Origin of the sequence: Staphylococcus sp. HMSC34C02, from assembly GCF_001838705.1 — a bacterium.
Classification (GTDB): domain Bacteria; phylum Bacillota; class Bacilli; order Staphylococcales; family Staphylococcaceae; genus Staphylococcus; species Staphylococcus borealis.
Genome location: NZ_KV838558.1, coordinates 1 through 57,311 on the forward strand (window position 1 = coordinate 1; position 57,311 = coordinate 57,311).

The window sequence follows — 57,311 nt, forward strand, 5'->3', positions numbered from 1 at the left end:
CGGAGTATTGTAAATAAAGAAGCCAGTAAATGAATTTGTTAAAACGCATTTACTGGCTTCTTACTTTTACATTAAAACCAAACACTGTTTCAATTATTTTTGATTACCTTGTGGTCCAGTTTTATATTCATATTTTGATGGATCAATTTTCTTGAAATCAGGGTTGTTGTAGAATCTGAACAAGTCACCATTTAAGACATTGTCACTCATTTCTAAATCTTTCTCAACCTGTTTCTTATTCTTTTCTAAATCTTTAGGTGGCGTTTCTAATAATTCGTTTGTTTTATTAGAATACGCTTTACCATTAACAAATTTATAGTCTTTCGTAATGAAGTCACCATTTCGGAATGGAATGACATCATCATGATCTTTAGACAACATATCCGTACCGAACATTAAGTAGTTTTTAGAATCAATTCCTACTAAATGTAAGATAGTAGGCATAACGTCTACTTGTCCAGCATATGTTTTATCTACTGTACCTTCTTTACCAGGAATTTTAAGCCAGAAACCTGTGCGGTTTAAGTCCATAAATTTCGCTGGCGTAATCTTTTCACCTAATAATTTTTCCATTGCGTTATTATGATTTTCTGAAATACCATAGTGGTCACCATAAATCATAATAACTGAATCATCATATAGACCTTTTTTCTTAAGATCAGTAATATATTCTTCAAGTGCTTGGTCTAAATAATGTGCTGTTTGAATGTAACCATCAACAGTTGAATCACCTGTATTAGGTTTATCAATATCTGCATCTTCTTCACTCAATGTGAATGGGTAATGGTTTGTTAATGTAATTAAGTGTGAATAGAAAGGTCCTTTCATTTTAGATTGATACTCTGCTGACTCTTTAAAGAATGGTTTATCTTTTAAACCTAAGTTGACAATATTGTCATCAGACATATCGTAGTATGTCGCATCATAGAATTTATCAATACCAAAATGTTTATAGACTTGGTCACGGTTCCAGAATGTTTTGTAGTCACCGTGCATAACGTCAGATGTGTAACCTTGCTTTTGGTCTAAAATCGCAGGTAATGATTGGTAAGTATTATCACCTTTCAATGAAAATGCAGAACCCTGTGGTAAACCATAAAGGCTGTTATCCATTGTAAACTCAGCATCTGATGTTTTACCTTGACCTGTTTGGTGGAAGAAGTTTGGATAATATCTAAAATCATCATTGCCCGTTGATAATTTATTTAAGAACGGTGTAACTTCTTTACCATTGACCTTTTTATTGATTAAGAAAGTTTGGAAACTTTCTAAATGTATTTTAATAATATTTTTCTTCTTAGCAACGCCAAAGTACTCTGAATTTGGTGTTGTATTTTTTTGTTTCGTATAATTTAACACTTTAGTTAAATCATCTTCAGAAGCTAATGCTTTTTGTTGGTTATTTTGAATCGTCTTAACACCATCATAAACTGTGAAGTTATATGGACCTAAATATTTCACTAAATATTTATGGTCAAATGTACGTGTTAATAACTCAGGACGGTCTGTTTCAGCAAAAGCTAAATTTAAGAAGAATAATGCTACAGATGCAGCCATTACAACTGGCACAAACTTTTTACTGAAGACACGTTTATCCAACCAACTTCCTTTGAAAATAAGGATGAATAGATAAATAATTGTATCTATAAAGTAAACAAAATCATACCATTTAAATGATGCGCCAACAGCACCACCCATAGACTCAACATTACTTGCTTGGTTAAGCGTACTGAATGTTAAAAAGTCCGAGAAGAATCTAAAGTAAACTACATTTGCATATAGCAAGAATGTTAGTAAAAATCCCCCAATAAAGATGAACCAATATGCTTTTTTCCCTTTAAAGAATAAGAACACACTTAAAATAAGCGCGATTAAACTATATGGATTCATCAATAGTATTAAGTTTTGAACTAGTCCTTTAACACCCAAAGAAAAATCAACATAATATGAAAAATACGTCTTCAATGTCACTGTAAACACAGTCAGTAAGAAAAACGCAAAAAGACTTATTTTCTTTTTGTGTAAACTCATGTATGTTTCCTCCGTTTATAGTTATTCAACTTTGAAGAAATGTTAAAGACTTAACTGAAGACTTAAACACTTACTCAAATATGACCGTTATGCAATTACTTACTCGTTTTTTAATTTCATTTATATTATTTAAATTAATTTAAGCATATACCTTACAAATACATTTTACATTAACGATAGTTCATCAATAAATCGCATTCCCAATGCGCACTATACGTCTGTAATTATTTATGTATATTATGTTGGATGCTATTCTATGTCATCATTAATGGCATATTAACAAATCATGAACTTTGTAATATTATTGTAATATTGCCCGTAGTTCAATATATAAATATATAGTATTTTTACTCATTTATCAAGAAAAAGCATTTTAATATAACGACGCTTTCATTGTTTGTTACAAAATATTGTCCCATTAAGACGATTCACTGATTTATTCATTATAGCTTCTTAATTGCATTTTTTAATCAGACCATAGTCCGACATAAATTATAAGTACTTTATTTAAGTATGTTGACCTTCATATATCATGTCTTATTTCATCATTTCTAATTGCATTCTGTATTCAATTCCGTGAAATAGCTGATTCATCCAATTACTAAATTTCACAACATTCTTTTCAGCAGTTTCTATATCAATAAATTGGAACTTCAAACGTGAGCCTTGTGGCTTCTGAGCAAGCTTAGTTAAATGGTAGCTTGCAATTGTACCAATTTGAGGATAACTTCCGATTGTATAATGATCATTTAATAAGATGATAGGTGTACCATCTCGCTTAACTTGAATCGTTCCCCTTTTAACTGATTGATGTGCTGGCATATCGTCGTAATATGCTTTGATCTTCTCACCATCTAGTAACATACCAACACGATTTGATTTATTCGTCACTTTATATTCTCCTCTAATAAAGTGAGATTGCGTTTCTTTATCAAAATCTTCTGTCCCTTTGTTGGCAATAACATGAAACACATCAGAAACATAGTTAAATGACAGTGCATAACCGTCTATACCCCAATCAGTGGTACGTTTTTCTTTTAAATTTTCAAATAACTTTTGATGACGTTCTGTATAGTGTCGTTTCATTTCTACTTCATCGCCATTTTCAAGTTTACGTCCGTGATAACCGCCGATTTTAACATTTAAATCTGTTGATGTTGATCCTAGCCAATCATCTAATTTGAATCCGCCACCGATTGCAAGATACACACGTGACGTTTTATTTGTTTCTTTAAAAGACAGGACGTCTCCTTTATCTAAAAGGTATAATTTATACGGTTTTACTTGCATAGTTTGCGTGTAAGCTTCAAAGTTATGACCTGTTAAAGCAATTAATGTAGGCTCAGTAAATCGAATTTTAGCCATAATGTGTGTCATTTCAAGCGTTGCTTCATTTTTATTATTAGCAACTAAACGATTTGCAATTTCATGACCTAGTGTGTCTAACGCACCACACGGAATAACACCTGCATATTCATATCCATGACGTCCAAAATCTTGAAAGCTACTAAACAATCCGGCTTTTTCTATTATGATTGACATGGTTTAAATTCTCCTAATTCAATATCTTTGCGTTTCTGTGGTTTAAAAATAACATTGTCTCCTAATTTTAACAGTGTAAAATCATCTTTTTCAGGAGTGAATAATGTCATTGGCGTGTACCCTATCACTAACCAATCGTTATAGGTATCAGTTGTTACGATGCCGCACTTTTTCCCTTCAATAATAACTGAACCTGCAGTGACAAGCTTCTTCTTTTTACTCGTATGATTAACGTACAATGCTTCATTCATTCCAGTTAAATATGGGAAACCCGGTGCATAGCCCATCATAGACACAAAATACGGTTTATCAGAATGTAATTGAACAAATTCATCTTGAGTTAACTTGTAATACTTTAATAAATCCGGTAAGTCTGGACCAAACTCGTCACCATAAATAATAGGAATTTCATAGGTCGTGCTTTCATCTTTACACGTTTCTAATTGTTTTAATTCTTCTTGTATTGAAGTGACTAATGCCTTCATATATTGAAAAGGTGAAGCAATATTATGATGTTTAATCATATCTCGAGCATCATAGCAAATCATCATATCTGATTCAGTAGGCACAATTTCTGTGATAAATGGTAATGCTTTCTTTAATAAATGATAACGTACTGCGATTAATTCAGTTGTTACATTTTTAGATACATCCTTTTCAACCGCAATTACAATTGCTTGATCTCCTTGACTATAAATCTTCATAACGCCACCTCAAAGTAATCATATTTAGTGATGGTAAAATATATTTAGAAATTCCACCACATAGGGCATGATTGATTTAATTAACAAATAAACGAATACACATTGAATTAAAACGGTAACGGTTGCAACGACACGTGCCTTAATGAGTGCATTATTTTTTAAATATCGATCTGCTAAATATTTACTTACCACATTTAAAATCACAATTATTGCAACCCATAATATAGTCATAGCTCACTCCGTTAGTTCATTGTTATCAATCAATTCGCATATACTTCCCATATTATTTTATAGATAAATAGATACATCGGCAACCTCTCGTAAACTATTTAATAAATAGATACGAATCTGTTGTTTCTGTATTTTGTCGATGAGTTCTGATTTAGTATAGTCTTTAATAACCAGTTTGCCTTGGTCCAAAAGGCTTTGACGCATACATCCTAATAAAAAATCATGATCATACCTTGGTGTATAACACACACCAGCTTCTTCTATCATGATATTACCAATATCAAACTCCAGAATTTTATCAGTTTCATCATACAATAATACTAAATCTGTCTCATGATTGTGTGCTAAGTGTTGTCGTTGTGATGTCTTATTAATAACGTATTGGTCATTGCAATTCGACTGTGCTTGTTTAAATTTAGCCGTAAATAATGTTTTAGAAGGTAGGGGCTTAATCATATGGTCTATTTGGCCGGATTTATCGATTTCTATTTTCAGTCTATAGATTCCTTTGGGATGATGACTTATAACCTCATTGACGCGTTGCATCCAGACCTCTTTTGAAAATGAATACCCTAATCGTTCGCATGACTGTTGCACTCGTGTCATATGATATTGAAGTCTAGGAATCTTACCATTATCGAGGCGCATCGTTTCAAACAATTTCATCTATAGCATCTCCAATATCTTTGTTTTATCTCGAAACTCTTGAACTTCTTTTTCGGGTACCGAATCAATCGTAATCCCTGCACCTACACCATAGTGAACTTGATCATTTCGATACTCAAGCGTACGAATAGGTATATTAAATATCATTTTATCATCCGGACATAATAAACCGATTGTGCCACAATAAATGTATCTAGGATGTGGCTCGAGCGCTTTAATATACGCCATCGTATTGCGCTTTGGTGCCCCTGTAATGGAACCACAAGGGAATAATGCTTTTAAAATATCCGTGAGACGCACGTCATCTTGCAAGTGACCTGTAACCATACTCGTCATTTGATAAACGGTCTTATAGGTTTCAATAAAAAATGGCTTGTTTACGTGGATCGTTCCAGGTTTACAAATTCTGGAAATGTCATTGCGCAATAAATCGACAATCATAACATTTTCAGCACGATCTTTAAGTGAATGCTTCAATGTGTCATAATTCTTTAAATCTTCATCGTCGTCATTGCTACGTGGCATAGTACCTTTCATTGGTTTACTTACAACTACATTTTTATGATGATTAAATTCACCTTTTTGGAAGAATAATTCAGGAGAAATAGAAGCAACTTTAACCTCTTCTACATCTAATAAAGCAGTGTAACCACCATTATTCGTTTGCGTTAAATAATAATATAAATCAGCTATCGGATAATATACATCACTCACTAAACGTGTTGTATAGTTCACTTGATACGTTTCGCCTTCAATAATTGCATCCTGAACGTGTTTAATTTTGTCTTCCATTTGTGCATCACTCTCCATGAATCGAAAGTGATGTTTAGGGATGTACTGTTGACTTGGTTGTTCAGGTGACGTCTCAGCCATACTCGGACTAAAACTATATGCTAATGCTACGATTTGATGTGCTTCCAATTCATGTGTTGCCATATGGTGATTAAAATAACTTGCCGCTTCATATGGCAGATACAATGCCACATACCGTCCTTGTGCTTGCTCAGCCTGCGCAAATTGAATAACTTTACCGACCTCTTCCAGTGTATATGCCACCATTTTTGAGACGTACGTGTTAAAGCGCACTGCTATCGTTTCAAAATGATCAGGCGTTGTATAGTAACGATAATTAAACGTGATGTCCATAGTTTACGCGCCCACCTTTTCCAAAAATAATCGTATTTGCTCATGTCCGTATTCACTTAAAATCGATTCAGGGTGATACTGAACGCCAAATATAGGATAGTGTTTATGTTCAAACGCCATTAAAATCCCCTCATCATTATGGGCGGAAATATTTAAAGACGCAGGAATATGTGTTTGATCCGCAATGAGTGAATGATAGCGCATTACTTTGAATGCTTGAGGAAGCCCTTTAAATAATCCTGTTTCATTATGCGTTAATGGCGTTGTATGACCATGAACCGGCTTTGCGCCATGTACAATTGCGCCCCCATAATATTCGTACAGAAATTGAAAGCCTAAACAAACACCTAATATAGGTACTTCCCCCTCAAACTGATTCATAATTTCCGTTAAAATAGGATAATCACTCGGTTTACCCGGTCCTGGCGAGATAACAATAGCCTCTACATTAGATGCCCTTATTTGCTCAACGGATACTTGATCCACTTCGTATACAACGATCTCATGCGCTGTCTCTGTCTTAAAATAGTCTATCAAATTATATGTAAATGAATCTTTATTATCTATAACTATAATCATGCATGTCGCTCCAACTCTATGTTAAATAACTTCATCTCTTACCTTATTATAAATATTAAACTTTTGAAAATGTAAGGGTTTACCTTTATATTGTACTAAATTATAACTTGATTTTAAGAAATGAATGTATTACGCTAACTAGCGTACAAAAACTCAAAAGAGGTTCCTAGCTGAAACCCTCTATAAAAAACTAGACAATTTACGAAATATTTAGTTTGAAAGTTAATTTTCTTTTATATAACTGATTACAATGTTTCTAAGTCTATCTTTTTTATAGAGATAGACTTTTTTTATGTTCTCATGGCTAGGTTAGAGACGGCATAAAGTATCATTCTAATCTTTTCAAAAAGGAGAATATTCATGACAAACAAAGATTTAAATAAGGATAAAGCAATTGTAGTATTTAGCGGCGGGCAAGACAGTACGACGTGCTTATTTTACGCTAAAAAGCATTTTAAGGAAGTTGAACTTGTAACATTTAATTACGGTCAACGTCATGATACAGAAATTGAAGTTGCGACACGTATCGCTAAAGAACAAAACTTAAAACATCATATATTAGATATGTCATTATTATCGCAATTAACTCCAAATGCCTTAACACAACATGATATGGACATTGAAACGGGCGAAGATGGGATTCCGAATACCTTTGTACCAGCACGTAATTTATTATTCTTATCATTTGCTGGCGCATTAGCATATCAACGCAATGCTAAACATATCATTACAGGGGTGTGTGAAACAGACTTTTCTGGTTATCCAGATTGCCGTGATAGCTTTATTAAATCTATGAATGTAACACTTAGTTTATCTATGGATAAAGATTTCGTTATCCATACGCCTTTAATGTGGTTAGATAAATCACAAACTTGGGAACTTAGCGACAAATTGGGTGTGCTAGATTATATCCGATACAATACACTGACATGCTACAACGGCATTATTGGAGATGGTTGTGGCGAATGCCCTGCATGTCATTTACGCCAACGTGGCCTACAACACTATTTAGAAACTAAAGGAGCGAATTAAAATGATGCAACAACTTTACCCAACTGTTAATCATCCCTATAGTTTTGAACTTAATAAAGATTTTAACTTTTCAGCGGCGCACTACATCCCAAGCGAAGATGCTGGTAAATGTATGAGAACACATGGGCATACTTATTTTGTCAATTTAACAATTGCTGGGGATCACTTGGACCACAATGGTTTCTTAATTAATTTCAGTGAATTAAAAAAATTAATCCATGATCAATTTGACCACTATCTGTTAAATGACTTACCTCAATTTAAAGATAAAAGTCCTTCAACAGAGGTTGTGGCACAAACGATATATAAAATGGTACAAACACACCTCCAAAGCTACGATAATCACCCGCAATGTGTGCAAGTCTACTTACGTGAAACACCAACAAGTTATGTAGTATATCGTCCAAAGGAGTTTAAATAATGACAGCTAAAATTCCAGTACTTGAAATTTTCGGACCTACGATTCAAGGTGAGGGACGTGTTATCGGTCGTAAAACAATGTTTGTTAGAACTGCAGGTTGTGATTATCGTTGTAGTTGGTGTGACTCTGCTTTCACCTGGGATGGCAGTGCCAAGGAAGATATTCAATTAATGTCTGCTGAAGAAATTTATCATCAGCTAAAAGCGATTGGTGGTGATTGTTTCGATCATGTTACGATTTCTGGTGGTAATCCGGCACTCATTAAAGGGATACAAGAATTAGTTGATCTATTTGAAGAGAAACAGATTTATACCGCATTAGAAACACAAGGAAGCAAATTCCAACCGTGGATGAGACAAATTAACGACTTAACCATTAGTCCTAAACCACCAAGTTCTAATATGACTCCTAACATTGACATACTAGATAGCGTCATTGAACAATGTATTGCTTCAACACTTAATTTAAAGGTCGTTATTTTTGATGATGCAGATTATGATTTCGCTAAAATGATACATCATCGCTACCCAAATATTCCTTTTTACTTACAAGTTGGTAATCCATACTTAGATGATGATGTAGACAATCATACCGATAAACTTTTAAATCGATATGAAACATTAGTTGATAAGGTTATGACGAGTGATGATATGAACCGTGTCTATGTTTTACCACAGCTACACACACTCTTATGGAGCAACAAAAAAGGCGTTTAATCATTCCATTATAAATGAAAAATATTTTCTAAGTGTTTTGAAATGATTAAGTTTGTTTTAATTGGTATAATGTTCTAATGAACTATGTGAGATAGGAGTACAGCATGATTATATATGTATTGATTAATATCGCCGTTGTGCTTGGCATACTCGGCTTTGACTTATATAAGCACCAATTCAAACAACTCAAATTCAGCTCCGTATTAATCGTTATAGCGATTAACGCTTTAATTAATGCTATTGTCATTGACAAATTTAACTTTATAACATTAAGTTCAATTGCCTTTTTTATAGGTTGGATGGGACTGCAATATTATTTGAATCATCAATACTATACTTTTATGATTTCCGAATATAAATCGATTGCTTTAATATTTTCGATTATTGTAAGTTGTTCATTATTTATCACTTATGGTTCAAGTGATCAATCAATTTACATGTCCGTTCCATATTTAGCACCAACCATATTTTTAATAGGCGCAAGTGCAATATTTTTAGGTACCTTTTCTAAAGGTGAACTTGGCATATTTAAATTCATCAACAAACTCAAGTTTCCAATTATGATTGGCTACATGCTTATTATTATGTCTATTGTATTATTAACGATTTTGACACCTTTTTGGTATGTTTTCTTAGTTATATATGTACTATTTGGTGTTTATCTTGCTTGGCAGTTGAAACACGCTAAATTAAAACAACATTTAACACACAAATAAACGCTTGAAGTTCTTATTAATGAAACTTCAAGCGTTTATTCTATTTAATGTACTTTTTCCTTTTCCTGCTCAACTAATTTGAGATCGTAGGAAGGTTCTTTTAAATTTGATGCTTGCACAATGTATTTAGGTCTTTGCTTAACCTCATAATAAATACGACCAATATATTCTCCTACCACACCTATAGACATTAATTGAATGCCACCAATGAGTAGGACTGCTGCTATCGTTGTAAAATAACCTGGATTATTAATACCATTTACCATGATACCTATCAACAAATATAGGATATAAACAATACTTAAACTGAATATAGTCATTCCAAGGTAAATCATCGCACGTAAAGGTTTATTATTAAATGAAATGAGCCCGTCAATGCCATAGTTTAGTAATTTCGTGAATGTCCATTTAGAATGACCGGCTTCACGTTCAACATTTTGATATGTAAAGATTTTCGTATTATAACCTATCCATTCAAATAAACCTTTTGAAAAACGATTATATTCTTTAAGTGAAGCAATTGATTTAACTGCGCGTTGACTTAATAATCTAAAGTCTCCGACACCATCTATAAATTCAATATCCTCGACAAAACTGTTAATCAATTTATAGTATAGCTTTGTCATTGATTTCCGAGCGATATTTTCTCCAGTTCTATCACGCTTAGCGATAACCTGGTCATAGCCCTCTTTAAATCCCTCTATCATTTGTGGAATAAATTCAGGTGGATGTTGTAAATCCCCATCTACCATCACTACAGCATCACATTGTACACTATGTTGAAAACCAGCTATCATTGCTGATTCTTTACCGAAATTTCGGCTGAAAGAAATATATTTAACATGTTGGTCTTCGCTTGCTAAATGTTGGACATGGTCGATCGTATTATCTTTACTGCCATCATCGACAAACAATAGGTCATAATCATACCCTTTGTCCAAACTATCTTCCATCAAAATTTCAGTCAATTTGTCGTACGTTTTTGTTACGACTTCACCTTCGTTAAAACAAGGCACAATGACTCTGATTTTCATTAAATTACATCCTTTTCATCATTCTTATTACTATTTTATCAATAAAATTGGCAACTATTCTACTAAAAACTATGCAATTAACAAATAATTAATAAAAATTAAATGAAAACAATACAATTATTCTATATTTTATCTATCCAATTGAATTAAAGAGACAATGCTATTTCAAATCGCCTATGCTAACATCATCAGGGTCTTTACCTTGGCGCGCGTTACGATTTAAACTATCAATTTCTGCGATTTCTGTAAGTTCTAAGTTAAAGTCAAATATATTATGATTTTCTCGAATACGTGATGGTGTTTTAGATTTTGGAATAACAATACGATTATGCGCAATATGCCAACGCAATACGATTTGTGCTGGTGTCTTATCGTATTGTTTTGCTAATTTAGTAATTGTTGGGTCTTCTAGTAAACCTCTGTTTCTCATTAATGGCATCCATGCTGTCACAACAATATCATGTTTATCACAGTAATCTTGAACATCTTGTTGATTAAAGTAAGGATGAACTTCAATTTGATTGACTTGAGGAACAATAGTCGTTTCACGCATCAATGTTTCTAAATGATGCACTTTAAAATTACATACACCTATCGCTTTCACTTTACCTTCTTCATATAATTTTTCTAGTGCTTTATACGTTTCAATATAAAGTTGATCGTTCTCACAAGGCCAATGAATTAAATATAAATCGATATAGTCTAAACCTAAATTGTCTAATGAGCGATTAAAATACTCAAGTGTACGGTCATACCCTTGGTGATCATTCCATAATTTTGTTGTAATAAATAAGTCTTCACGAGGTACGCCACTATTTTTTAATGCTTTTCCAAGTGCCTCTTCATTCTTGTAAAAATATGCTGTATCAAATGCACGATAACCATCGTCTATTGCAGCCTGAATCGCTGTTTCCATTTCTTCATCTGAGACTTTATAAACACCTAAGCCGATTTTTGGCATTGGATAACCATTATTTAAAATTTGTGTATCATTAACCATTCTATCTTCTCCTGACTTTTCTATTAATGCTTTACATTATCATCATTTAGGATAACTCAATTGTAATAGGATAGACAAATAAATCGTATGTAATTTAAATATACAGAAGAAGGGAGCAGGACAGAATTTTTAATTCGTCGTCCCACTCCCAGCTTGATTTAAGCGCCTTCTCAGTTCAGTCAACTACTGCGAATTTGCCAAGTAGCATTATCATAGTATCTATGTCTCAAATGCTACTTTATTAATCATTTTAAATTAGTCATGTGTTTCGTCTTTTTTATCTTTTTTGTCTTCATTTTCATCTTCATCTCCACCGAATGTTGGTCGATTATCGATGAATTCATATTTAAGTACAACCCAAACTAATTGATGGTTATCCATTTCAGATACTATCCAACGATCGTATTGCGTATCGATATGATCTTCAACTTGTAGGTTAGTGTTATGGGCTTGAAGCCAACCACCTATAGTATCAATGTCTTCTGAATCTTCAAACTCAATGTCGAATTGTTCATTTAAGTCATCCAATAGAACGCGGCCATTAATTTGGTAAGTGTCATCGCCTAATTTAACAATGTCATTCACCTCATCATCGTCAAATTCATCTCGAATTTCACCTACGATTTCTTCAAGAATATCTTCCATTGTTAAAATACCAGCTGTACCACCGTATTCATCAATAATTAAACTGATATGTACGTGTTCACGTTGCATTCTAACTAATGCATCACTAATGCGTGTTGTTTCTGAAATCATTGGCAGTTCATGGATGTAATTGTTAATTTTAATCGGTTTACCAGAAGCGTATTCTGTTAAAAATTCTTTAACATTGATGAAACCTTTGATATGGTCTTTATCTCCGTCTTCAGTAATTGGGTAACGCGTAAATTGATGTTCTTTAATCGTCTCTAATAATTCATCAACATTAAATGGTTCATTTAAAGTCACCATTTGAGTACGTGGTACCATGATATCTTTTGCATGTCTTTCATCAAATTGAAAGATATTTTGCATATAGTTTAATTCTGTTTGGTTGATTTCACCACCATTATAACTGTTGTTAATAATGATCTTAATTTCTTCTTCAGACATAGCATCTGTTTGAGCATCAGGATCAACGCCTAACATTCTAATAATTACACGTGCTGAACCATTCATTAACCAGATTAAAGGTTTCATTATATTACCAAAGTAATACAATGGTCTTGCGTATGTTAACGCTAACTTCTCGGTATGCTGAATCGCAATCGATTTCGGTGCTAATTCACCTAATACAACGTGTAAATAAGTTACGACTATGAATGAAATTACAAATGAAATCGTTGTAGTTAATGCATCAGGTAATTGTAATAAATTAAAAATAGGATGCAACAATTTCTCAAATGTCGGTTCTCCTAACCAACCTAATCCTAAAGAAGTAACTGTAATACCTAATTGACAGGCTGATAAATAATAGTCAAGGTTTGCAATCATCTTTTTGACAATTTTAGCACCACGATTACCCTCTTCAGCGAGTTGTTCAATACGCGTTGAACGCACTTTAACTAATGCAAACTCCGATCCTACGAATACTGTTGTTAATGCGATTAATAGAAAGAATATTACTAAATTTATTATGGTCACTGTTTCCAATTAATTCCCTATTTCTAGGGATTCACCTCCAAATATTATGTGTCCCATATGGGTAACACGGATTTATTGTGTTTTGCTTATTAACAATATATGCACATGTTAAGACCTTCCCATTGCGACACCCCCGAAAAAATGTATTACTTTTATTTTATCATATATCAATTACAAATAGTTGATTGTAACCCTTTTGATTAAAAAGTTACAACTTATCATTTAAAACTAATATTGCGTAATAGTCAAGAAAGGTAAGCGTAAAGTGACAGAAACCAACGTACAATGAACTAACATACAAAAACGGTACCTTAATTGAAGTACTTTTGCCGGTCATTAAATTTCCATATTTAAAGCTTAAGACTTTATTACGCATTCACTTGCCTTCTTATTCTATATTCTCATATGTTTACCCATTTTTGTATGTTTTAACATTCATTATTCAATAAATTAAACGATTTAGTTGAATGGGAGTGGGGCAGCATTCTTTTAAATTCGTCGTCCACTCCCAACTTGCTTTGCTTATATCATTTCTTGATTAAATTTTATTTGCTATGCAGGCCCACAAAAATGACTAGAACCGAGAAAGCTTACGCCTTCTCGGTTCTGTTAGCTACTGCAAATTTGCAAAATAGCATCGTTATATTATTTATATCATAAACTCTTATCGCATCTATTCATCCATAGCTTTTGATGCTTCAATTTCATTTTCAGTAACTTTTGGTTTTAATAAACCATACATAATTGCTGAAACAAGTGTACCAACAATCAATGCAATTAATGTTTGTAAAATATGACTAAAGTCTGTTGCTGCAATTACGATAATACCACCATGTGGTGCATTGATACTTGAACCAAGTGCTAATGCAATTGCACCACCTACACCTGAACCAACCATCATTGATGGAATCACACGTAATGGGTCAGCTGCTGCAAATGGAATGGCACCCTCAGTGATAAATGATAAGCCCATTACATAGTTAGGCACGATAGAACCGCGTTGTTCTTTAGTGAATTTACGTTTAAAGAATAACATCGCTGTAGCAATTGCTAATGGTGGAATCATACCACCAACCATTGCTGCCGTAATTGGTGCTGCATTACCTTCTGTTAATGCGGCTGTCGCGAATACATAGGCTGCTTTGTTAAATGGTCCACCCATATCGATGGCCATCATAGCACCAATAACTAATCCAAGTAATACAATGTTAGAACCTGATAAGTTATTTAAACCGTTAAGCAATAAGTTATTTAACCACGCTGCTGGCGGGTTGAATGCATATATCATTAATAATCCTGTGATTGTTACACTTAATAATGGATAAATTAACGTTGGTTTTAAACCTTCAACTGCTTGTGGTAAACCACGCGTAATATATTTAATACCTTGAGTTAAGTAACCTGCTAAGAAACCTGCAATGATACCGCCAATGAACCCAGAACCACCAGAAATAGCTAACATACCACCTACTAAACCGGCTGCAAATCCTGGTTTATCAGCAATACTACGTGCAATGAAACCAGATAAAATTGGAATAATTAAAGCAAAGGCACTTTTATTACCAATATTCCATAATTGTTCAGCAAAGGCGTTATGTTCAGCACTTTTTGGATCAAATGAGTTCGCACCGAATAAGAATACGATTGCCATTAAGATACCACCAGCAATAACAAGCGGTAACATATTGGATACACCATTCATTAAGTGTTTGTAGAATGCTTTACCAAAGCTTTGTTTTTCATTACTTTCACTATCTTTTGATTTTGAACTTCCACCGCGTGCAACAAATGGTTTACGGCTTGTATCTAACGCTGTATTAATGAGTTCCTCTGGTCGTTTAATACCATCAGCTACGGGTACTTCTACAACATTTTTACCATCGAAACGATCTGTTTCCACATGTACATCTGCTGCAACAATAATACCTGTTGCGCGGTCTATATCTTGTTGTGTGATATGGTTTTTAATACCGCCTGAGCCATTTGTTTCAACTTTCATTTTAATGCCCATTTTGTCGGCTTGCTTTTTCAATGCATCACGAGCCATGTACGTATGTGCAATACCTGTAGGACATGCCGTTACTGCTAATACGTATGGTTCATTTGAATCTGCCACATTACCGCTACCTGCTACAGCTCCTGATGAAGCCGCTTGTTCTTGCGCTTCTTGTTCTTCTTCTTTTGTAGCCTCGTCATCCGCATTATCGATAATTTGTAAGACTTCTTCGTGCGAATTAGCGTGCAATAGATTTTCTCTCACTTTATCATCCATTAAAATGCCTGATAATTTCGCAAGTGCATCTAAATGTGTTTGCGCACCACCTTCTGGTGCAGCAATCATAAAGAATAAATGTGCTGGTTGACCATCTAAACTTTGATAATCAACGCCCGCTTTAGATTTACCAAACGCAATAGCTGGAGATTTAACCGCTGCCACTTTTGCGTGTGGAATGGCGATACCTTCACCTATACCAGTAGTACTTTGAGATTCACGATTGTGAATGGCCTCCTTAAATTGTGCAATATCACTTAATTTCCCAGCTTTATCTAATTGATTTACTAATTCTTCGATAACGCCATTTTTATCATTTGCTGCCAAGTCCATTGCTATGGTTTCTTTAGTTAGTAGTTCTGTTATTCTCATTTATTTCACTCCCCATCAAGTAACGTCACTGTAACTTGTGATTTTATTTTTTCAATACCTTCTTTTGTTGCCAAGTCCTCTGTAAATGCTGTAGCTGTTCCTGAAGCGACTGCTTGTCTAAATGATTCCTCAAGTGTCAATCCTGATTCAAGACCAGCGACCATACCTGCAACAGTACTATCGCCTGAACCCACTGTATTGATCACCGTACCTTTAGGGTTTTGAGCTTTAATACTACGTTCGTTATCAATATAAATCGCACCATCTCCGCCTAAAGATATAATGACTGATTGTGCGCCTTCTTTTAAGATTTCACGACCATATTTAACAACATCTTGGTCACTTTCTACAGTCATATCAAACATTTCTTCTAATTCATCCTTATTAGGTTTAATAAATAATGGTTTGTATTTTAATACTGTATTCACTAAATCTTTTTCAGCATCGACCACTAATTTTGCTCCCGTTTGCTGTGTGATTTCAGCAATCTGCGCATAAGCATCACTTGGAATACTCTTTGGCACACTGCCAGCAACAATTACGGTATCTTCGTTCGTTGTCTGTTTAATTTGATTTAATAATGCTTGAAATTGATCATCTGTGATTGATGGCCCAGGTGCATTAATTTCTGTTTCATCTCCAGACTTCAATTTGACATTAATACGCGTATCTTCATCTACTTTAATAAAGTCCGTTTTAATGTGGCTTTTTTCGAGTGTTTGTGCAATAAACGCTCCAGGAAAACCACCAGCAAATCCTAATGCAGTAGATGAAACACCTAAAGTTTTTAATACACGTGAAACATTAATACCTTTCCCACCTGCAAATTTATAAGTAGATGTCGCTCTGTTTAATCCTTTTAATTCAAAGCCATCAGTAAACATAATGTAATCTATCGATGGATTGAATGTAACTGTATAAATCATGATTAACCTCCAATGAATGCATATTTCTCTTTATATTTACTAAAATTTAAATGTGCTACTGTTTGTTTAGCTATGATCATTTCAACATGGTTATCACTAATTGGAACGTGCGCAAAATAAACAGCACCTATTTTTGAATGATCAAGTAAAACATATGATTGATTTGCTTGTTCCATAGCCTTTTCTTTAATTAATGCCTCTTTTTCATCTGGGGTTGTTAGACCGTGTTTTAAATCTAAACCATTCATTCCAAGAAATGCTTTATCAAAGCAATAACGACTTAATGTATCAAGTGCACTGGCACCTACAGTTGCAAGTGTTGTTTCTTTAACTTGTCCACCTATCATTAATGTTTTAATGCCTTGCTTAAGCAACTTTTCAACATGGGTTAACCCATTTGTAACCACTACGATATTTCGCGCTTTTATAAATGGAATCATTTCAATTGTTGATGAACCAGCATCCATAAAAATGCAGTCATTGTCTTGAATGTGTTTGGCTGCAATTTGACCAATAACTCTTTTTTCTTTTAGATTTCGAGACATTTTATCCGACAGAATCGGCTCATTATTTCTATTACTATTTAATGTTGCTCCTCCATGAACTCTTTGAAGTCGACCTTGTTGTTGCAATTTCGATAAATCTCTTCTAACAGTTGAAGCGCTGCAACCTGTTCGCTCTATTAATTCTTGGAGTGTAAGAAAATCTTTTTTTCTTAATTCCTGAAGTATTAAGTCGTGTCTTTTTTCAGAAATCATATAACCACCCCGCTTCACCTCACATTATAATGTGTACGCTTACAATTTTCAATCAAAAATCGTCAAAAACAATCAAAAACATTCATTTCAATTTAAAAATTAACAGATATTACACAATTTGTCATCCCATTGGTAATATCTGTCACTATATTGCTATTTTTGAACGATGTCTTCTAATTGAGCATTTGTCATTGACACTAAATCTTCTAGTTGCAATACAATTTGAACACCTCGTTGCCCACCACTCACTATAATTTTGTCTCGTAACGATGCAGATTGATCAATCGTCGTTGGGAATAAATGTTTCATACCTATTGGAGAACACCCACCACGTATATAACCAGTCACTTGTTTTAAATGATCTAATGGCATAAGTTGTAATTTCTTTTCATTAACAACATGTGCCGCTACTTTCATATCTAATGAGCCACTTACTGGAACTACAAACACAAAATGCTCGTGCGCAGTGTTTTCTAATACAAGTGTTTTAAAAACATCTTGGACATTTTCACCGACGAGTTCTGCAACGCGTTCGCCATCCATATGACCTTCTTCAACTTCAAATGTTTTGACTTCATAATCTATTTTGGCTCTGTCTAACATACGCATTGCATTTGTTTTCTTGTGTTTCATTCACATTCACCTCTATTCATCTTTACCTATTATATTACTACCTTGCTATAAAAAATAAAAATAGCGCTCTTCTCTACTATTAGAAAAGGCGCTATCATTGTGCGTTATTTGATGTTGTTTCTATTTTACCCGTTTTATTTACTGCGATATTGCTATTTGGCGATGAATGATGTGTATTCAATTGATACGTAATATCTTGATTGGTTTCACCGCTACGCTCTAAATTAACAACTTTGCCGTATTGGTGATTTGTATAATTTTGAGCAATGATTCTACATTCTTCTGAAGAGTATTCATGTTTGTTGCGCTTGTCGTTATCTCGCGTAGTTGAATCTAATTTATTATAATGTGCTTCTATTTTACGTTCATTGACGTCTTTTTCTGATGCTTTAGCAGTGTGACTTGCCGTTATATTTAACATTTTCTCTGCTACAGAAACATTATTCATCTTTGAAAATGTAGAAATCGTTTGATGTACTTTAGCTAAGGCATTTTGATTCGTAGCTATGAATAATAAAAACGCTAAACAAATTGATAGAATAACAGCTACCATACCTAAAAGTATGTTTTTTAAATTCATCTCCTTACCCACATTTCTCTCTAAATTTTTATTTATCTTAACATATAAATTGAGTAAAAATAATTATGTAGACTGCAATTTAAAATAACTGTAATCTTTGTAATACTTCTATTAATAAACGACGCTATATTGTTACAATTTAACAACCTAAATGTAAAAATAAGCAATGACATCATCATTTAATCCTTTAAAAACGAATAATGTCATTGCTTATTAGATTTAATATTCATATTATCATTTTTTGCGACTATTAATTATTTCGCAGCACGTTTTCGACGTCTTGTGGCTTGGAGTGCTTTTTCAACAAAAATAATCACTATACCAAACAACATGACTATAATAGCCATATACAATGGGAACTCTACGTTAACATCAAACAAGGCACCTGCCACTAACGGGCCAACAAAGTTCCCCATACTTGTAAATGTGGAGTTTAAACCACCAGCAAAACCTTGACGATTGCCTGCAATATTTGAGTAATAATTGGTAAGTGCAGGACGGATTAAATCGAAACCAATGAAAACAATGAAACTAATAAACATGATTGTCCAGTAGCTATGTGACACTATCAACAAGCCAAGCACAATCGCTGAATATAGTAATGACCAAATAATAAAGGTTAATTCAGTCATATATTTCATAAATTTATCAAAGAAGAAGACTTGGAATAGCGCTCCGGCCACACCGCCTCCAACAATTGCGATGGATATATCTCTTGGCGTATAGTTAGCTTTTTCAGCTGTATATAAAGAGAATAAAGTTTCAAATGCTGATAGTCCAAAAGCTAATACCAGCGTCAAAATAATTGGTGTAATAAATACTTTCCAGTTAATTTTAGTAAATACTTCCGGCTCAATTGTTGTGAAACCATCTGTTGTTTCTTTGCGTGGATTATGAATTAATATTAAAGACATGATAAAGGCTACTACACCCAATGCACCCGCAAAGTAAAATGGCGCACGATGTGAGAATTCTGCTAAAAATCCTCCAATTCCTGGACCTAAAATAAAACCTGAATTAATAATGGCTGACATATATCCGAAATTCTTTGCTTTGTCTTTTGCTGGTGAGATATCTGCAATCATACCTGTTACACCAGGCATAACCATTCCAGCACTAAAACCACCTAATATACGGGAAGCAATGAGCACAGGAAAATGATGACCAATCGCAAATAGAAATTCAGATATAGCAAATAAAACTAAACCAATGCAGATAATTAATTTTTTACCAAGTTTGTCGGCCATCGTACCGCCAAATGGTGAAATAATCATTTGAGACAAGGCAAACACTGCTACCAATATACCTAAGTCACTACCTTTTAGGCCTAAATCCTTTAAGTATACAGGAAGTACAGGTATAACCAATCCGATACCTACAAAGATTAAGAAAATATTGAAGTACAATGTAAATAATTGTTTTTTCATGATGACACCTCATTTCATAAATAATTGGTAAATTCAATCGTCTCATTTAAATTTAATCTTGCTTTTGATTCAATTTAAACGAGCAATGTACAATGACATAGTTGAAAATTACATAATATTAGGACATTGTATACTATTTAACTTCTATATTACAATAGTAAAATTTAAATTCTAAGCAATTAAACTTACTGGCTAGTATAATAGATGTAACTAATCAAATTGAGGTGACAATGATGAAATATAAAAAAGATGGTCAAACGTTTCTTTTAGTACTAGATAAAGGCGAAGATATTGTAGAAGCTGTTACACAATTTGCTGTGGAACAAGAAATGAAATTTGGATCAGTCAGTGGTATCGGTGCCTGTGATAATGTAACACTCAATTTTTATAATTTAGATAGTCAAAAATATGAAGCACGTGAAATTAAAGAACCTTTAGAATTAACAAGTTTACTTGGCAATATTTCTCACATAGATGATAAACCATTTGCCCATTTACACGGTACCTTTGGCACACGTGATTTCCAAACGTTAAGTGGTCATCTAACTCAAGCTGTGGTATCAGCTACTGCAGAAATCGTAATCCAAATGACAAACTTAGATATTAATCGCACACATGATGAAGAAACTGGATTAAACTTATTAAGACCTTAATACAACGATAATAACCCATAGATAGCCTATTTAGTTACGCATCTATGGGTTATTTATATCTTCCTTCATTTTTTACAATGATTCATGCTACCTATTTAGATAAGATAAATGCTTTATTATTTGATTACCATTTAAGTAACCTTTATTATTAATCATTGACTAACAAAAATGAACATTTAGTTTTAAAGAAAGTAGTGTATAACATGACTTCGCGTTATATTGCCAGACTCTATTTTATAATCCTTTTCACATTCTCATTATTTGAAACACGTGTTTTTAACTTTATGAGCTTAAATCTATTTTTAGCATATATTCCATTTGAATTATGCTTACTATTACACTTATTCAAACCAAGAAAAAATTATGAGTGGCCACTCTTTATCGTATTTGGTTTGATTTTTATATTACTAGTACCTAATACATTTTATATGCTGACAGATTTAATTCATTTAAATCAATTCACATTTGATTTTTATGTTCGATTAAATATTATGGAATGGCTATATTTCACCTACATATTACTAGGTGTTTTCTTAGCAATGTATTGTATGATTCTTATTTTTATAAATATTATGCATTTTACTACAAAAGTATGGCTTAATCGGACTTTAATTATTGTTCTTATGTTTTTAAATGGTTTAGGAATTTATATGGGACGCTTTTTACGATTCCATACTGTTCATTTAATTACTGAACCATTCACAATCATTCATCAAGTGATCACGTCTTTAAATACACAGACCATTACCTTTATTTTACTAATGGTTCTATTACAAACCGTTATCATTATCTTTGTGAAAGGAGTGAGAGTTGCTAAATGATTGGGCATATGTTTATTCTTTTTCTCATTATTATATTGTTACAACTCATTATCGGTCATTTCTTTCATAAAAATGGTTTCAGCATGACACATAGCATTCTCCTCATGCTATTACCATTAGGGATTGGTTTGTATCTTATTCAAATCTTTTATTATGAACGTCACTATCCTAATTGGGAAGTGCCACTTGATATCAAATTAAGATTAAAATACATGTATATCATCACTTTCTTAGAATATGTGGCGGTTTATATTTGCTTATTCGCTTTAAAATAAACTCAAAGCCTAGAACATTAAGACTAAGCAAATATGAAAAAAGTCTTATTTTTCAAATGCTACGAAAATCTAGAAATGAAATATAAATCATGTTGTAACGGGCCCCTAATTATAGAATGTTTCGAAGGAAAATTTTATATTAGGGGTCCTTCGGCAAAGATGACTAGATTTGAAAGAAGCTTGATTGAAGCATCATTTCAACTTAGTCAGCCACTGCCAAAACAATAAAGTGGGCTGAAATAATTTGTTTTATTCCAGGCCCACTTCAATTATTTTAAATTTGCTTAAATACTGACATCACATGTGCTCTCGCTTCTTTATGATCCACTAAAGGCTTGGGATAGTCTTGTCCCAATTTAATTTCTTCTTGTTCCAATGCTTCTTCATGTTTGAAAGGTTCGTGTAAATATTTAGCAGTAACATCATTTAACTGTGGTATATAGGTCTTAATATATAATGCGTCCTTATCAAATCGTTCACTTTGACGACTTGGATTAAACATTCTGAAATATGGCGCAGCATCTGTTCCAGTTGAAGCAGACCACTGCCATCCATGTACATTGGACGCAGAGTCGAAATCAATTAATCGTCTTCTGAAATAATCTTCCCCCCACGTCCAATCTATAAATAAATCTTTCGTTAGGAACTGAGAAACGACCATTCTCATTCTATTATGCATAAATCCAGTTTGATTTAACTCAGACATAGCTGCATCAACAATTGGAAAACCCGTTTGTCCTTCACACCAACATTTAAAATTATTTTTATTATATGACCATTGAATATCACGATACTTCTCATTGAACGCCTTATGCGCAGTATGTGGATAATGGGTCATTAATACATAATAAAATTCTCTAAACATAAGCTCTCTGATAAATTGTTCAATATTATGTTCATCCTCTTCATAAGCCTCTAACAATTGTGTAACAATTTGCTTAATATCTATTAAGCCATAAGCTAACACAATGCTGAGTTGGCTTGTTAAGACTTCAGGTAAATATTCACGATTGGTTTCATAATTTTGTATATCTTGCTCGATGTAGTTATTCCAATTGCTTATAGCCTGTGATTCTGAAAGACCCTTATTTGAATAATCTTGTTTTAGTGTTTGCTGCGATTTGACACATAAGTGTGACAAATCACGTAGTTCGTAATTATATGATTCATGTTGTCTAAGTTTAGAGCGATGTGCCTTGTAAAAACTCGTAAAGACTTTGTAAGGTTCACCTTGTTTATTCATCGTTGTGCTTGGTTTGAAATAGTGATTTGCACGAACGGTAGTAACCGTAATATTGTATTTGTTGAAAGCCTTTTTCAAATGACGAATGTCATAACTTTCATGATGATAGCTCATAATATCCCCAGCAATGACAACTTCGTCGATGCCCTTATCAGAACAAAAATCTCCTAATTCACGATAATCTAATAAAAACGGCTCGATATCGTATTGATGAAGTGCTTCAAGAAATGATTGCAAGACACCATAATAGTAATTTGCTTTCATTTCTGTACCATCTTCTTCAAATATTTCCTGTGGAATAATGAGATAACATTTCTCAATATCTTCTTTATTTTGATTTATATATTCAAATAATGGATTATTATGAATTCTAAAAACGCGATTAAGTATTACACCAATAGTCATTATTTCACTCCTGTTATTAAAGGTTCATTAACTTTACCCTTTTTCTAACAATTTAAAATCCGCTTCATAGGATGACAATTTCAAAGAACGTGTCACACTTAAACAAGTCCTAACCATTTCCAATAAGTCAAACTAAAAATTAGTACCAAGATATACGCAATAATCGTTAGCGGCACACCAGTCTTCAAGAAGTCTTTGACTGTAAATGTCCCTGTTCCATAGGCAAGCATATTTTGTGGTGCACTCACAGGTAATAAGAACCCAAAGCTAATAACAAATTGTTGAATTAACACAAACCCAATCGATTGATCACCTAAATGTAATGTTGCTGTAAGTGATATAAAGACCGGAATAAGTGCAGATGATAGACTGGTTGCACTCGCAAACCCAAGATGAATCAAGATATTGAATAACGTTATTAGTGCAATCGTAGCGATTAATGGCATGTGTTGTAATCCCATAAGCCCAAATGTTTTATCACTCAGCCATTGTGCAGCACCTGTTTTTAATAAAACATTACCTAATGAAATTCCTACACCGAAGACAATAATAGTTCCCCAAGGTATTGTTTTTTCTACACCTTTCCATGTAATCACACCAATCTTAGGCGTCAACATAATACCTAAAGCTATTAAAGTAATGGACGCAGAGTCTATGGGATGTAAGACCTTCTCAGTAGACCAGAAAAAGAGTAACAATACAGAAATAATAATAAGTCGCCATTCTCTATAAGAAACAGGTCCTAATTGATCTAATTCTGCTTTTATTAATTCTTTACCCCCTTCGATTTCTTTATGTTCAGGTGGCATTACTTTCATCATGACAAAGAATAATGCAATGGACATAAGTATAGACCATGGCGCCGCATATAAGAACCATTCGCCCCATGATACGTCATGTCCTAAGTTCTGGTTAATAAAATTTGTCGCTACGATATTTTGTGCAGCTGCAGTTTTTATGCCTATATTCCAAATGGAAACAGCTTGAACTGCAGTAATAATTAAAAGGGAGGCCAGTTTACTTTCTTTTGAAACTTTGAATGCAGCAATCATTCCTAATAAGATTGGTACAACGGCACCTGCTCTAGCAGTAGCTGAAGGAACAAAGAAAGCAAGTAATATTGAAACCAAGATAGCACCAATCACAATGTTTCGTGTTTTATTGCCAACAATAGATAACACGAGTAATGCTAAACGTTTGTGTAATTGTGTTTCTTGCATAGCCGCAGCTAAAAATAATGCTGCCGCAACTAATGCAACCGCAGATGTGGAGAAGCCACTAAAGGCATGCGTCAATGCATTCCCAGTACCTAGCCAATCTGCGCCAGACAAGATTTTATCTCCTTCTTTTGGATTACCTAACTTCTCTGACAGCTGTTGAACCGGACTAAATCCACAAATCAAAATAATTAAACCTAGTATCATCGTTGCTGATACTGGATATGTTACAGCTTCTGTCACCCACATAATGACCGCAAACGCTAAGATTGCTAGCGCGCCTTTAGCCATAATCGGTAAACCTGCTGGTGTTGGTAATACTAAGATGATGAATAAAACAGCAAAACTGATTATAATCCAAAGTGGCTTATAACCACTTTTACGTTTCTTTTCTTTGTCATGCTTTAAAAGATTATCATTGCCCTGTATTGATTGTACTTTCTTCATAATTACCCCTCCCTCAATTCGTCAATGTCAGTATATCAAGAAAGCGCTTTATCAAAGGCGATTATATGATAAAATACACAAAATAGTCACTTTTCAGACAATTAGAAACAAAAAAACTTTGCGATAAACATTTAATTGCTTATCACAAAGTTCATATCATTTAACATGTATTTACCTAACTAAAAATTTCACGATTTAGTCCAAAAACATATAATAATGTAAAGAATGTAGCTGCGCTTAGAATGGTTAAGATTAAGGATAAAATCAACGTCCGTTTAAAACGATTAATGAATGCGATAAATAAAATCCCTAAATTATAAGCGAAAAAGAGTCCAAATAAAACCATTGTTACTTTAATATTGGTATAAAATATATTAAACAGCAGTACGATAATAGCAAAAATTGTATATGGAATCGTAATCCATCTAAATTCAAAGCGAATTTGCTTCGCACGTTTATCTTCGTTATTCATGGTCAAACCCTCCTATGTTCAATTATAAATGATTAAAAAGCAAACGCCTATGTCATAACTGTGACAATAACCTATTTAAGTAAATTGAATCATATCAAGTTGATTACGTAATCGATTCGTATCTAATGCCTCCCCGATGATGACAATTGTCAACGGCACCTCTTTGTCGATAATGCCATAATCAGGTAATCCCATAGCATATTGAAATTCATAAGTGACCTCTGGCAAATCTCTAAACGTCACAAAGCCTTTTAGTCGAAGCACACTATCTGGTAGACGCATAATAAATTGATAAAACAATTGGCGATCTATAGCAGTTGTAAATGTATATTGCATTGATTGTATACCATGATGATGGGCATGCTTATGTTGTTTTTCATGGTGCTGAATCGCATTAACATGAATTTGTTCATATTGAAATTGACTGTAAGTGGTAACAATAACAGGCGCATTCGGATTGATTTGCTTTAGATTTTCTTTAATGTTGTGGATGGCTTCTTCATCTACTAAATCAACTTTATTCAATATTATTGTGTCACTATAACTTAATTGTTCTTCTAATAATTGAGCAGTTGACGGACTATATACATCTTTCTTTATAAATCTTTGTGCATCTACAATACCAATGATTGTAGGTTTATGAACGTTATTTACAAGCATCGGATCTTGGCAAGCCGTATAAATCTCAAGCGGATGCGCTAAACCTGTGGCTTCGATTATGATATGACTGGTTTCTTGAAGTTCAATTAACTGCTTCATCTGATTTACTAAGTCACTATTTAAATCACAGCACACACAGCCATTAATTAATGAACGAATGGATACGTCATCTCCAAGTAATAAACTATCAACGTCGAAACTGCCAAATTCATTCATAATAATTGTTATTTTCTCATCTTTTTTTAATAATTGCTCTATATAATGTTTTAGAAATGTAGTTTTACACTTCCTAAAAAGCCATTTACAATTGTAATTGATATTTTTTCATTTTTATTATTTATCATTTTAAAATCTCTTTTCTTTTTAAAATTAATTCGAATATGATAATATATGTATTTATTTTAGATTACACTTGATTAAAATAGAAATATCTTCTAGAATTTAAACATACTTTAATTTTAGCATGGCATTGAGACGAAGTGTGTTGCAAGTTATATTTTATACAACATAGACGAAATTTAATCCGAAACATAGAGAGACAGATAGAATGTCTGGAGGAGAACTTTAATGTCTGAACAACATAATTTGAAAGAGCAACTCTGCTTTAGTTTGTACAATGCTCAAAGACAAGTTAATCGCTACTATTCAAATAAAGTCTTTAAAAAGTACAATCTTACTTACCCACAATTTTTAGTGCTAAGTATTTTATGGGATGAATCTCCTGTAAATGTTAAAAAGGTAGTTACAGAACTAGCTTTAGATACTGGTACCGTATCACCTTTATTAAAAAGAATGGAACATGTTGATCTCATCAAACGTGAACGTTCTGAAGTTGATCAACGTGAAGTATTCATTCATCTTACTGAGAAGAGTGAAAAAATTAAACCTGAATTAAGCGATGCATCTAAGAAAGTTGCAACTGCTTCTTCTTTAAATAAAGATGAAGTACACGAACTTAATCGTCTATTAGGTAAAGTCATCGACGCTTTTACCGAGTCAAAATAAAATGACATGCTAATACTAAGCCAATTAAAGTTATTCGTTTCGAATCAAATTAAAATATATTTATCAATAACGAAAAGCCTGAGTTATCTATCGTAGATATCTCAGGTTTTTCGTTTATAGCATATGTGCGCTAGTTCATTTTTAATAAACGACTCAAATAGTGATCACCGTGACTTAATTCATCATAACGTCCTTGTTCTTTCACTTGACCATCAATGAGAACGACAATCTTGTCAAAGTGAGGCAATAATTTCAAATCGTGTGTTGCAACAATCACTGTTTCAGCTTGTTCCTCAACCATTTGCATCACTTGCTTAGTGTTATCCTCATCCAATGCCGTCGTGGGTTCATCTAACAACCATACGTTGGCATCTTTTAGAAATAGCCGTGCTAGCGCAATACGTTGCATCTCTCCACCCGATAATGTATTTCCATCTAAAGTAATGGGTCTTTCCAAATTAAGATGGCCTAAATTCAATCTTGTTAAAACATTTTGAATAACAATATCATTTTGATTCGTGAACATGTTAGAACGCAGTGTACCATCAAATAATTGTTGAGATTGTAGTAGTACATTAAGTTGTTCAAAACGACTGTCTTCATTTAGATGTGAAACGTTTTGTCCATAAAGAGCTACTTGTCCACTATCAATATCATACAAGCCACTCATGATTTGTAGTAACGTACTTTTCCCAGAACCTGATGGACCAACAATTGCTATTTTCTCGCCGTTATCTACAGTTAAGTTTATATTGGATAACGTAGGCATTTCTTGATGTTCGTAACTAAATGACATATCTCTAATATCATAAACACGGTGCTGCATCACTTCTAACGTTTGCTTCGATTCGTCCACTGGATACGACAACACATCATTCAAACTATGCAATGCTTCATCTGTATCCGCTTTATAGTATGCAAAGTTACTCATCGGCACTGTTTGTTCAAATAAAGTTAACATCATCAGTACAATACTCGTTAAGTACACCACATTTAATTGTCCTTCTTTAACTTGTAAAATGCCTAATGCTAAAGTCGCAAATATAGCGAGCATAGCGATTAAATTGAGCATATAATCATATAATGTTAAAAATCGTGATTCTTTCGATTGCATGTTGTCATATGCTTCTAATGCGTGCATCAAATGATTACGATAGTCTTCTACGTTGTTAAAACGAGCTAACTCAGCATATCCTTCCTTGTAATCATAAAATTGCGTAATCGTAGTTTGTTGTTGCTGTGCAACTTGTTCCTTCAAATGGCCTACCCGCTTAGCACTTAACCACGGTATCAACCATAGTGAACATAACATACTTATTACGATAACAATCGCATGCATCGCACTAAAATAAATTAATGTGACAGCTGCAATAATTGCTGTGAAACCAATGACAACCGGTGGATAGTAGACTCGTAAGTAAATATTTTGCAAAGCTTCTACTTTGCTTATCATTTTTGTTAGTAAATCAGCAGATGAGTACTTACGATACAAATTAGGTACTCTTGGAATTAATTGCTCTAAAAATTGAACTCGAACATCTCGCAACATTGTAAATGTTGTTCTATGCGAGAGTAAACGTTCCCCATATCGTGCAATAGCACGTATAAACCCAAACATCTTAACTGATACAACCAACACCATTAATGCGTATAAAGGTGCACCTAATGCACTTTGGGTTACCATATAGCCGCTTAAGAAGAACATTGCTAAGGCAACGATGCTCCCTATAACCCCCGTCAAGATGGCTAATATTAAATCCTTATCCAGCCGAAATCGAATATGTGGTTTCATATGAAGTCACCACCTTTATCTAGTCTTACAGAAATCGTCTGGTCATCTTCAACTAAGTGACCCGCTTCAATAAATAATCGTCGTGTTGCTTGGCGAATCGTTGAATCACGATGTGCAATCATAATCATCGTTACACCATTAAAGTGTTGAGCGATGACACGTTGAATGATTGTCTCCGTTTCTAAATCTAAGCCAGTCGTCGGTTCGTCAAACACAACTACATCAGGATGCATTAGTAACACCCTAGATAACTCGATACGACGCATTTGACCACCTGATAACATTTCGCCACCTTCACCAATTTGACTATAAATCCCCTTTTTTAGTGACAATACTTTCTCTTTTAAGCCAACCATTTCTAATACATGAAGGATTTGGTCATCATCAACTTCTTTAAACATGGCGATATTATCTTTAATAGATGCAGAAAAAATATATGGCGTTTGACTCAACACTCCAATTTGATGAACATTGTAGTTAAACGTTACTTGGCCAGATGTTGGTCGAATCGTTTGAGTAAGTAGCTTAGCCAAAGTTGATTTACCTGCACCACTTGGTCCTACAATAGCGATAGTCTCCCCACTATTGATTGTTAAAGACATATCTTGAATCGCATAAGATGATTGATTCGGATAGTGATACGTTACATGAGTCATACAAATTTGAGGTTTCTGCTGTACTTTGACCTTCTCTTGATTTACAAGCGTTGCACTGTCAGAATCTAAAAAGTCAAAAACGACATCACTCGCCCCCTCACTTTGCTTACCTGTATGGAAGGCTTGTCCTAAATCTTTAATCGCATTATAAAACTCAGGTGCTAATATGATGGCAATTGCTGCCGTCTTAAAATCAATGCTATGAAAAATCACAAGACTTAGAGCAGCCTCCAAAGCAACCAATCCAATACCTAACATACTAATGAACTCGAGCATTAAACTCGATAAAAACGCGCTTTTTAATATGCACATCGTTAAATCACGAAATCGCGTACTATCTTCATATACATGTGCTTTCGTGTGTTCGGTCTGTCTAAAAAGCTTAAGTGTAATAAGCCCCTTAGACACATTGAGAAAACGCTGACTAAACTGATTTAAATACGTCATTTGATCTTTAGATTCATCACGCGTTTTAAGGCCAAAAATAATGTAAAAAAGTGGAATGAATGGTGCTGTAACAATCATAATTAATGCGGTATTTAAATGGATGAAACACATTGCTATGATAATTATTAAAGGAATCATCATTGACTTAAAGACTTGTGGTAAATAGTTTTTAAAAAATGGAGACAGGCCGTCTATAGTCTCGGTTAAAATATTAATTTGCGTTCCTGTAGCAACGACGGTGTCTTTTAAAACAACCTCTTTGCGTAATTGATGTTTCACTTTGCTAGCTAACGTATCACCTAATCGCAAGTTAATCATATTCAATGTTGCTCTTAGAATTAAGACGATTAAAATGATAATTAACAATGAAAAAATAGACGTTGTATGATCATATAAGACTTGATCTAAAAAAGTCGCAATACTTATATTTTGAATAACGACAGTTATTGCTAGGCATGTGCTTACAATTCCCATTAACAATGGAAACATTTTATATTTAAAGACTAAATTCATTAATTTTTTCACTTTATCTTCACCTAATTTCCTATTATAAAAGGTTCTTAATGGTTTAGCATTTAATACCTTTTGAAAAACAGTGACAATATAATGAACATGTTATTAGATTATGTATTTTTGCTTTATATTCGAATTATTTATGATATATGCGCCTCTTAAAGTAACCATTTCATACTTAAGACTGTTGTGAAATGCTCTGTTATACTAGTACATTGGAAAAGGTATAAAAATATATTGTGGGTCGTTAAACACTTTTCCACTTTTTAAATAAAAGTCTACTCAAAGCATCACTAACATTTATACATAAGGCTTAAGTAGTTGTCTTAATATTATTAGCATAGATTTAATGCATTATGATATTATAGTAAAGTGAATTTTGACAACAATATATTTAAAGACAACAATATTTTAAATTTCTAATAAAAGAAAGAGGTTACTTATGATTATTATCGAGTTTATCAAGGGCCTTATCCTAGGTATCGTCGAAGGATTAACTGAATTTGCGCCAGTTTCATCTACGGGTCACATGATTTTAGTAGACGACATGTGGCTAAAATCGACTGAATTTTTAGGTTCTGAATCAGCTTTTACCTTCAAGGTTGTAATTCAATTAGGTTCTGTTTTTGCTGCAGCATGGGTCTTCCGTGAGCGTTATTTCGAAATGCTACATATTGGCAAATACAGAAAAACGTCAATTAATGAAGAATTTCGTTCTAAACCACGTCGCTTAAACTTACTACACGTCTTAGTAGGTATGATTCCGGCTGGTATTTTAGGCGTCTTATTTGATGATTTTATTGAAGAACATTTGTTTAGCGTTCCTACTGTAATGATTGGTTTATTCCTAGGTGCAATTTATATGATCATTGCAGACAAATATAGCAAGAAAGTGACAAATCCTCAATCTGTTGACCAGATTAATTATGTTCAAGCGTTTGTAATTGGTATCTCTCAGGCAGTAGCAATGTGGCCTGGTTTCAGTAGATCTGGATCTACTATTTCAACAGGTGTCTTAATGAAGTTAGATCATAAGTCTGCTTCTGACTTTACATTCATTATGGCTGTACCTATTATGCTAGCTGCTAGTGCGTTATCACTATTTAAAAACTATCAATATATCGAACTTTCACATATCCCATTTTACTTAATTGGGTTCTTGGCTGCCTTTGTTGTCGGCTTAATTGCAATTAAAACGTTCTTACACTTAATTAATAAAGTTAAGTTAGTACCATTTGCAATTTATCGTATTGTATTAGTAATCATTATTGCTATTCTGTACTTCGGTTTCGGCATTGGTAAAGGCATTTAAAATTAAATTATGGTTAATACCATTGAACGAGAGCGGGACAACGAATTTATTTTAATTTCTGTCCCGCTCTCATTTTTTGCACTGAAAGACAATTTAATGTTCACGTCTATTGTTTATTCAAGATATTATGAGTGTTCTAGCTAGTTCCTTCGTTTAGTATCATGTATCATAGGGTAATGAAGATAAATAGTAAATCTAATGGAGGCAACGTGTATGGACAAAAAGAAACTCATTAAAACGGCAATTAATGTTTTACCAATCATTATTGTGCCACTAATTGTAGAACGTAAACGCATTAAATCTCACCCTGAGGTACAAAAAGCAACAAACGCAACGACTAATGCTGGTCACGCTATTGCGAATAAAGCATCAGATGCAAAAGACTATTTAGGAGACAAGAAACAAGAATTTGACAACAAGAGAGAATTGAAAAAAATTGCTAAAGAAAACGATCCTGAATACATTCAGAAAAAAGGCGAAAAATTAGCTAAGAAAAATTATAAAGAAGCTGATAAAATGAACAAAAAGCTTCAAAAAAATATAGAGCAACGCCATAAAGAAGAAGAAAAAGCACGTGAAAAGAATGAAAAACAACGTGTGAAAGATATGAAAAAGACTCAAAAATATCAAGAAAAAGTTGGTTTAACGCCTGGTAAACTTGATGATGAGACTGAGAAAAAAGGCGAAAAACTCGAAAAAGAGAACAAAAAAGACGTTAATAAACTAGATAAAAAACTTCAAAAAAACATTGATAAACGTCATAAAGAAGAAGAAAAATTACAAAAGCAAGAAGAAAAAGCGCGCATCAAAGAAATGAAAAAATTGGACGGTCATGAAGCTGATAGTATTGTTTCACAAAATAAAAACGAAGAGAATAATAAGGCGTAACGCTTTATGACACGGGTAATCATTGATGGAGATGCTTGTCCAGTTGTTGATTCTGTAATTGAATTAACTGCTGGGACAGGCATTTTTGTTATCATTTTGCGTAGCTTTAGTCACTTCTCAAATAAAGTACTTCCAAATCATGTTGAAACGCTTTATGTCGATGATGGTCCAGATGCTGTTGATTATAAAATTGTGAAATTAGCTTCGTCAGAAGACATTGTAATTACTCAAGATTATGGTTTGGCCAGTTTGTTACTTTCTAAAGTTAAGATTGTCATGCATCATAAAGGTCATAGTTATCATTCCAGTAATATAGATTTGTTATTGCAACAACGTTATAATAATGCACAAATAAGAAAGCAAGGTGGTCGTCACAAAGGACCTCCACCCTTTTCAAAGGAAGATAGAAAACAATTTGAGCGTGCATTTCATGCTGTTATCAAGCGACTTAAGGAGGATGTATAATGAAGCGAATTGCAGTATATTGTGGCGCTAGTAAAGGGAAAGACCCTATTTATGTTAAAGAAGCATACGAACTTGGAAAATATATGGCTGAACAGGGGTACGAATTAGTCTTCGGTGCCGGTTCTATAGGTATCATGGGTGCGATTCAAGATGGTGTGTTAGATCATGGTGGTCACGCTATTGGTGTAATGCCAAAGATGTTAGATGAAAAAGAAATCACGAGTCAAAATGTTAGCGAACTGATTCTTGTAGACTCAATGCATGAGCGCAAACAGAAAATGGCCGAACTTGCAGATGCATTTGTGATGGCACCAGGTGGCGCTGGGTCGCTCGAAGAATTTTTCGAGACATATAGCTGGGCACAAATCGGCATTCATGAAAAACCCATCGGCGTCTATAATCTAAATGGATTCTTTGAACCACTTCAACAGCTTATTGATCGTATGATTAAAGAAGGTTTTATTGATGAAAAATATAAAAACTTAGCTCCTTTATACAATACTAAAGAAGATTTAATAAACGGGTTACTTAACTTTAAACCGTTAGGCACACGTACATACGATTAATGATAAAGCGACATGTTTTGGACTTTTATATTTCATTTAGTGATGACTTATCACGAAATATACTTTTCCAATATCATGTCGCTTTCACGTTTAAATTGATAACTGTTTATAATAGCGTACTTGTCGTTTCAACATGTGATATTTACTTAGTTCTGGTAATTCAAAATGGTCATATAATGTCATACCAATCTTTTCCATCACTTTTCTAGATGGTAGATTATTTTCTGCAGTAAAACTGTAAATCGATTCAATCCCCTTTTCTTTAGCAAATGCTAATACGGCTGTTGCACCTTCTGTAGCAAGCCCATTCCCCCATACTTCTGGAATCAGACGCCATCCAATTTCATATAATGGCAACTCCTCGAACGGATATGAACTGTCTTGAGGAATATAATTCACCCCAATAAAACCAAGCCACTCCCCAGTTTCTTTAAGTTCAACGGCAAATAAGCCAATACCATTTTCTTTAATAATATCGTCCATTTTTTTCATATCTAATTCAGAACGTCGATAACTTAACAGACTTGGGAAATAGCGTCGCACTTGAGGATTGGCATTCATTTTCTGAAATGGCAATAAATCTTCTTGCTTCCAATCTCGTAATTTTAGTCTTTCCGTTTCTATATATGTAGCCATTTTCAACACCCCACTTTAAAGAAATACATGATTAAAAAAGTGCGATATGGCGCATTAACCATAGCACACTTTATCCATCTTTAAATTTGATTGATTAACTCATTATCCTCGAGATATGTAACTAACGAGTTCAATGTGTACTGGAATTTCTTTTAAACGATCGCGCTGATCTTTAGGCGCAACAAAAGTTGCATCGACAAAATCATTACGATGATTAAGTTTAAATGTAGCTACAAATGTATCTGTATCAGATTCAAAGTTAGGTAAATGTGCGATAACACGCTTGATTTCTCCAGTAGAATCAACGATAGTACGTCCAGTAATATTTTCAATTTCACGTCCTAACTCAGGTAATGTTATGTCGCGACCTTCTAAAATATGAAAATCTTGTTCATGCATATGTCATCTCTCCAATATTATAAAGTTTATATTTAATCATTTTATGATGTCGTCCATTTTAGTCCACTAAATACATCTAAAAAGATAAAATGTGAATTCAAAATTGATTTAAATTTATTTTACCCTTCATGCATACATATCAAACTTGCCATAACGCGAGCCAGATGGCTTCTATTATTTAAAAATGACCATTATGAATGGCTGTTACTTGATGATGTATTTTGAGTGTTACTTTGCTCGCTAGAAGGATGCGCTTGGCTATTTGATTGACTGTGTTTGGCATTCTTAGTTGATTGTGCGTCATTGCTATTACGCGTTTCAGAAGTACTTGATTCATTACTTGATGCACCACTTTGTGATGTACTTTCATTCTTAGTCTGCTTATCTGTATGACTGCCTGATGATTCCGTTGACGTTGAATCACTATTATCTTTGTCATCACTATCTGAGTCGTCCTTAGCAGATTCTGACGCTACTGATTCATCCACTTCTTTTTGAAGTTTTTCACGTTGATCGTTGAGTTTCTCTTTTTGTTGTTCTAAATCTTTCTTTTGCTTTTTCAAATCATCATTTTCTTTTTGTAGTTGCTTCACATCTTTTTCTAACGATGTTCTTTCATCACTCTTACCACATGCAGACAACATTAGTGTTGCTGACAGTAAGAGTATTAACCATTTCTTCATGCTTTTCTCCTTTATAACGAATGAGTAATCTTATTTTAACATGAATTTAGAACCTATTCATTTTTTACCTAAGGTCTTTACGCATTTTTACATGACTTATTTCATAAGCATTCGCTTTATTAAGTTCAATCATTGCGGCATTCTTAGCATCGATTGTGCCTTCAATAGATTTAGCTTGCTTTTCAATCGCCCAGCGTTCGAGTGCAGCTTTTAAACGCTTAGCGTATCCCAGCCCTCGAAAATGTGGATCTGTATAAAGCATCTCTGTTATTACTTTTTCATGCACCGCTTCAAAATGTCCCCAAATAAATGCGATGACGTGGTTTGTGTTTTCACGCAATTCAACTAGAATCATATCATCACTATGCTTTAATCGTTGAACAATCATATCTTGACGCAAGGCAATCGATAGTTGAGTTGCATTGTAATGTAATTCTCGCCTTTCAATATGATGTTCTTGTATCTTGGCTATTGTTTCAATCCAGTCAATATCTTCAACAGTTAGTTTCCGCATAATAACTTCCTTTGTTATAAACATTATATTCTATATTTATCTATGGTATGATTATCCATATTTAACATATAATAGTCTATTATTTTGAAAAATAAATTAATTTTAAACGTTAAGGAGTTTAGTCAATGAAATCCACTGCGAAATTAGCACGTGAAAATAATGTAAAATCATTGCGACTAAATAATACAGATAGAGAAATCTTTGAGAATTATATGACATACGTTCGTGCTGACTTGAGTGTCAATCCGCATGATAGCGAGGTAATGCTGAGTCGCATATTAAAAAGATTATTAGAAGCTGAGAATGAAGGCACACTCGCATTAGAGTTTTTCGAGCATAACCCTAAAGCACACGCTAAAAAAGAAATTAAATCTTTGCCTAATGAAACATTTCAAAATATATTTAAGTATATATTTCGGAATTTTATTTTTTTAATTGGTATTTTTTGTTTCTTCAAAGGGTTTATTGGCTTTTTTATTGGTGGCGATAATAATGAAGTTTACTTATATACATTCCCTATTACTGTTGTTGCAGGATTGTTTATTATTTTTATGTTTATACTAGTCATATTTAAGACTGTCCAACTACAAAGTTTCAACAACTCGCACTGGGTATGGCTATTAAATTACTGTATTATAGCACTATTATTAGTCGCTTTATTTTATGTCTTTTTTATTCCACAATCATTTTTAGCTTTTGGTCCATATGTTCTGATTAGTAATTGGTCATTTATTATTATCTCTGCCATCATTACACCGATTGCTTTTTATATACAACATCATTTCGTGAATAAAGATTCTAATACGAGTTTATAATTTTTAGCATCATTACTTAGCATTTGCTAAGTAGCGCATGAGCTATCAAAAAAGGTTAAGCATTTTTATCAAAGTTATGCAATTACGTTTCCATTATACTGATTGGCAACGAATCGCTCATTTGATATGAATGACTTAACCTCTTTTTATTGATCATCATCCAACTAAAAATACATCTATAAAGAACCAGATAATCATAATTAGCATAATGAATGCTTGTGCAACTGAACTCGCTAAAAATGCGATTACTGATCCAACACTTGCTTTAAGGGCTTTTCCAAAATCAAAGTCCTGAATTAATTCTACAATAAGTACTGCAATAAACGGTATGATAATAATGCCGAATGGTGGGAAAACGAAGCACCCTACGATTACACCTATTAACGCAGCATATTCCCCTAATTTAGAACCACCAAATCGATTTACAAAGTATTTATTCATTAAAAAGTCTGATACTAAGATAAATACAGTAAATAAAATCATGGCAACATAAAATATCCATGATAGCCCTTCTTGAGGAAATCCAAATTGATAAATCAAGAAGCCTACCCATAGTACAAGTACTGATGGAATAATTGGCTTAATTAGACCTACAAAAGCTAAAACAAATGATAATAGTATTAAAATCCATAAAACAACTTCCATTATTTAACTGTCACATCCGCTTCCGTATATTTTTGATCTTTCGTAAAGAAGATTAATATCATTCCTATAAAGATAGATGATGCTGACACGAAGAAAACATTCTCCAAGCCAACCCAATGACTCATTGCTCCACCTAATAAATTTCCGAGTAATTGCCCAATGACCATTGCATTTGCAAATAATGTTGATGCATAACCCGGGAAATCAGGTAGAATATCTTGGAAATAGCTAATACCTAAACCAAGCAATATAGCTAGAAATAGTGCTAAGAAGATTTGTCCAACCATCATGGCATAGATATTTTCAAACACACCAATACTAAAGTAGAAGGCACCACCACTAATTGCACCAATAATTAACAACGTACGTGTAGCCAGTTTAGCTGATAACATTCCTAATATCACCATAAAAGGCACTTCCAAACCTGCACACAAACTGGCTAACGTTCCTACATAACCCTCTTGCTCTTTGAGGTAATCCGTTACAAATAATGGCATATTCATTGTGTACATCCATTGCCCTATATGTAATAAAATAAATGCAATGAATGGTACAAAAAGTGTTTTATCCTTAAGCATATTGGGAGCAGTCTTTTCAATATTAGCTGTACCACCAACTTGCTCTTTAGCGGATAAATTTAAATCCTTATAAAAGAAAATTTGTAAAACAAGTGTGAATAATAATATAAAGACGGTGCCACCAAAAAGGCCAGCATATCCCATAAATTGAATTAAATATGCACCAATTAATGGTCCAAACAAGAAACCAAAAGAAAACATTGAACGTAAAACTGTATTTGCAAATTTAGCGTTATTTCTTGAGGAAGAAACATTAATTGATTCACGTGCAGATGCATATAACTGCGGCATTGCTGGGGCAAATAACCCTTGAAAAATAGCGTACACAATAATAAACAACCAAATATGATGAATATAAAAATATATTGAGAAACTAATCGCCCCCATCATCAACGCACTAATGATGAGTACCTTTCTATTTATACTATGCGTATCAGAAAAGCGAGCGACAATAGAATTTACAGTAAATTGACTCACCGCTGCTAAGGCAAGCAAAATACCGAATTGATTTGTTGTCATTCCTAGTTCTTTCGTCGCAAATAGCACAAAGTAAGGCACGGTAATGGCGATACCCATACCTAATAGCATCATATTCACAACGAATAATTTGTAGTTCTTTATATGCAACAATGCTGCAAACATTTTTCCTACCCCTATTCTTCTTTGATATAACACATCATTCTAATGATTAGCGAATAAAATTAATCATCAAAGTGACAAATGACTCAACTTGTGGCAACTGTAACATGCTACTGTCATAACTCATAAATGTTGAGCGAATAAGCGGTTGATTATCGATATTCACCTTTTCAAATTCGAACATATTTTTGTCGATATTTCTCATCATGATTTCTGGGAGAATCGTTACGCCTACGCCACTTACTAACATTTCTTTACATGTTGCAACTTGATCCACTGTTATCGTTGCGTGATAATCTTGACCAAGATTTTCATTATACCATTCTTTAATTTGATTAATATAGATAGGATCCGCTTGAAATTCTATGAAAGGCAACTTAGAAACGTCATTTCTTTTTTCTTTCGGGTAGATGAAATAATGATCGTCGTCAAAGAGATGCGTATTGGTCAAATTCATGACTTTATTACCTCTCGTAATCATTACGTGATAATCTCTATGATTGGCTTTGATTTGTTCTGTAGAGCCAACTTGCACTTGAATTTCAACGTTCGGAAATTGTGAATTGTATAAACTCAACACTTCAGGTAATAACGTTTGACCAATTAAAGATGAACACCCAATCGAAATTGTGCCATTCACTTCTCCGATATGCGCTTGCATTTTATCGAAAAATAAGCGTTCGCGCTTCAACATATCACGCGCATGTTCAATAATCATAGCACCTTCAGTGGTAGTGATTAGTTGTTTCTTTGTACGAATAAATATATCCACACCAAATGAGTGTTCAATAGCTTTAAGACGTTGTGTTACAGCTGGTTGAGAAATATATAATATCTCTGCTGCTTTACGTAACGTCTTAGTTTCATCGAGTGTAATTAATAATCGATAGTCTTCTATTTTCATAGCTTCCCCCTAGTAATGTTTATTCATGAACTTGGCTATGAGCAACACAAAATTTAAGACCGAAACGAAAAATGTTAAAACGCATGCCTTGCATTGACTTATTGTCTCGTTTCGCTCCTAATATAAAAGGATTGTGTTAATATCGTTCCCCTTTATTTAAATGTGGCTTATGATGCTGAATATGTTTTTTATAGGTTTTATTGTAATTTGGTTTCTTCAATTTACCAACCATCTTGTTATAACAATACATGATTCGGTTATTTAAATCGTCGAAATTCTCATTGATTTCAATCATCAATTGATGCGCAATCATATAGGCTTCATGATATTGTTTTTTAGTGATTTGTTCATTTTTTAATGCTAGTTCCAAGTCGTTCTCATCAACGAGTTCATATTCTCCAGTAGATGGCAATACGAGCACATCTAAGAATAAATCAAGTGTTCTAGCATTGCCCTTTTGTGTAATATTTTTAATATTAATATCGAAGTAATACTCCAATGGATTTCCTTTATCATCAAACATTGCAGTAATACTATAACGTTTCTTCTCCGGCAAAATCTGCAACCATTGATAATTGTCATTAGCAACAATTATATTCTGGCCTACTACCGTCACCTCTAAAGGTTCACGAACCTTCTTCATCGTGACCAAGCCAATAATACCCTTAAATCTATTATTATTTACCTTAACTTCTATATAATCACGTTCTAATAGGCGACGCCAGTGACGTTTATCTATATATTTTATTTTCATAAAGCCACCAACTCCTTGTCATTATTATATTAAACTAACCTATTAATGTCATCTTTGGTCGTTTTTATTTGCATTACACACATAAACCCATAAATTTTTTCAGTTTTATTTTACTACATCTATTCATTTTTTAGGGAAAATTGACAAAAATACGCGTATTTGATAGATTTAAAATTATATTATCTGAAAATTCTAAATAAAGTGATAAAGGAGGAATGGTTAATGACCAAAAGACCATTTAAAGCAGATCACGTAGGAAGTTTATTACGTCCAAAGCGTTTAAAAGAAGCACGTGCACAATATCAAAATAATACAATTTCAGCCAATGACCTAAAACAAGTAGAAGATGAAGAAATCGAACGCATTATTGAGAAACAATTAGAAATTGGGTTACATAGCATCACTGATGGCGAATTCCGAAGAAGTTGGTGGCACTTTGATTTCTTAGAGCATATTGATGGTGTAGAAGGTTATACACCCGACCACGGTTTAGAATTTGAAGGCATTGAAACACGTGCACATAATGTGAAAATCGTCGATAAAGTGAAGTATAATCCTAACCATCCTCACTTTGACCATTTTAAATTCTTATATGATAAAGTTGATGGTCGCGCAACTGCAAAAGTTTCTATCCCAAGTCCAAATCAATTATTTCACCCTAACATATTAAACGAAGACATTTATCCAAACATTGAAGATTTTGCTCATGATATTGCTGAAGCTTATCGTCAATCATTGCAACATTTTTACGATTTAGGTGCAAGATACATACAAATTGATGATGTATATTGGGCCGGTTTAACTGAGGGAAGTCAAAAGGTACGTGGACGTCAACGTACAGATGAAGAAAAAGTCCAAGCTCGCGAATTGGCATATAAAGTAATCAATCAGGCAGTACAAGGACTTCCGGATGATTTGATTTTAACTACGCATATTTGTCGAGGAAATTATCAATCAACGTGGGCGATTTCAGGTGGTTACGAAGCCATTGCGCCTTATTTATTCAAAGAACATTTGGATGGCTTTTTCTTAGAATATGACGATAATCGTTCTGGCGGCTTTGAGCCTTTACGTTATTTTAATAAAGATGCATATGCGGTCCTTGGTTTAATCACATCGAAAACACCTAAACTCGAAGACAAAGACTTGATTAAACAACGCATTGAAGAAGCACAGCAATATGTTGATTTGGAACATATCTGTTTGAGTCCACAATGCGGGTTTGCTTCTACTGAAGAGGGAAATCAACTCACAGAAGAAGAACAATGGGCTAAATTAGCCTACGTTGTTGAATTAGCAAATGAATTATTAGGTAGCGCTAATTAACGACTTATTAAACTTAAAAAGGGAGTGGACCAGAATTCTTTTGAATTCGTCGTCCACTCCCAGCTTGCTTTGCTTGTAGAATTTCTTGATGAAGTTCTCTTTGCTGGGGCCCCGCTCCCAGCTTGCTTTGCTTGTAGAATTTCTCTAGTGAAATTCTCTTTGTTGGGGCCCCTGACTAGAACTGAGAATAGCTTGATTTAAGCGCCTTTTCAGTTCAGTCAGCTACTGCGAATTTGCTATATAGCATTATTATATTATTTATGTCTCAGACTGTTTTTATGATTTATTTATTTATATCTAATAAGGCATACTGTTGAATCAACTTCTTATGTTGAGGATATAAATGCATTAACGTCTCTTGTGTAAACAATTCAAAGTGATTAAATTCAAATGCTGGTTGACACATACAACCTACTAAACTGTATCCTTCTCTGTCTATTAAACTTGAAGCAAAAATTGTATCTTTAGGTACCTTATACTGAAGTACTTGTCCTTCTTCAATTGCAGGTCCTAATTGAACACTTTCATAGTCGCCATCAGGTGTAATCATATGAATCGTTAATGATTCACCTGCATGGTAGTACCATACTTCATCTGCGTCGATACGATGAAAATGAGAAATATCACCTGTCTTCAGTAAGAAATAAATACTACTAAAAGGCGCACGTTGTGCTTCATCCGTTGATTCTCGAATGGTTTCTTTGAAATAACCACCTTCTGGATGAGGCGTAAGATCAAGTTGTTTAATCCAATCATCTGCGTGTTTTTTCATTATTTTAAGTCCACATTGTGGAAGACATTTTGAACATCTTCAAGATCTTCGAGTGCATCAATTAATTTCTCAAATGTTGCTTGGTCATCTTCCGATAATTCAATATCAGTTTGTGGTAACATTTCGAATTCAGCAACTTTAAAATCTTCTACGCCTGTTTCACGTAACGCATCTTGAACTTGAGCAAATTGGTCCGGTTCCGCATAGACAATTGTAAGATCTCCATCTTCAATAACATCTCTAACATCGACATCTTGTTCCATTAATGCCTCTAAAACGTCATCTGCTGACTTACCTTCAATTCCGAATGTCGCAGTATGATCAAACATATAAGCGACTGAACCTGATACGCCCATATTACCGCCATTTTTACCGAAAGCTGCTCTAACATCTGAAGCCGTACGGTTTACATTATTTGTTAAGGCATCTACGATAAGCATTGAACCACTTGGTCCGAACCCTTCATAACGTAAGTGGTCGAAATTTTCATCACCAGCACCTTTAGCTTTGTCTATAGCTCTATCGATAATATGATTTGGTACTGAGTAAGTCTTAGCTCTCTCAAGTACTAATCTTAACGCTTGGTTAGATTCAGGATCTGGCTCACCAGATTTAGCTGCTACATAAATTTCTTTACCAAATTTTGCATATATTCTACTTGTATTTTTATCTTTTTGGGCCTTTTTTTCTTTAATATTGTTCCATTTACGTCCCATAATGTCATCTCGCTTTCATACTCAATAATCCTTATTATATAGCATTAACAAAGCATTGTCTAAAATGGAATCCATTTTATGATGAATCAAATTAAAAGAAAAAATACTGACAAAACGACTTTGTCAGCACTCTTTGTTTAACATATTAAATTAAATATCTAAAAATTCTTCAACATCATTGAATAAAGCATCGAAATTTTTAATATTTTTTTCATCCATGTAGATAAATATTTTTCTTTCATCTTCAGTGGATCGAACCTTACTTAATCTTTCCTTTTCTATAAGTCGTCGAATTGATACTAACAATTTGGTTCTACTTAACTCCAACTCACTAATTGCTATTTTTAGAAACTTTTGCATTAACATTTGATCATTAGCAATATATTCATGAGCAAGTTTTAGTAAAGCTAAATCATTTAATGTCAACTTATATTGTTTATCTATATACTCTGACAATGCTTTATACTGTTTATAGAATTCTAGCAATTTATTTAATTTGTCATTATTCAATGCTTCTTGCACCTCCAAATATAAGCAGACAACTTAATTACTATTATCATTTATATTTGTAAGTATGTCCTATAACTTTGTTTAGAAATTTTTGTCTAATTTACTAACAAAGTTAAATATAGTTGTGTAAAACATTATTTATTATTTCGTGACTCTTTGAGAATCTTAACGACGTATAAAGCATTGTAATTGAGGTTAATTTGAAGTGGTTCTTTTTTGAAATTGTGTTCTACGAGTTTTAATGTAGGATGAATGTGATAATCCATTTTTCTTAAAAAACGTTTCGACCATTTATATTTTTTCCTAATATGCTTTGAAATAAGATGATTAATATTGCCGTTGTAGTCATCAATAAGCTGAATCTTGACTAAATACGTATCCTTTAACGCGTCATCGTTAAAATCAATAAACACGTCTGTTTGGTCATAATTGACTTGCAATGACTCATTCTCTAACACGCGCCAATCATAGATGAAAATCGTATAGTGCGCTTCATCATCAATTAAGATGTAGTTTTCATTAAATAATTTAGGCTTCGTACTAATTTCAAGCAACTGATCCACTATTGTGCCTAAAATGGATTTAAATCCATTTTCGTCGAATATGTGCAGCGCATTAAATTGTCTATTATGATGCTTGAAATCGAAGCCAATGCCATTAAAGTAAGAAGCTGTTCTTACAAATGTTTCTATTAATAAAGGTGCGCTATTATTCAAATCATTATATTTACTATTTAAAAATTTATGATTTTCAAAATTTAAAAATATTATCTTCTGATTCTCTAAATCAATTTGTTTTAGAATTTGTCGGATATTTTGATAGCGTACTATATTTTTAACTAATAAGTGCTCATTTTGTTCAATTAGATATGGCATTTTCAGTTGCGCATTATCAATATATAAAAATTTAAAATTAATACGTTTGATTTGTGATTCTAGCGTTTTAAACAAGACTGGGTCATTTAACAATTTACTTATTTCTAAACCGAATGAAAATTGTTGGGTCTTATGCTGTATCTTTAAAATGACGCGATAGATAGATTTTAAATTTAACTCCTCTAAATCAAATACAAGCTCTAATTTATGATTACCAGTCGTAGGCAGTTGATGTTCTCTGAAGTAGTCTGCTACATCCTCATAATTTGACTCTAAAAAATCTGTTAACCCTAAATCTTCTAATCTAAAGACCACATTTAACCCATTACGAATAATATATTCAAATAAGCGTTGTCTCTCATTCTTAGTCATTTGATCTTTAATATCACGCATATCTACATTAAGGTAAAACTTCAATGTTGTTTTGCCAAAAGACAATGGTCGCGCAAAATCTTGAAGAAAAAGTAACCTGATTTCTTCAATTGTATTAACTTGAATGACTAAATAATATGGATTGACAACCGAACCAACCGTTGAATCTGCATAAATTTTATGTTCATCATGTTGGTTATAATATTGTTGCTTCGTTTTAATCAAATGTCGTATATCCTTCAAGCTAGTATCATTCAATGTTTCATAATCCATGTAAATTGTTTTGTTGAATTTATCACAGTATCGGTATTCATTAGGCGTCATGCCGACATGATTTTTAAAGGATTTTGAATAACTTGAGGCATTACTAAAACCTACTTTTTCACTTATGAGACTGATTGTATTTTTCGTAGTTAACAACCATTCAAATGAATTTGCAATTTTCAAAGTATCGACATAGGTTTTAAAGCCCATATTTAACAATTGGTTAAATTGTGCTGAAAGATTGGATTTAGAAGTGAATAATTGTGATGCAATACCAGTTAATGTTATTTTCTTATTAATATTTTGATTAATATATTCTAGTACATCGCTTAACTCTCCGTAATAAGAAAAGTTATATTGATGATTAGCAATCATCTTTTCAATTGCCCCTTCTTTCCCAATAATATCGACAATAGAAGTGATGTGTGTCGTATCATCAGAAATGGCGTCAACATTTAAAGCGTTTAGTGCTATATGTAGTAACAAACGTTTGATTGCGCTGGTTGATTTTACTAAATTAGTCGAATATTTATAATTAAAAAATTCAAAACCTCGATCTCTAAACCAGTCACTAGCGATGTATAGCATCAGTGTTTTTTTATTTTCTATAATTGAAAAAATATCTGTGTTATTGATGACGTAAATATCATTTTCGACGCTAACAGTTTTAGTAAAGTGCTGAAGTTTAAGTTGACCTTCAATTGGAAACAACAGAATAATACCGTCTTGGCAACGTGTCATTTTGTATTCATGTTTAGTCAATATATGAACATAGGTATTAGCCATTGATTAACCTCTTTCTTATTCATGATCGTCTTTCTAAATGTTGTACTATTTCTTCTTTTGGTATCTTAGCACTATCACAGTGATTAAATGTAAATTTATCACAACACGATAAACAAATCAAAAATACATTTTTTTATAAATTAATTACTTTTTATTATTTATTTAAATTATGAATTTGATAAAAAAGATGCCTCGTTATTGCTCAATAATTCAATCATGTGTTTAGTAATGCGATCAATCATACAATTACTAAACAAATTAAAATCATTAAATACAATACGAAGACATCTCAAATGTATAGTTTCTCATTATATGTGTTTTTATTTAATTTTTAAAGCGATTTGCAAGTCTTAATACATCTTTTATAATATTTAATAAATTGATAAATAGATTAAAACCCATTTCGCGAGGTGAGAAATTCCCTCGTTTCATACGATTGAAATCATACAAGGTATATAGTAAGAATAATATTAGACCTACCGCTGTGATAACGGTATGATATATCGGATTATTGATGAACATACCAATTAATCCAGCAATAATTAACGCAATTAATGCGACAAATAAATATTTACCAATACTTGAGGCATCATTGATTATAAAATAGCCCAAAATACCGAAAACAATGAACGCTCCAATTGCCAATAGGACATTTTTATAAAAGACCTCTGGCCCTAAATTTTGCATATAAGTTGTAAACGTAGCGTATGATAAAAGACCCACAAGTATGGCGTAAATATGCGAAATGATCAACCCATATTTACGTGCCCGTTGAATAAATAATGTTGCTAATATTAATACCAATAGTGCTATGGATAAAGGACGTCTCCATTCCATAGGTAAATACTGTCCAAAGTAACATCCAATTCCAAATATAATCCAATAATACATAAAATAGAGCCATACTTTACCATAAGCATGTGATTGACCTTTCTCTTGATGCTTCCGATTCACATGTTGTGCATTATTGTACGTCTGAGACATATTTTAAATCTCTCCTTATTAACTATCCCTTTTTCAATTCGATTGTATCGCATTCTAATTACTTTTCAAAAATAAATCATTTACGATTGATATATTTTCTACAATTACATTACTAATAACCATTAATTTAAGTACAAAAAATATACGTCACAATTAAGTTTAATACAATCTTAAAGCCTGTTGTTAAGCCATTTTGAGTTAAATTTACTTAAATTAGTTGTTCTAACATCTCATCAAAATATTACAATTTACTTAATTTTAAAAATGAAATCCATGAGCAAATGTTAGCTGAATCCTATCATATCAACGGATTGGACGGTTTTACACAATCAATGACAAATATTAACAATGTTACAAGATAATAACAACGCCCACAGTGTGTCACATTTTTGATAGTATGAATACGTGATATATGTGAATGAATATATAAGGTAATGAATAGTTTAGGAATAAATTAATTAAAAATATAATGAATTTTCTCAAGGAGGACATTTAGTTGAAAAAGTTAGCAGTCGCAGCTTCTGTCGCAACCGGAGCAGTTGCAGTATTATCAAACCATAATGCTGAAGCATCAACACAACATACTGTAAAATCCGGCGAGTCGCTATGGAGCATCGCTAGTAAATATAATACATCTGTAGATAGTATTAAGAAGAGTAACAACCTTTCTAACAATATGATTTTCCCTGGCCAAGTTATTACTATTGGGGGCAGCAGTAATAATGCTAATAATGCCAGTTCAAACGCAACAACTTCTTCATCATATTACACAGTAAAATCTGGCGATTCTTTATATGCAATTGCTAGTAAGAATGGTGTATCGGTCAATGCATTAATGAAGGCCAATAACTTATCAGGTTATTTAATAACACCAAATCAACAATTAAAAATACCAAATGGTTCAGCAAATACACCTACTGAAACAAATCCGAATACAACGAATAACGGTGGCGGAAGTGGCGGTTATGCTAGCCCATCATTCAATCATCAAAACTTATATACTGCTGGTCAATGTACATGGTATGTATTCGACCGTCGTGCGCAAGCTGGTAAACCAATTAGTACTTATTGGTCAGATGCTAAATATTGGGCAGGCAACGCAGCAGCAGATGGTTACACAGTAGATCATAATGCAACTGTTGGTTCAATTATGCAATCAACTACAGGCTACTATGGCCATGTGGCTTATGTTGAACGTGTTAATGCAGATGGTAGCATCTTAATTTCAGAAATGAATTATGCTAATGGCCCATATAACACAAATACAAGAACCATTCCTGCATCTGTAGTTTCAAGCTACAATTTCATTCACTAAATAATATAATATTGCTATCTTGTGGATGGTCACCCTATCATAGAGAACTTCATCAACAAATTCTACAAGCTAAGTAAGCTAGGAGTGGAACAGCGTTTTAAAATTCTGTTCCACTCCTTTTGTGTTCTATAAAAAATACGTGGCAACAACACACCATTGTAATAATTTGATTTGACAACCTGTAACTTTTATTTAAGTTTTATATTCTATCATAATAAACGCATACTTAGATTAGACTTACTAACTTAATTCATCTAAATGATTTAGCATATAAGTAAGACACTTTAAAATGAACATTCAGTTAGCAATACTTTAAAGAATGTCTTTATAACCAAATCCCCCTCCCTATCTCAGGACGTACATAAAAAACTGCCTACAAAGTCAAAGACTTTATAGGCAGTTTGAAAAGGGTGAGACGACGAATTTAATAAGTATTCTGTCCCACTCCCTAACACTTAATTATTTAATTATAAGAAAATGTTCATAACTAAGAAAATCAAAGCAGCTAAAATAGCTGAGATTGGTAATGTAATAACCCATGTAATAATCATACGTTGTGCAGTGTTCCATTTAACACCTTTAGCTCTGTTAGAAGCACCAACACCAAGAATTGATGATGATACAACGTGTGTTGTAGATAATGGGAAGTGTAATGATGATGCTACAAATATTGTTAATGCTGATGATAAGTCAGCTGCAGCACCGTTAGCTGGGCGGATTTTCATAATGTTTCCACCTACAGTTTTAATAATCTTCCATCCACCAATGGCAGTACCTAGACCCATTGCAGTTGCACAGGCAACTTTTACCCATAAAGCTGGTTCAACATTCGATGGATCTTGAATATTGGCTACAATTAAAGCTAATGTAATGATACCCATTGATTTTTGTGCATCATTCGTACCGTGTGAGAACGATTGTAATGCTGCAGTAAATACTTGGAAGAATCGGAAATTACGATTCGCTCTAGTAAGGTTAGCATTTTTAAAGACAATTTTAACAATCGTGTACATAATGAATCCGACACAAAATGCAATAATTGGTGAAATGATTAAAACAATAATAATCTTAGTGAAACCTTGATAATGAAGTACACCAAATCCTTGTGCTGCAATCGCTGCACCTGCGATTGAACCTATCAACGCATGAGATGATGAACTTGGTATACCATAATACCATGTTAATAAGTTCCAAATAATTGCGGCTAATATTGCGGCTAATACAACGACTAACCCATTTTGTAATTTAAATGGATCAACAATATCTTTCGTTATTGTACCGGCAACACCAGTGAAAGTTAGCGCACCAACAAAGTTCATAATTGCCGCTAAAAAGATAGCAGTTCTAGGCGTTAAGGCACGTGTTGATACTGCTGTAGCAATCGCATTGGCTGTATCATGGAAGCCATTGATAAAGTCAAAGATTAAAGAAAATATTACGATAGCTATAGTGATAATTAATACATATTCCATAAATTAAAACTCCCTTAGCTATTTTTCATAATAATCGTTTCGAAATTATTTGCCACAACTTGACATTTATCTGCGATTTCTTCCATGCTTTCATAAATATCTTTTATTTTAATAAGTGTGATTGGATCAGTTTCGCTGTTAAAGATGTGTTTAATAGATTGACGTAAAATGCCATCACAGTTTGTTTCAAATTCTTTAATGTTAATAGAATGAATGCGCATGTGTGATAATTTTTTCTCTACTAATAAACCAACAGCTAATTTCATTTCTGCTACTGCTTTTTGAATATTTTCTACGAATTCTGCCATGTATTCATCTGTATATTCAATTGAATACATTTCGAACATTGCTGATGTTTCTTCCATAGCGTCTAGCACATCATCAATTGCATTACATAAAGATAGGATATCTTCACGTTCAATTGGTGTAATAAATGTTTGATTTAAATCCGTAATGACTTGATGCATTAATTCGTCACCATGTGACTCATAAGTCTTGATATTATCAGAATAAGCTTTTAAATCTAAGTGCGTATTGAAATCCATTTTCCCGAATTCAACTGCAGCACGGTCCAAGTTAAATACCATTTCCTCTAATTGAACCATGAACTTATCCTTTTTCTTAGTAAACATTATAAAGCCTCCATTATAGCGATCGTTTCCAATCACGTTGTAAATTTTTATTATTGTAAGACAACTTTAGATAAAGGATACATTTACAATAAGAACTTTTCAAAAGTCTTTTTCAGACTATTTGTAAATTTTATGTAAATATAATGTTTTACTGTTATTCACGTAATACTCCATTACTGAATTTGTCCCTATTTGAAAATATCACAAAATTTACATAACCACAATTACATTTACAAATTCTTTACAAATACGAAATATTAGAAAAATATTAGCTTAAATTGAGTGATTAATTGTACGTTTAGAATGGTTATATGCGATAACTGCAAAAATGCTGTAAATGATTGAGTAAATACCCATTACGACAAAAATCGGCACTTGATTATCAAAACCTATGATCTTCATAAAGACCACAGCAGCAAAGTATGAATGCAACAAGGCAATAATCAATGGTATACCAAAGTTAAATGCCACTTTAAGCTTTAATCCTTTGGCCATATCTTTTTGAATGAATCCTAATTTGCGTAATACTGAATAGCTTTCCAACTCATCTTCTGTTTCATCAATTTGTTTAATGTAAATAATACATCCTGTGGCAATCAAGAATGCAATGCCTAAAAATGACGTTACAAACAGTAATATGCCAGTTAAACTGGATACTTCACTAACGACTTCACTACGCGTTTGCACATCACTGTTGAGATCTTTCGTAATGCTTTCAAGTTTCGGAATATCTCTATTATGTTGTAAATCAAAGCCATATTGTGAAACGATATATTTACGATTCGCATGTGTTTTCAAGTAATTATAATCGGTATCATTCAATACTAGTGTAGGACCACCTAAATCAATACTTTGTTTAAAATAAATTTTGTCCATCACTTTATGCAATTTAATATTCACGTGATATTTTTTAGTTCCAATAGAAGCCGTACCATTTGATTTATGCTTCGATAACTCTTGAATTAAACCTTCAGGCATAATTAAATTTGCTTCACCTTTTTCTAAAGAAACATTTGGAAAATATTTTTCGCTCGTTACAGTAACTGCATAGGGTTGTATCTGACTATTGTCAAATAACTGATCTTTATATAGTTGAGAATATACGACTTGTTTAAAATCATAACGATAAGGAATATGATGGCGACTTAATTCAAATCCTAATTCATTTGCAAGTTTCTCTTCTTTTAGCGTAACTTCATGGGGTGATTCTAAAAGCACTTCATTTGCCAAAGAACCTCTACTAATCGCAGCGAAACATAAAACTGATACAGTAATTGCTGAGATGATAGCCATTACAGTCAATGAAAATGCATTTTTTCTAATTCGAAACATGAGTGATGACGTGAAAATAACATCATTTACAGTCATATTTCCGCCTTTAAAGTATCTAATCATCTTCAATATGAGTGATATCGTACTTCGAAAGAAAAAATAAGTTCCTAAAACAGTTACAATTAAAATGACAAATGGTAGTATGACATCATCCACAATCTCAACAAAGCGCGTTGATAAATAATATCCCGTCAATATTAGCACAACGCCTAAGATACCTAATATAACTTCTCCTAATGTAAGCGTGATATGACTATCTTCTTTACTATCTTGAAAGTCCATCAAACTTTTAATTGAGGATTTACTTAAATAAATAGATGCTTGGATAATGATGAGTATATAGGCAATGACAAGTATAAATAATGTTTGTGCAATCGCTTGAAAACTAAAAATGAATGATACAGATGTATGTATACCTAATAATTTCAACACAATCATTAGTAGTATTTTCGAGCCCAAAATGCCAATAATCATACCTAATAATGCAGTTATAATAAAAATAAATAACTGCTCAAGCATTAGCATGTAAATAATACTTTTTTTGCCTAAACCAATCGTTTGCAATAACCCGAATTCATAACTCCGTCGTTTAATAAACAACATATTTGTATACATGATAAATACGACAATGATGATAAATAAAAAATAACTTCCCACTTGTGTACCTTGACGTATCATTGACAAAGACTGGTGCACATTTAAGTGATGTACATATTTGATCGTAATAAAACTAAAGAACAACACGATACTTAATACAAGTGAAAAGATATAAATTGCGTAATGAATAATATTTTGTTGAAAGTTCTTCCATATAATATGACTAAAACTCATACATCATGCCACCTAAGATACTTTGTGCACGTAGAATTTCTCTGTGAAAGACGTTTTTATCATCTTCACCTTGATATATTTCAGTAAAAACTTGTCCATCTTTCAACATAATCACACGCTCTGAGAAACTTGCTGCTAATGGGTCATGCGTGACCATCACTATCGTCGCATTATAGAGTTCATTAATTTTTTGAAAACGTTGCAACAAATCTCGAGTATTTTTGGAATCAAGTGCGCCAGTAGGTTCATCCGCAAAAATAATCTTTGGATATGTAATAAATGCACGTGCAGCTGACGTTCTTTGTCGTTGTCCACCTGAAATTTCTGACGGATACTTATCACTAATTTCAAATATATTTAACGCCTTTGTGATACGTTGATAGCGCTCATTCATTTCGCTTTTATCTAGCTTCTGAACGGATAAAGGTAACATGATGTTCTCTTTGACCGTTAGTGTATGTAGCAAATTATATTCTTGAAATATAAATCCAATATCTTTTTTTCTGATGTCAGACAATGCTTTGTTAGACAATTTTTCTAATTGTTGACCGTCTAAAATAATAGAACCGTGTGTTAAATAGTCAATTGAACTTAATACATTCAATAAGGTTGTTTTGCCTGATCCCGAGGGCCCCATGATAGCAACAAACTCTCCCGCTTCAATTGACAGGTCAATATCTTTTAATACTTCTTGTTTAGTTTGCTTGTTACCATAGGTTTTGGCTATTTGCTTTGCCTGTAATATTGTCACGTTAATCGTTCACCTCGTCGTTCAATATATCTGCGTGCGCGTTTATTTTAGTGATTTCGCACTTATTTAGTCAGTTTAATTATAAAAGTAATTACAATTGATGAAATGAAGATGGAGTAACAAATCAACGTTTTAAGGTAACATTGTTGTCACTTGCGTCATACGCGCCATTAATTCATTTTGTTTCGGAAAAGTTAAAACAAATGTAGTCCCTTGCCCTACGGTAGACGTAACACGAACATCGATACCTAACTGTTCCTTAACGCTGTTTACCAAATACAGTCCAATACCCGAAGATGTCGTTTCATTACGATTCGCAGTCGAAGTGAAACCACGCTCAAATATACGTGGTAAATCTTTGTGACTAATCCCTCTACCAAAGTCTTTAATTTCTAATGCCACATGATCATCCTTTATAAAAGAGCGGATAACAATATCCTGGCCTTGTGAATATTTCAAAGAATTAGATAAAATTTGACGAATCATCATGCGACACCACTTGACATCTGTATATACATCTAAGTTTGTCTCAAAATTCAAATCATAACCTATACCCTTAGCCTGACTAATATGACGTGTCAATTGAATCTCATCGATGACCAGTCGTTTCAACGCAGTTTCTTCAAAATACATATCTCTATTTTTAGACTCTAATCGAGTTAAATACAGTTGTTTATCTAATAACTCATTAATACGTGCCCACTCATATAATAATGCCTTTTTACGGGTACCTTCTGCTTCTTGGTCAATTAACAACTTCATCGCTGTTACAGGCGTTTTAATATCATGCACAAATTCAGTTAAAGATTGTTCCGTCATTTTGATATGTAATTGCTGCTCAACTACACGTTCTTTTTGACTTGTTAATTTACGGTAAAGGTAATTAACAACTTCCCGTTGAAACGGATCTTCAGCCAAATCTTTGTGCTTAATTTCTTCAATTTCCTTATTATTATATAAATGTTGATATAACTTAACTTCTTTCAAAAAGGTAAAAACTAAAAATAGTACAGTAAGACCAAGATTTAGCATTACAATAAAGCTGATACCTTCAATTGAGATATCATAATCAATATAAGCCATACCTAATAAAATCAAATGTAAAAACACAATCCAAAAAATCCAATTACTACGTGTTTTAAGGAATAACCAAAACCATTTCAAGTTACTCATGCGCCATGTAACCTTTACCTACTTTAGTTTCAATTTGCGTATCCATGCCAATATCAGCTAGCTTTTTACGCAAACGATTTACATTAACAGTTAGCGTATTATCACTTACAAAAGCTTCATCATCCCAAAGCGCAGTAATTAACGTATCTCTCGTAACAATTTGATTCTGCTTTTGAATTAACATTTCTAAAATAATCATTTCAGTCTTAGATAAATAGATCACTGCGTCGCCTTTTTGAATGCTATCCTTTGATAAGTCTACAAGCGCATCCTGCCAATTCAATGTTCGCTTTTCTTCTGCGCCAAATTCATAGACACGTCGATAAATCGCCTGCAGTTTGGCTATTAGCACGTTTGTATGGAATGGCTTTTGCATATAATCATCCGCACCTAATTCCATACTCATCACTTGGTCCATAGGATTATCGCGAGAAGATAAGAATAAGATTGGCACGTTAGATACTTGTCTAATCTTTCTACACCAATAAAATCCATCATATTTAGGTAATTGCACATCCATAATAACTATTTCTGGATTAGTTTCTTCATAAATATCCATTACTGCACTAAAATCATCTATTCCTGTCACGAAGAAATCCCAATGTTCGAGTTCTTTTTTCAATTCTTGAAATAGTGTTTGATCATCTTCTACTAATAATACTTGCATCACTTTATCACCTATTATTTTGTATATTTCATCTTTTCTCCAGATTGTACGCGTCCGTTAAAATGTTTAATACGGCAGTCAATTTCAAACCCTCGCATAATCAAGCCTTGTAACGGTGCTTGAACGAAGTAATATATTGGCCATAACAATTTCGGGATATAATCATATAAATGGATCATGACTAAGCGTGTACCTTTAATTTGTCTAAATTCTAATTTGCCTTGTTTCTTTTGATTACGTTTAATTATCGAACCTGAAATGAAATGTAACGTTATCAATCCTATATCGTCTTCAACTTTCTCCATTACTAATAGTGGTTTAGATTTTTTACGGGCATAAATGAAGTATCTGCCATTTTCTTGATACGTATGCATCAATGTACCACGTGTATCATTCAGCCATTTCATAAAGTAATCTACTAGATACGTCAATGTCCATTTCCTAGGTAATATCATTCGCATCGCTGTTCTGATATCATCGTATTTAGACATTTGTAATTCAGCGTTAATATGTGGACGTTTAATTTGAGTGTTTGTCTTTTCAACAGGAACACCGTAATTCTCTAAACGCTGTACTGTCTCACTATCAAATCGACTACCGCTTACATACACTATTTTAGACACACCTTGTTGCGCTGCCGCTCTAGCAAAGTTATCTGCTGCAATTAGATTTAAATCTCGCGCAGTTGCTTGCGTTAATTTCGCTGAGTTCTTGTTAGGGTCCAAATAATAAACCGCAATATTCATTCCTTCCATAGCCTTTACAACATCAGTATAACTATAAATATCTCTTTTCAACCATGTTATGCGATTATTATTTTCTTTTTTGGTATTAGGATATTTTGATAAAGCATAAATATGCGCTTCTTCTTGAATCAAATTACTTATATATTTGCCAATATAACCACTACCGCCTGCTAATAGCACATTTGGTTTCATTTTTGAAATTGCCCCTTTAGTTTAAAAAGTTTTTTATTTTATGTATATTTAAGAATTATTGCTATAATACCATGTAAGACACAATAGTTTATTAATTTGGGAGGAAGCCGTATGGCTCATATTATTCGTGAAATTAGTATAAAAGACGTTGAAGACTTTATAAAATTATTAAGCAAAATTTATGATGAATCTGAATACACACTATATAACCCTGGTGAATATACACCGAGCATTTCAAGCGTTAGCAATCACCTAGAACGCATTATCACTTCTCCAAGAAACACAGTTTACGTTGCAGAACAAGACGATCAATTGGTTGGTTATGCATTTATAACAACTGAAAATTACGAACGTAAACGTCACGAAGCGGTCATTACAATTGGTGTTAGACAGCTTTATCAGAAACACGGTATCGGTATGGCATTAGTAAACGCTGCTGAAGCTTGGTCGATTAACCATGATATTAGACGTATTGAAGCCTCTGTTGTTCCTGAAAATGCACGCGCAGTTGAACTCTTTAAAGCTTCAGGATTCAATATTGAAGGCGAATTAAAAGATAAATTGTACATTAACGGCCAATACTTCAATAAATATGTTATGGCCAAATTACTGATTTAATAATGATTTACCATCACTAATATTATACTCTAGTCATTATAATATTAAACTAGATTACTACAAAGTTAATTTAAATTTTCAATTACTTCTAAGATTTCAACACCATCATCGCTAATAAAATAGAGAAATAGGAGTGGGACAGAATTCTTTTAAATTCGTCGTCC

The 57,311-nt window shown here is 33.2% G+C and carries 57 protein-coding genes, 1 pseudogene and 1 riboswitch; of the genes and pseudogenes, 16 read left to right on the plus strand and 42 right to left on the minus strand.

Going from position 1 to position 57,311, the window contains the following annotated elements; translation table 11 throughout:
- Positions 1–93: 93 nt before the first annotated feature.
- The 7 genes from ltaS to HMPREF3239_RS01170 all read right to left on the minus strand — a co-directional run bounded on the left by ltaS (position 94) and on the right by HMPREF3239_RS01170 (position 6,899).
- Positions 94–2,031: a polyglycerol-phosphate lipoteichoic acid synthase LtaS gene (gene ltaS / locus HMPREF3239_RS01145; RefSeq protein ID WP_053029960.1), complete on the minus strand. Its 1,938-nt coding sequence runs from the start codon at positions 2,029–2,031 to the stop codon at positions 94–96.
- Positions 2,032–2,568: 537 nt separating this feature from the next.
- A complete protein-coding gene (locus HMPREF3239_RS01150) occupies positions 2,569–3,573 on the minus strand; it encodes a 5-oxoprolinase subunit C family protein (RefSeq protein WP_053029961.1) in 1,005 nt (334 codons plus the stop codon).
- Positions 3,561–4,277, minus strand: a complete 717-nt coding sequence (locus tag HMPREF3239_RS01155; RefSeq protein ID WP_053029962.1) for a 5-oxoprolinase subunit B family protein — start codon at positions 4,275–4,277, stop codon at positions 3,561–3,563. Before HMPREF3239_RS01155 ends, HMPREF3239_RS01150 begins: the two co-directional genes overlap by 13 nt.
- Before the next feature lie 24 nt (positions 4,278–4,301).
- Positions 4,302–4,508 carry a hypothetical protein gene (locus HMPREF3239_RS11950; RefSeq protein WP_053029963.1) on the minus strand — a complete coding sequence of 69 codons (207 nt, stop codon included), beginning with the start codon at positions 4,506–4,508 and terminating at the stop codon, positions 4,302–4,304.
- 57 nt (positions 4,509–4,565) lie between these two features.
- A complete protein-coding gene (locus tag HMPREF3239_RS01160; RefSeq protein WP_070854448.1) occupies positions 4,566–5,174 on the minus strand; it encodes an aminotransferase class IV in 609 nt (202 codons plus the stop codon).
- Positions 5,175–6,320: a chorismate-binding protein gene (locus tag HMPREF3239_RS01165; RefSeq protein ID WP_070854450.1), complete on the minus strand. Its 1,146-nt coding sequence runs from the start codon at positions 6,318–6,320 to the stop codon at positions 5,175–5,177.
- Positions 6,321–6,323: 3 nt separating this feature from the next.
- Positions 6,324–6,899 (minus strand): anthranilate synthase component II, encoded by a 576-nt coding sequence (locus tag HMPREF3239_RS01170; RefSeq protein ID WP_070854452.1) that lies wholly within the window; start codon positions 6,897–6,899, stop codon positions 6,324–6,326.
- A gap of 153 nt (positions 6,900–7,052) precedes the next feature.
- Positions 7,053–7,099, plus strand: a riboswitch (PreQ1 riboswitch).
- Positions 7,100–7,259: 160 nt separating this feature from the next.
- Between HMPREF3239_RS01170 and queC the strand changes: the two genes are divergently transcribed.
- The 4 genes from queC to HMPREF3239_RS01190 all read left to right on the plus strand — a co-directional run bounded on the left by queC (position 7,260) and on the right by HMPREF3239_RS01190 (position 9,784).
- Positions 7,260–7,931, plus strand: a complete 672-nt coding sequence (gene queC / locus HMPREF3239_RS01175) for a 7-cyano-7-deazaguanine synthase QueC (RefSeq protein ID WP_053029967.1) — start codon at positions 7,260–7,262, stop codon at positions 7,929–7,931.
- 1 nt (position 7,932) lies between these two features.
- Positions 7,933–8,352 (plus strand): 6-carboxytetrahydropterin synthase QueD, encoded by a 420-nt coding sequence (gene queD, locus HMPREF3239_RS01180; RefSeq protein WP_053029968.1) that lies wholly within the window; start codon positions 7,933–7,935, stop codon positions 8,350–8,352.
- The gene (gene queE / locus HMPREF3239_RS01185; protein WP_053029969.1) at positions 8,352–9,068 is read left to right on the plus strand and encodes a 7-carboxy-7-deazaguanine synthase QueE; all 717 of its coding nucleotides are present in this window, start codon (positions 8,352–8,354) and stop codon (positions 9,066–9,068) included. Before queD ends, queE begins: the two co-directional genes overlap by 1 nt.
- 104 nt (positions 9,069–9,172) lie before the next feature.
- Positions 9,173–9,784 carry a hypothetical protein gene (locus tag HMPREF3239_RS01190; RefSeq protein WP_070854454.1) on the plus strand — a complete coding sequence of 204 codons (612 nt, stop codon included), beginning with the start codon at positions 9,173–9,175 and terminating at the stop codon, positions 9,782–9,784.
- Between the two features lie 44 nt (positions 9,785–9,828).
- Here the strand turns inward: HMPREF3239_RS01190 and HMPREF3239_RS01195 are convergent, their stop codons facing one another.
- The 9 genes from HMPREF3239_RS01195 to norA form a co-directional block, all read right to left on the minus strand.
- Positions 9,829–10,818 (minus strand): glycosyltransferase family 2 protein, encoded by a 990-nt coding sequence (locus HMPREF3239_RS01195; protein ID WP_053029971.1) that lies wholly within the window; start codon positions 10,816–10,818, stop codon positions 9,829–9,831.
- Positions 10,819–10,978: 160 nt separating this feature from the next.
- Entirely contained in the window at positions 10,979–11,818 is an 840-nt protein-coding gene (locus HMPREF3239_RS01200; RefSeq protein WP_070854456.1) for an aldo/keto reductase, read from the minus strand.
- 255 nt (positions 11,819–12,073) lie between these two features.
- Positions 12,074–13,450, minus strand: coding sequence for a hemolysin family protein (locus HMPREF3239_RS01205; RefSeq protein ID WP_053029973.1), 1,377 nt, complete (start codon positions 13,448–13,450; stop codon positions 12,074–12,076).
- A gap of 664 nt (positions 13,451–14,114) precedes the next feature.
- On the minus strand, positions 14,115–16,085 hold the full coding sequence (locus HMPREF3239_RS01210; protein ID WP_053029974.1) for a PTS fructose transporter subunit IIABC: 1,971 nt from the start codon (positions 16,083–16,085) through the stop codon (positions 14,115–14,117).
- A 5-nt stretch (positions 16,086–16,090) separates the two neighbouring features.
- Positions 16,091–17,011: a 1-phosphofructokinase gene (gene pfkB, locus HMPREF3239_RS01215; RefSeq protein ID WP_070854457.1), complete on the minus strand. Its 921-nt coding sequence runs from the start codon at positions 17,009–17,011 to the stop codon at positions 16,091–16,093.
- A 2-nt stretch (positions 17,012–17,013) separates the two neighbouring features.
- Positions 17,014–17,769 (minus strand): DeoR/GlpR family DNA-binding transcription regulator, encoded by a 756-nt coding sequence (locus HMPREF3239_RS01220; protein WP_070854459.1) that lies wholly within the window; start codon positions 17,767–17,769, stop codon positions 17,014–17,016.
- Between the two features lie 153 nt (positions 17,770–17,922).
- Positions 17,923–18,402 carry a Cys-tRNA(Pro) deacylase gene (gene ybaK / locus HMPREF3239_RS01225; protein ID WP_070854461.1) on the minus strand — a complete coding sequence of 160 codons (480 nt, stop codon included), beginning with the start codon at positions 18,400–18,402 and terminating at the stop codon, positions 17,923–17,925.
- A 94-nt stretch (positions 18,403–18,496) separates the two neighbouring features.
- Positions 18,497–18,982 (minus strand): hypothetical protein, encoded by a 486-nt coding sequence (locus HMPREF3239_RS01230; protein WP_070854462.1) that lies wholly within the window; start codon positions 18,980–18,982, stop codon positions 18,497–18,499.
- Positions 18,983–19,236: 254 nt separating this feature from the next.
- Complete coding sequence (gene norA, locus HMPREF3239_RS01235) at positions 19,237–20,409, minus strand: multidrug efflux MFS transporter NorA (RefSeq protein ID WP_053029979.1); 1,173 nt, start codon at positions 20,407–20,409, stop codon at positions 19,237–19,239.
- Positions 20,410–20,642: 233 nt separating this feature from the next.
- Here norA and HMPREF3239_RS01240 point away from each other — a divergent pair, with 233 nt between their 5' ends.
- The 3 genes from HMPREF3239_RS01240 (at position 20,643) to HMPREF3239_RS01250 (ending at position 22,158) form a co-directional block, all read left to right on the plus strand.
- The gene (locus HMPREF3239_RS01240; protein ID WP_070854464.1) at positions 20,643–21,062 is read left to right on the plus strand and encodes a PPC domain-containing DNA-binding protein; all 420 of its coding nucleotides are present in this window, start codon (positions 20,643–20,645) and stop codon (positions 21,060–21,062) included.
- 203 nt (positions 21,063–21,265) lie between these two features.
- Positions 21,266–21,883 carry a DUF1361 domain-containing protein gene (locus HMPREF3239_RS01245; RefSeq protein ID WP_070854466.1) on the plus strand — a complete coding sequence of 206 codons (618 nt, stop codon included), beginning with the start codon at positions 21,266–21,268 and terminating at the stop codon, positions 21,881–21,883.
- Complete coding sequence (locus HMPREF3239_RS01250) at positions 21,880–22,158, plus strand: hypothetical protein (protein ID WP_070854468.1); 279 nt, start codon at positions 21,880–21,882, stop codon at positions 22,156–22,158. Before HMPREF3239_RS01245 ends, HMPREF3239_RS01250 begins: the two co-directional genes overlap by 4 nt.
- A 274-nt stretch (positions 22,159–22,432) precedes the next feature.
- Here the strand turns inward: HMPREF3239_RS01250 and HMPREF3239_RS01255 are convergent, their stop codons facing one another.
- The 4 genes and pseudogenes from HMPREF3239_RS01255 to HMPREF3239_RS01270 form a co-directional block, all read right to left on the minus strand.
- Positions 22,433–23,806 (minus strand): cryptochrome/photolyase family protein, encoded by a 1,374-nt coding sequence (locus HMPREF3239_RS01255; protein WP_070854470.1) that lies wholly within the window; start codon positions 23,804–23,806, stop codon positions 22,433–22,435.
- Positions 23,807–23,904: 98 nt separating this feature from the next.
- Positions 23,905–25,470 (minus strand): SLC13 family permease, encoded by a 1,566-nt coding sequence (locus HMPREF3239_RS01260; RefSeq protein ID WP_070854472.1) that lies wholly within the window; start codon positions 25,468–25,470, stop codon positions 23,905–23,907.
- Between the two features lie 175 nt (positions 25,471–25,645).
- The gene (locus HMPREF3239_RS01265) at positions 25,646–25,942 is read right to left on the minus strand and encodes a hypothetical protein (protein ID WP_070854474.1); all 297 of its coding nucleotides are present in this window, start codon (positions 25,940–25,942) and stop codon (positions 25,646–25,648) included.
- Between the two features lie 75 nt (positions 25,943–26,017).
- A pseudogene (locus tag HMPREF3239_RS01270) lies at positions 26,018–26,946 on the minus strand (GTP-binding protein).
- 223 nt (positions 26,947–27,169) lie between these two features.
- Between HMPREF3239_RS01270 and HMPREF3239_RS01275 the strand changes: the two are divergent.
- A complete protein-coding gene (locus HMPREF3239_RS01275) occupies positions 27,170–27,607 on the plus strand; it encodes a global transcriptional regulator MgrA (RefSeq protein ID WP_070854476.1) in 438 nt (145 codons plus the stop codon).
- Between the two features lie 130 nt (positions 27,608–27,737).
- Here the strand turns inward: HMPREF3239_RS01275 and HMPREF3239_RS01280 are convergent, their stop codons facing one another.
- Both HMPREF3239_RS01280 and HMPREF3239_RS01285 read right to left on the minus strand, forming a co-directional pair.
- On the minus strand, positions 27,738–29,399 hold the full coding sequence (locus HMPREF3239_RS01280; RefSeq protein ID WP_070854477.1) for an amino acid ABC transporter ATP-binding/permease protein: 1,662 nt from the start codon (positions 29,397–29,399) through the stop codon (positions 27,738–27,740).
- Positions 29,396–31,027, minus strand: a complete 1,632-nt coding sequence (locus tag HMPREF3239_RS01285; protein ID WP_070854480.1) for an ABC transporter ATP-binding protein/permease — start codon at positions 31,025–31,027, stop codon at positions 29,396–29,398. Before HMPREF3239_RS01285 ends, HMPREF3239_RS01280 begins: the two co-directional genes overlap by 4 nt.
- A gap of 430 nt (positions 31,028–31,457) precedes the next feature.
- Between HMPREF3239_RS01285 and HMPREF3239_RS01290 the strand changes: the two genes are divergently transcribed.
- From HMPREF3239_RS01290 to HMPREF3239_RS01305, 4 genes are all read left to right on the plus strand, one after another.
- On the plus strand, positions 31,458–32,327 hold the full coding sequence (locus HMPREF3239_RS01290) for an undecaprenyl-diphosphate phosphatase (protein ID WP_053029990.1): 870 nt from the start codon (positions 31,458–31,460) through the stop codon (positions 32,325–32,327).
- Between the two features lie 213 nt (positions 32,328–32,540).
- Positions 32,541–33,215, plus strand: a complete 675-nt coding sequence (locus tag HMPREF3239_RS01295) for a hypothetical protein (protein WP_070854482.1) — start codon at positions 32,541–32,543, stop codon at positions 33,213–33,215.
- A gap of 6 nt (positions 33,216–33,221) precedes the next feature.
- The gene (locus HMPREF3239_RS01300; protein ID WP_070854484.1) at positions 33,222–33,680 is read left to right on the plus strand and encodes a YaiI/YqxD family protein; all 459 of its coding nucleotides are present in this window, start codon (positions 33,222–33,224) and stop codon (positions 33,678–33,680) included.
- Positions 33,680–34,246, plus strand: a complete 567-nt coding sequence (locus HMPREF3239_RS01305) for an LOG family protein (protein ID WP_070854486.1) — start codon at positions 33,680–33,682, stop codon at positions 34,244–34,246. Before HMPREF3239_RS01300 ends, HMPREF3239_RS01305 begins: the two co-directional genes overlap by 1 nt.
- A gap of 90 nt (positions 34,247–34,336) precedes the next feature.
- Here the strand turns inward: HMPREF3239_RS01305 and HMPREF3239_RS01310 are convergent, their stop codons facing one another.
- The 4 genes from HMPREF3239_RS01310 to HMPREF3239_RS01325 form a co-directional block, all read right to left on the minus strand.
- Positions 34,337–34,882: a GNAT family N-acetyltransferase gene (locus tag HMPREF3239_RS01310; RefSeq protein WP_053029994.1), complete on the minus strand. Its 546-nt coding sequence runs from the start codon at positions 34,880–34,882 to the stop codon at positions 34,337–34,339.
- 102 nt (positions 34,883–34,984) lie between these two features.
- The gene (locus tag HMPREF3239_RS01315) at positions 34,985–35,281 is read right to left on the minus strand and encodes a hypothetical protein (RefSeq protein ID WP_053029995.1); all 297 of its coding nucleotides are present in this window, start codon (positions 35,279–35,281) and stop codon (positions 34,985–34,987) included.
- A 191-nt stretch (positions 35,282–35,472) separates the two neighbouring features.
- On the minus strand, positions 35,473–35,964 hold the full coding sequence (locus HMPREF3239_RS01320; RefSeq protein WP_070854488.1) for an SA0632 family lipoprotein: 492 nt from the start codon (positions 35,962–35,964) through the stop codon (positions 35,473–35,475).
- 64 nt (positions 35,965–36,028) lie between these two features.
- Positions 36,029–36,478, minus strand: coding sequence for a GNAT family N-acetyltransferase (locus HMPREF3239_RS01325; protein WP_070854489.1), 450 nt, complete (start codon positions 36,476–36,478; stop codon positions 36,029–36,031).
- A gap of 125 nt (positions 36,479–36,603) precedes the next feature.
- On the opposite strand from HMPREF3239_RS01325, the gene HMPREF3239_RS01330 reads away from it, so the two are divergent.
- Positions 36,604–37,293, plus strand: coding sequence for a DUF1129 family protein (locus tag HMPREF3239_RS01330; RefSeq protein WP_053029998.1), 690 nt, complete (start codon positions 36,604–36,606; stop codon positions 37,291–37,293).
- A gap of 156 nt (positions 37,294–37,449) precedes the next feature.
- Here the strand turns inward: HMPREF3239_RS01330 and HMPREF3239_RS01335 are convergent, their stop codons facing one another.
- From HMPREF3239_RS01335 to HMPREF3239_RS01350, 4 genes are all read right to left on the minus strand, one after another.
- Positions 37,450–37,938: a DUF456 domain-containing protein gene (locus tag HMPREF3239_RS01335; RefSeq protein ID WP_070854491.1), complete on the minus strand. Its 489-nt coding sequence runs from the start codon at positions 37,936–37,938 to the stop codon at positions 37,450–37,452.
- Complete coding sequence (locus HMPREF3239_RS01340; protein WP_053030000.1) at positions 37,938–39,158, minus strand: MFS transporter; 1,221 nt, start codon at positions 39,156–39,158, stop codon at positions 37,938–37,940. Before HMPREF3239_RS01340 ends, HMPREF3239_RS01335 begins: the two co-directional genes overlap by 1 nt.
- A gap of 46 nt (positions 39,159–39,204) precedes the next feature.
- Positions 39,205–40,059, minus strand: coding sequence for a LysR family transcriptional regulator (locus HMPREF3239_RS01345; protein ID WP_053030001.1), 855 nt, complete (start codon positions 40,057–40,059; stop codon positions 39,205–39,207).
- 136 nt (positions 40,060–40,195) lie between these two features.
- The gene (locus HMPREF3239_RS01350; protein WP_070854493.1) at positions 40,196–40,813 is read right to left on the minus strand and encodes a ribonuclease FAU-1 family protein; all 618 of its coding nucleotides are present in this window, start codon (positions 40,811–40,813) and stop codon (positions 40,196–40,198) included.
- Between the two features lie 222 nt (positions 40,814–41,035).
- On the opposite strand from HMPREF3239_RS01350, the gene HMPREF3239_RS01355 reads away from it, so the two are divergent.
- Positions 41,036–42,139: a 5-methyltetrahydropteroyltriglutamate--homocysteine S-methyltransferase gene (locus HMPREF3239_RS01355; RefSeq protein ID WP_070854494.1), complete on the plus strand. Its 1,104-nt coding sequence runs from the start codon at positions 41,036–41,038 to the stop codon at positions 42,137–42,139.
- A 283-nt stretch (positions 42,140–42,422) separates the two neighbouring features.
- Here HMPREF3239_RS01355 and HMPREF3239_RS01360 read toward each other — a convergent pair whose 3' ends face one another.
- From HMPREF3239_RS01360 to HMPREF3239_RS01380, 5 genes are all read right to left on the minus strand, one after another.
- Positions 42,423–42,911 (minus strand): cupin domain-containing protein, encoded by a 489-nt coding sequence (locus HMPREF3239_RS01360; RefSeq protein WP_070854495.1) that lies wholly within the window; start codon positions 42,909–42,911, stop codon positions 42,423–42,425.
- The gene (locus HMPREF3239_RS01365) at positions 42,911–43,627 is read right to left on the minus strand and encodes a YebC/PmpR family DNA-binding transcriptional regulator (protein WP_053030638.1); all 717 of its coding nucleotides are present in this window, start codon (positions 43,625–43,627) and stop codon (positions 42,911–42,913) included. Before HMPREF3239_RS01365 ends, HMPREF3239_RS01360 begins: the two co-directional genes overlap by 1 nt.
- Before the next feature lie 150 nt (positions 43,628–43,777).
- Complete coding sequence (locus tag HMPREF3239_RS01370; RefSeq protein ID WP_053030640.1) at positions 43,778–44,137, minus strand: transcriptional regulator, SarA/Rot family; 360 nt, start codon at positions 44,135–44,137, stop codon at positions 43,778–43,780.
- A gap of 134 nt (positions 44,138–44,271) precedes the next feature.
- Positions 44,272–46,434 carry a helix-turn-helix transcriptional regulator gene (locus HMPREF3239_RS01375; protein WP_070854496.1) on the minus strand — a complete coding sequence of 721 codons (2,163 nt, stop codon included), beginning with the start codon at positions 46,432–46,434 and terminating at the stop codon, positions 44,272–44,274.
- A 324-nt stretch (positions 46,435–46,758) separates the two neighbouring features.
- Positions 46,759–47,418 (minus strand): Bax inhibitor-1/YccA family protein, encoded by a 660-nt coding sequence (locus HMPREF3239_RS01380; protein ID WP_070854497.1) that lies wholly within the window; start codon positions 47,416–47,418, stop codon positions 46,759–46,761.
- A gap of 496 nt (positions 47,419–47,914) precedes the next feature.
- Between HMPREF3239_RS01380 and HMPREF3239_RS01385 the strand changes: the two genes are divergently transcribed.
- A complete protein-coding gene (locus tag HMPREF3239_RS01385; RefSeq protein WP_053030645.1) occupies positions 47,915–48,733 on the plus strand; it encodes a LysM peptidoglycan-binding domain-containing protein in 819 nt (272 codons plus the stop codon).
- 467 nt (positions 48,734–49,200) lie between these two features.
- On the opposite strand, the gene HMPREF3239_RS01390 is transcribed toward HMPREF3239_RS01385, so the two are convergent.
- The 7 genes from HMPREF3239_RS01390 to HMPREF3239_RS01420 all read right to left on the minus strand — a co-directional run bounded on the left by HMPREF3239_RS01390 (position 49,201) and on the right by HMPREF3239_RS01420 (position 56,529).
- On the minus strand, positions 49,201–50,205 hold the full coding sequence (locus HMPREF3239_RS01390) for an inorganic phosphate transporter (protein ID WP_053030648.1): 1,005 nt from the start codon (positions 50,203–50,205) through the stop codon (positions 49,201–49,203).
- Positions 50,206–50,219: 14 nt separating this feature from the next.
- Positions 50,220–50,837, minus strand: coding sequence for a DUF47 domain-containing protein (locus HMPREF3239_RS01395; protein WP_011276491.1), 618 nt, complete (start codon positions 50,835–50,837; stop codon positions 50,220–50,222).
- A 273-nt stretch (positions 50,838–51,110) separates the two neighbouring features.
- Entirely contained in the window at positions 51,111–53,000 is a 1,890-nt protein-coding gene (locus HMPREF3239_RS01400) for an ABC transporter permease (RefSeq protein ID WP_070854498.1), read from the minus strand.
- Positions 52,990–53,751: an ABC transporter ATP-binding protein gene (locus HMPREF3239_RS01405; protein ID WP_070854499.1), complete on the minus strand. Its 762-nt coding sequence runs from the start codon at positions 53,749–53,751 to the stop codon at positions 52,990–52,992. Before HMPREF3239_RS01405 ends, HMPREF3239_RS01400 begins: the two co-directional genes overlap by 11 nt.
- A gap of 132 nt (positions 53,752–53,883) precedes the next feature.
- Entirely contained in the window at positions 53,884–54,924 is a 1,041-nt protein-coding gene (locus HMPREF3239_RS01410; protein ID WP_070854500.1) for a sensor histidine kinase, read from the minus strand.
- A complete protein-coding gene (gene graR, locus HMPREF3239_RS01415; protein ID WP_053030655.1) occupies positions 54,917–55,591 on the minus strand; it encodes a response regulator transcription factor GraR/ApsR in 675 nt (224 codons plus the stop codon). The genes HMPREF3239_RS01410 and graR overlap by 8 nt, the downstream gene beginning before the upstream one ends.
- Before the next feature lie 14 nt (positions 55,592–55,605).
- Entirely contained in the window at positions 55,606–56,529 is a 924-nt protein-coding gene (locus HMPREF3239_RS01420; RefSeq protein ID WP_070854501.1) for an NAD(P)H-binding protein, read from the minus strand.
- Positions 56,530–56,640: 111 nt separating this feature from the next.
- On the opposite strand from HMPREF3239_RS01420, the gene HMPREF3239_RS01425 reads away from it, so the two are divergent.
- Entirely contained in the window at positions 56,641–57,147 is a 507-nt protein-coding gene (locus HMPREF3239_RS01425) for a GNAT family N-acetyltransferase (RefSeq protein ID WP_053030658.1), read from the plus strand.
- Positions 57,148–57,311: the final 164 nt, after the last annotated feature.

What these genes read in the sequence shown, in the direction of transcription:
- ltaS (WP_053029960.1), bottom strand. Translation starts at nt 2,031, where the DNA reads ATGAGTTTACACAAAAAGAAAATAAGTCTTTTTGCGTTTTTCTTACTG.
- HMPREF3239_RS01150 (WP_053029961.1), bottom strand. Translation starts at nt 3,573, where the DNA reads ATGTCAATCATAATAGAAAAAGCCGGATTGTTTAGTAGCTTTCAAGAT.
- HMPREF3239_RS01155 (WP_053029962.1), bottom strand. Translation starts at nt 4,277, where the DNA reads ATGAAGATTTATAGTCAAGGAGATCAAGCAATTGTAATTGCGGTTGAA.
- HMPREF3239_RS11950 (WP_053029963.1), bottom strand. Translation starts at nt 4,508, where the DNA reads ATGACTATATTATGGGTTGCAATAATTGTGATTTTAAATGTGGTAAGT.
- HMPREF3239_RS01160 (WP_070854448.1), bottom strand. Translation starts at nt 5,174, where the DNA reads ATGAAATTGTTTGAAACGATGCGCCTCGATAATGGTAAGATTCCTAGA.
- HMPREF3239_RS01165 (WP_070854450.1), bottom strand. Translation starts at nt 6,320, where the DNA reads ATGGACATCACGTTTAATTATCGTTACTATACAACGCCTGATCATTTT.
- HMPREF3239_RS01170 (WP_070854452.1), bottom strand. Translation starts at nt 6,899, where the DNA reads ATGATTATAGTTATAGATAATAAAGATTCATTTACATATAATTTGATA.
- queC (WP_053029967.1), top strand. Translation starts at nt 7,260, where the DNA reads ATGACAAACAAAGATTTAAATAAGGATAAAGCAATTGTAGTATTTAGC.
- queD (WP_053029968.1), top strand. Translation starts at nt 7,933, where the DNA reads ATGATGCAACAACTTTACCCAACTGTTAATCATCCCTATAGTTTTGAA.
- queE (WP_053029969.1), top strand. Translation starts at nt 8,352, where the DNA reads ATGACAGCTAAAATTCCAGTACTTGAAATTTTCGGACCTACGATTCAA.
- HMPREF3239_RS01190 (WP_070854454.1), top strand. Translation starts at nt 9,173, where the DNA reads ATGATTATATATGTATTGATTAATATCGCCGTTGTGCTTGGCATACTC.
- HMPREF3239_RS01195 (WP_053029971.1), bottom strand. Translation starts at nt 10,818, where the DNA reads ATGAAAATCAGAGTCATTGTGCCTTGTTTTAACGAAGGTGAAGTCGTA.
- HMPREF3239_RS01200 (WP_070854456.1), bottom strand. Translation starts at nt 11,818, where the DNA reads ATGGTTAATGATACACAAATTTTAAATAATGGTTATCCAATGCCAAAA.
- HMPREF3239_RS01210 (WP_053029974.1), bottom strand. Translation starts at nt 16,085, where the DNA reads ATGAGAATAACAGAACTACTAACTAAAGAAACCATAGCAATGGACTTG.
- pfkB (WP_070854457.1), bottom strand. Translation starts at nt 17,011, where the DNA reads ATGATTTATACAGTTACATTCAATCCATCGATAGATTACATTATGTTT.
- HMPREF3239_RS01220 (WP_070854459.1), bottom strand. Translation starts at nt 17,769, where the DNA reads ATGATTTCTGAAAAAAGACACGACTTAATACTTCAGGAATTAAGAAAA.
- ybaK (WP_070854461.1), bottom strand. Translation starts at nt 18,402, where the DNA reads ATGAAACACAAGAAAACAAATGCAATGCGTATGTTAGACAGAGCCAAA.
- HMPREF3239_RS01230 (WP_070854462.1), bottom strand. Translation starts at nt 18,982, where the DNA reads ATGAATTTAAAAAACATACTTTTAGGTATGGTAGCTGTTATTCTATCA.
- norA (WP_053029979.1), bottom strand. Translation starts at nt 20,409, where the DNA reads ATGAAAAAACAATTATTTACATTGTACTTCAATATTTTCTTAATCTTT.
- HMPREF3239_RS01240 (WP_070854464.1), top strand. Translation starts at nt 20,643, where the DNA reads ATGAAATATAAAAAAGATGGTCAAACGTTTCTTTTAGTACTAGATAAA.
- HMPREF3239_RS01245 (WP_070854466.1), top strand. Translation starts at nt 21,266, where the DNA reads ATGACTTCGCGTTATATTGCCAGACTCTATTTTATAATCCTTTTCACA.
- HMPREF3239_RS01250 (WP_070854468.1), top strand. Translation starts at nt 21,880, where the DNA reads ATGATTGGGCATATGTTTATTCTTTTTCTCATTATTATATTGTTACAA.
- HMPREF3239_RS01255 (WP_070854470.1), bottom strand. Translation starts at nt 23,806, where the DNA reads ATGACTATTGGTGTAATACTTAATCGCGTTTTTAGAATTCATAATAAT.
- HMPREF3239_RS01260 (WP_070854472.1), bottom strand. Translation starts at nt 25,470, where the DNA reads ATGAAGAAAGTACAATCAATACAGGGCAATGATAATCTTTTAAAGCAT.
- HMPREF3239_RS01265 (WP_070854474.1), bottom strand. Translation starts at nt 25,942, where the DNA reads ATGAATAACGAAGATAAACGTGCGAAGCAAATTCGCTTTGAATTTAGA.
- HMPREF3239_RS01275 (WP_070854476.1), top strand. Translation starts at nt 27,170, where the DNA reads ATGTCTGAACAACATAATTTGAAAGAGCAACTCTGCTTTAGTTTGTAC.
- HMPREF3239_RS01280 (WP_070854477.1), bottom strand. Translation starts at nt 29,399, where the DNA reads ATGAAACCACATATTCGATTTCGGCTGGATAAGGATTTAATATTAGCC.
- HMPREF3239_RS01290 (WP_053029990.1), top strand. Translation starts at nt 31,458, where the DNA reads ATGATTATTATCGAGTTTATCAAGGGCCTTATCCTAGGTATCGTCGAA.
- HMPREF3239_RS01295 (WP_070854482.1), top strand. Translation starts at nt 32,541, where the DNA reads ATGGACAAAAAGAAACTCATTAAAACGGCAATTAATGTTTTACCAATC.
- HMPREF3239_RS01300 (WP_070854484.1), top strand. Translation starts at nt 33,222, where the DNA reads ATGACACGGGTAATCATTGATGGAGATGCTTGTCCAGTTGTTGATTCT.
- HMPREF3239_RS01305 (WP_070854486.1), top strand. Translation starts at nt 33,680, where the DNA reads ATGAAGCGAATTGCAGTATATTGTGGCGCTAGTAAAGGGAAAGACCCT.
- HMPREF3239_RS01310 (WP_053029994.1), bottom strand. Translation starts at nt 34,882, where the DNA reads ATGGCTACATATATAGAAACGGAAAGACTAAAATTACGAGATTGGAAG.
- HMPREF3239_RS01315 (WP_053029995.1), bottom strand. Translation starts at nt 35,281, where the DNA reads ATGCATGAACAAGATTTTCATATTTTAGAAGGTCGCGACATAACATTA.
- HMPREF3239_RS01320 (WP_070854488.1), bottom strand. Translation starts at nt 35,964, where the DNA reads ATGAAGAAATGGTTAATACTCTTACTGTCAGCAACACTAATGTTGTCT.
- HMPREF3239_RS01325 (WP_070854489.1), bottom strand. Translation starts at nt 36,478, where the DNA reads ATGCGGAAACTAACTGTTGAAGATATTGACTGGATTGAAACAATAGCC.
- HMPREF3239_RS01330 (WP_053029998.1), top strand. Translation starts at nt 36,604, where the DNA reads ATGAAATCCACTGCGAAATTAGCACGTGAAAATAATGTAAAATCATTG.
- HMPREF3239_RS01335 (WP_070854491.1), bottom strand. Translation starts at nt 37,938, where the DNA reads ATGGAAGTTGTTTTATGGATTTTAATACTATTATCATTTGTTTTAGCT.
- HMPREF3239_RS01340 (WP_053030000.1), bottom strand. Translation starts at nt 39,158, where the DNA reads ATGTTTGCAGCATTGTTGCATATAAAGAACTACAAATTATTCGTTGTG.
- HMPREF3239_RS01345 (WP_053030001.1), bottom strand. Translation starts at nt 40,059, where the DNA reads ATGAAAATAGAAGACTATCGATTATTAATTACACTCGATGAAACTAAG.
- HMPREF3239_RS01350 (WP_070854493.1), bottom strand. Translation starts at nt 40,813, where the DNA reads ATGAAAATAAAATATATAGATAAACGTCACTGGCGTCGCCTATTAGAA.
- HMPREF3239_RS01355 (WP_070854494.1), top strand. Translation starts at nt 41,036, where the DNA reads ATGACCAAAAGACCATTTAAAGCAGATCACGTAGGAAGTTTATTACGT.
- HMPREF3239_RS01360 (WP_070854495.1), bottom strand. Translation starts at nt 42,911, where the DNA reads ATGAAAAAACACGCAGATGATTGGATTAAACAACTTGATCTTACGCCT.
- HMPREF3239_RS01365 (WP_053030638.1), bottom strand. Translation starts at nt 43,627, where the DNA reads ATGGGACGTAAATGGAACAATATTAAAGAAAAAAAGGCCCAAAAAGAT.
- HMPREF3239_RS01375 (WP_070854496.1), bottom strand. Translation starts at nt 46,434, where the DNA reads ATGGCTAATACCTATGTTCATATATTGACTAAACATGAATACAAAATG.
- HMPREF3239_RS01380 (WP_070854497.1), bottom strand. Translation starts at nt 47,418, where the DNA reads ATGTCTCAGACGTACAATAATGCACAACATGTGAATCGGAAGCATCAA.
- HMPREF3239_RS01390 (WP_053030648.1), bottom strand. Translation starts at nt 50,205, where the DNA reads ATGGAATATGTATTAATTATCACTATAGCTATCGTAATATTTTCTTTA.
- HMPREF3239_RS01395 (WP_011276491.1), bottom strand. Translation starts at nt 50,837, where the DNA reads ATGTTTACTAAGAAAAAGGATAAGTTCATGGTTCAATTAGAGGAAATG.
- HMPREF3239_RS01400 (WP_070854498.1), bottom strand. Translation starts at nt 53,000, where the DNA reads ATGAGTTTTAGTCATATTATATGGAAGAACTTTCAACAAAATATTATT.
- HMPREF3239_RS01410 (WP_070854500.1), bottom strand. Translation starts at nt 54,924, where the DNA reads ATGAGTAACTTGAAATGGTTTTGGTTATTCCTTAAAACACGTAGTAAT.
- graR (WP_053030655.1), bottom strand. Translation starts at nt 55,591, where the DNA reads ATGCAAGTATTATTAGTAGAAGATGATCAAACACTATTTCAAGAATTG.
- HMPREF3239_RS01420 (WP_070854501.1), bottom strand. Translation starts at nt 56,529, where the DNA reads ATGAAACCAAATGTGCTATTAGCAGGCGGTAGTGGTTATATTGGCAAA.
- HMPREF3239_RS01425 (WP_053030658.1), top strand. Translation starts at nt 56,641, where the DNA reads ATGGCTCATATTATTCGTGAAATTAGTATAAAAGACGTTGAAGACTTT.